The organism is Streptomyces sp. S.PNR 29 (assembly GCF_030386795.1).
In the GTDB taxonomy this organism is placed as follows: domain Bacteria; phylum Actinomycetota; class Actinomycetes; order Streptomycetales; family Streptomycetaceae; genus Streptomyces.
Genome location: NZ_JANUQM010000023.1, coordinates 1 through 57671, shown reverse-complemented (window position 1 = coordinate 57671; position 57671 = coordinate 1). Strand labels below are relative to the sequence as shown.

Here is a 57671-nt window from a genome sequence, read left to right as displayed (position 1 = left end):
CAACTTCCCTGGCGCAAACGTCTTGACCCCTGTTGACGGAACCCTACATGATGCTGATCACTGAGCAAGCGGTTTCTGTCATCGGTGCACCATCCGCCTCGAAGTACATGGATTCGAGAGTAGGTCGACAGTATCGGATGCCGAACTCCTGCACACCGCAAGCGCCTTTTCCCCGGGGGTGGACCCAGTCGATGAACGGCGTTCCTCTGAGCCCTGCCGGAAGGTCCGCGCTGCCGGTGGTCACATTGACGATCGCTGGTCTTCTCCCCGCGCACCATATTCGTATCGCCGGAATCAACGAAGAACACGTCAGGCTTCTGATGAGCTGTGGGGACGACCTGCCACCGCTCCTCGTTCAGAAAAACACCCTCCGCGTGATCGATGGAATGCACCGACTTCGGGCGGCGCAAGCGGCCGGCCGGACGAAGATACAGGCGCAGTTACTGGACGTCGACGACCGTGAGGCCTTCCTGTACGGCGTCAGCGCGAACATCGCTCATGGACTCCCCTTGTCATTGGCGGACCGCAGAGCCGCGGCCCGGAAGATCCTCGAACTGCACCCGGAGTGGTCCGACCGCGCCGTCGCCAGGGCGGCCGGGCTCTCCGGCAAGACCGTCGGTGCCCTGCGGACCCGGGAGGGCCTCGGCGCGCCGCAGCCGGCGCGGCGCATCGGGCTCGACGGAAGGGTACGCCCGGTGAACGCAGCCGTCACCGGACAAGCGGCGCGCGAGCTGCTCGCGGCAAAGCCCGAGGCGCCCCTGCGCGAGATCGCCAGAAAGGTCGGTGCCGCCCCGGGTACCGTCCGCACAGTGCGAGAGCACATGGCGGATACGACGCCCCCGGCCGCGGAAGCCGTGGCCGAGAGCACGCCGCCCGCCGGGTCCGAAGACCCGTCCTCGGCACCGGCATCCGACCACGCCCCCAACTCCCGCCTGACCATGGCCAACGTGGACACCATCCTCGCGAAGCTCCGACAGGACCCTGCGCTCAAGTACCGCGCGACTGGGCGTGGACTGTTGCGCCTGTTGCACCAGAGGCCGACCAGCGCGCTGAGCCGTGACGTCATGGAGGCCATACCGGCGCACTGCGCGGCCAGGGTGGCGGCATTGGCCCGCATCTACGCCTGTGAGTGGCTGGAAATCGCGGGAAAGCTGGAGAACACGGCAGCCGCCAAGACCTGACGACGACATACGGCCAAGGTGTGCCGGCCTCCGCACCACGCGGCGGCGGGTTGTCAACTGAGGAAATTCCGCAGTTGTCCGATCGCTCGGACCGGTCGGCATTCCTTGCCCTTCACGTCGTCGAACTCGTTCGTGACAGCTTTCGTTCACCGAGTTCTTCGGGCCGCGCCTTGAACCAGTCGATCGTTCTGCGCACCCCCTCCTCCAGGCCGGTGACGGGACGCCAGCCGAGGGTGCGGGTGGCGCGTTCGATGACCGGGCGGCGCCGTGGCGGGTCGTCCTGGGGCAGGGGCCGAAGATCGATCGGCACGTCCGTACCCGTCAGCCGCTGTACCAGCCGGGCGAGTTCGGCAACGGTGCACTCCTCGGGGTTGCCCAGGTTGACGGGCCCGGGCTCGGTGGCGTCGAGCATCGCGACGAGACCGGCGACCAGGTCGTCGACGTAACAGAAACTCCGGGTCTGGCTGCCGTCCCCGTAGATGGTCAGCGGCCGGCCGGTCAGTGCCTGGGAGATGAAGTTGGTGATGACACGGCCGTCGTGGGACCTCATCCGTGGCCCGTAGGTGTTGAAGATCCGGACGATGCCGGTGTTCACGCCGTGGGTGCGGGCGTAGGCCGCGGTCAGCGCCTCGGCGTACCGCTTGCTCTCGTCGTAGACGCTTCGCGGGCCGATGGGATTGACGTTCCCCCAGTACTCCTCGGGCTGTGGGTGCAGTGCCGGGCTCCCGTAGATCTCGCTCGTGGAGGCGAGGAGGAACCGGGCGCCGTGGCGCTGGGCCAGGGAGACGGCGTGCTCGGTGCCGCGGCTTCCGACCGCGAGGGTGTCCAGCGGGCGCCGCAGGTAGTCGGGGGGCGAAGCGGGACTGGCCAGGTGGGCGACCGCGTCGACCGGTCCCGTGACGTCGACGCCGCGGGTCACGTCGCACTCGACGAACGTCAGGCCGGGATGATCACGTAAATGCCGGAGATTGGCCAGCCGGCCGGTCGACAGGTCGTCGACGCAGACGACGCTGTCGCCGCGCAGCACCAGCGCGTCGCACAGATGCGATCCGAGGAAGCCAGCCCCGCCGGTGATGACAACACGCATCACACTCTCCTGACCTTCTGTTGTGCCTGAGTGGTCGACACCATGAGCATCGAAGCCGCGGCGCCGGTGAGGATGGTGGTGCGTGCCGCTCGTAGCCGGTCGCTCGGCCCTCGGAGGCCTGGAGTATCCGGTCGCAGCCCGCTGGAGTCATACTCCGGTCCCGGGTCGACCACCTTTCCGGAAGTGCCGTACCCGGGCAAGAGAATGCCAGCCGCCGACGAATACCGAAAGCCCGGCGGCGCCTGTCGGAAAAATGATCCGTGACGTACGGTCGGTCCTGCACAGACAGGCGGAAATAAGGGGACCTCGTGAGTTGCGACGAGCGCACGACCGAACCGCAGTTTTGGCCGCACGGTGGCACGGACCTGGATTCCGATGAGGGCGCATATCTGCCCGGAATGAGTTTCGAGACCTACCGGGCGAGCATGGCGAGCTTTCCCAGGTTCTACCCGTTGATCCCGGACACTCCACCGTTCGGTCCGGTGATGGAAATCATCCAGCAGGGAAACGAGTTCGACACGGACCAGCACGGCCGCGGCGACTCCTATCGCGTCGCCCAGCGCGCACCCGACATCAGACTTCACGGCATCCAGACCCTTCTGGAACTGGCTCTCGCCGGGCCCATTCCGCAGGAGTGGCCGGATGATCTGCGCATCCTGGACGTGCTCGGCGGTGACGGCACCCTCGCCCGCGCCCTCGCCCGCCTGCGACCGTATGCCGCTCGGCACCGCCAGTGCATCATGACCAGCGACCTGTCCCGGCACATGGTGCTGGAGGCCCTGAACTACGGCCTGCCGGCGATCTGCCAGCCGGCCCAGCACCTGCTGCTGCCCGATGCGAGCTTCGACGCGGTCATCCTCGCCTACGGCACGCACCACATTCCGGCAGCGGAGCGACGGCAGGCCTACGCCGAGGCCCTGCGGGTGCTCAAGCCCAACGGCAGGATCGTGGTGCACGACTTCGAGGAGAACGGCGCGGTCGCCCAGTGGTTCTCCACCGTCGTCCACCGCTACTCCCCCAACGGCCATGCCTATCAGCACTTCACACGCGAGGAGTTACTGGACGACCTGCGCGCCGTGGGGTTCCGCGAAGCCACGGTGCGCGACATGTACGACCCGTTCCGCGTGACCGGCCCCACCGCGGAGGCCGCCCGCAGCGGCCTGTGCGCGTACGTGGCCGGGATGTACGGGTTGTTCAAGCTGCGGCGCGCTCCCGACTGGCAGCCCAGGCTGTGGGAGCTGATCGGAGAGCACGCCGCACGGTTGCGCGGTCACGAGGACAGCGGCATGCCGCTGGTGCGCCGGGCGGACGCCGGGTTCGTCGCCGTCATGCCGCGCCGGGCTCTGGTGGGGGTCGGGGTCAGGTAACCACCGAACCCTCCTCGGCCAGTTGCGCGGCAAGCGCCGCCGAGTAGTCGGAGGTGCTCCGCGCAGCCGGCAGGAGGTTCTCGTGCAGTTCGGCGAGGACGTCGGGAGAGAAGCCCGTGGCCTGCCAGTCTTCGAACGTGATGCCGAAACCCAGCTTCCGCCAGAGCTCCCCGTTGAGCTTCTCCGAGTCGCTCCACGCCTCGAGGACGATCAGCGGCGTGGCCGCCCAGAGGGAGTCGAGCAGGGTCCCCGCGCCGGGTTTGCTCATGATCGCGACACCGTTGCGGGCCAGGTCGAACGCGTGCGGATACTCGGTCCTGCGGGTGAACTCGGCCCCGGACGCGCCCACCGCCGGATCGATCCGGGCGAACGGCGGGTAGCCGTTGTCGTGCCAGGGATGCCACTGAGGGTCGATCATGAAGTGGCGCACGCCGGGGCGCTCGTCCTTCACGTCGGCCGATTCGTAGGTCACCAGGTCCAGTCCGAAGTGGTGGCGCGACAGTTCGTCGGCACGCTCCCGATAGGTGCCCAGCCCCCATCCGCCCCCGTGGGCGAGGATGCGCTGCTCACGTTCCGCCCAGGGCACGGGCGGCTTCCTGCTCACCGGGATCGTCCAGGGCAGAACGCCCCGTTCGCCGTCGGCCAGGTTGATCTCCCGTGCGCCCTCCGGGGGAGGATCACCGCCGAGGAGGAAGGACTGCATGGGCGCGGCGTCGCCCCGGCACAGGTCGACACCGATCGGTTCCCCGATGAACTCCCGGAATCCGCGCAGCATCGACAGCCAGTAGCCGGACAGCACCACGAAGTGCCGGACTCCCCGCTCCTGCCACTCCTTCCACTGCTGCCGTACGGCACCCTCGTCGAGGTCGAGGCCCGTGTCGCGTTCCATACGGCGCCCGGCGAGCGCGAACCGGAAGCTGCGGTGGTAGGCCCACTTCATGTCGCCCATCGTGGCCAGCTTCTCCTGCGGCAACAGCCGCTCCAGCACGTGCACTTCCGCGGTCATGTGCTGCTCGCGCAGCCGGTCGGCCAGCAGGAGACCCGGTACGTGCACGCCCAGAGTGGCGCCGGAGGTCAGGATGGCGATCATGCTGTCTTCGCCTCCTTACGGCCGGACCAGTCGTCGAACGTCGCGGCGAGCGGTTTCAGTGCCTCCCGCTCAAGCCAGGCACGATGCTGGGCGTCGAACTGCCGGGGCACCGCCTCCACCCACATGATCAGGTGGAGGTAGGCCCGGTAGAGGGCCAGACGGGTGCGGGTGGACGCGTCGAAGACCACCGAACCGCCTGCCGCCCGGTAGCCGTTCAGGAAGGCTTCGTCCCGCTCGATGTCGTGGAAGAGGCCCAGCGAGACCAGCTCCGCCACGGGGTCGCCCCAGAAGGCCCGCTCGGCGTCGATCAGTGCTCCGATTCTCGGCCCGTCCGGTCCCTGGTCGACGAGTATGTTGCCGTCCCAGAGGTCGAAGTGGACGAGCCTGGGGACGGTCACCTCGTCCAGCACCGGGCTCTGCGCGGCGAACAGTGCGCGGATCTCGTCCGTCGGCCGGGGCAGGGTGACGTCGAACCGCCCGGCGTCGTCCAGGACCGCGTCCACCATCTCCAGGAATGCCGCACGCCAGGTCGCCCGCAGGGGACCCAGCGGTCGCGCGGGATAGCCGAACCCCTCGTTGCCGGTGATGGTGTGCAGGGCAGCCACATGGCCACCGAGCGCGGTGCGCAGCCGGGCGCGTGCACTGGCGTCCATGGTGCCCAGCAGCTCGAACCAGGGCGTGCCGGGGCACTCCGACATGACGAGGTGATCGCCCGGGGCCGCACCGTCCTGCGCGCCCGCGGCCAGTACGTCGGGCAGCGGGACCCGCGTCGCGTCACGCGCCGTCCTGTAGTACCACGCCTCGGTGTCGAGGATTCCCCGCTCGTAGCGCAGGACGGGGACGGTCTCATCGGGCGCGAGTTTGACCACGAGCCCCGTGCCGTCGGTGCGCTGCACGCGGACGACCGTGTTGAAGGTGCCGCCGCCGAGTTCCCGGCAGTCGGCCACGTCGTCCCACGGGACGCCCGCGGCCGCCAGGGCGGCGGTGAGACGGGCCTGTTGACGCTCGTTGCCGAGCTTCATGTGGATTGTTTCTCCCATCGGGTCGTCGTCACTCTCAGCCGGCGGCGGGCGCGGTGCCCGGTGGAGCTCCCATCGGGGTCGCCCCCACGGCCTGGGCGGCCTCCGTGAGGCGCTGCCGCCAGTGCTCCACCTCCTGCGGCGGGCAGACGAGGGCGCATTCCAGTCGGCCGCGAGGCGGACGCAGGCCGGTTGTGCCGAGCGGCAGGATGCCGCCGGGCGCCCGCTCCGTGTGCAGGGCCCCGTCGCTGTCCAGCTTGTCGATGAGCCGGTCGACGGCGTCCTCGTGCGCGAGGCCCAACGACAGCCGCCACAGGTTGACACACAGGTCGCCGGCGCCCAGCCGCCGTTCCATGGCCATGCCGAGCATGCCGATGGAACGGCGTGCGTTCACCTCCAGGACAGGCACGATGCGCCCGTCATCGAGCAGGAGCGAGTCCACTCCGACCGGGCCCCAGTAGCCCTCGGCGGCCACGATGGCGCCGAGTCGGACGAGGGTCTCCGGGTAGCCCTGCCGGTATGCCTCGTCGGCGAGGTCGCCGGGCAGCGGGCCGACGCCCACGTGGCTGAGTCCACGGTGCTCGACGAACCGCATGCCGAGGAACTCGACCCGGCCGTCCCTGGTGATGTCCAGGTATCCGGAGAAGTCGCAGCGCTTGGCCCACTTGGGCTGGACCACGAGTTCGACCCGCTTGCCCTTGGCGACCTCCCGCTCAAGGGACCGGGCGATGGCGCGGAGAATGGCCGGCCGGTCCTCGTCCACCTCCAGGATGCCCCGGCCGCCCACCCCGAAGGGGTCCTTGATCACTGCGGTCGGGCCGGCCTCCTGCACCGCGGCCGTCAGCTCGGCCACGGAGCGGACCGTGCGGCCGCCGGGCAGGCCCAGGCGGTGCGCGAGGTCGTCGGAGAACACCTTGGAGTTGACCCTCGCCACCACGCCGGCATCCGGGAGCTGGTCGGCATGGCCGGTACGGCCGGCCAGTTCCCGGGTGTCGGGCAGCACCGCGTAGGGCGCGAGCGCTGGGCAGGCGGCGATCTCGGCGAGCATCGGAGCGTTGCGGGTCAGCACCCGCTCCACGGTGTCTTCGAGGTCCTGGGTGGGCGAGCCCTCGGCCGCGCCGGTCGCCGACAGGTAGCGCGGGGCGTATCCGGCCTCGGCGAAGACCTGCCGTAATACCGACGGCACCGGATGGCGGGTGACCAGCAGATCACCGGGTGCGCAGAAGACGGCGAGCATTTCGTCCATGGCGGCGACCTGGGCACGGCCGCGGCCGTCGGCGACGGCCGGGAGCAGGGCGAGGTCGTCCGGCCGCCAGCGCGCCTCGGCGTCGAACGTGCCCAGGTGGGCCGTGCGTACCGCGCCGCTCACTCTGCCCCGGCCAACTGGCTGGAGACGTACTCGCCGAACTCGCGGACGGACCGCAGCAGGTCGAGAGAGAGGCTCTCGAAGTCGAGTTGGATGCCGAACGCGTCCTCTATGGAGAGCAGGAAGGAGATGGCCTGCAGAGAGTCCAGTCCGTATTCCTCGACCATGTTGCCGTCGGACCGGATCATTTCGACCGTCGTGCCGTTGCCGAGTACCTCGGCCAATACCTGTTTGACGGTGTCCTCGATCTTGGTGATGTCTGCGATGTCCTGCACGCTGGTCACACTCCGTTGAGATAGAGCAGAATACACCTCGAGCAGATCGGCATCATTCCGTTCTCCGCGAGGATTTCTCGGACCCTGCGGAAGTTCGGGCTGTGCCAGAGCTGCTCGGCAGGCGTGTCGTAGAGATTGCCCACCACGAATTCCGGGAAGAACTTGCAGGAGCTCACGTTGCCGTCCGCGTGTACTTCCATGCGGTTGTACACGGCCAGGCAGCGGCTGCGCTGCTGCACCGGCGCGGGGGTTCCCAGGATGAAGTCCTCGATTTCCTCGTCCGACACTTCGGGCTGGTATCGGATGCGAATGTTCCATTCCCGCTCGGCCAGCCTTGCCATGGAGGTGCGCAGGGCCGGCAGCTGTTCCGGCGGCAGCCGGTACGTGTAGGAGTGCCACGTGGGCCGCTTGGTTTCGCCCGTGCGCGGCAGCCAGTCGAAGCACTGCTCGTAGACACGGTCCATCGCCTCGGCGACTTCCGGTGAGATGAACCAGGGGAACTGGAAGTACACGGTGTGCACCCCCAGATCCTCGGCCCACTGCATGAAGTCGTACATCCGGGACACGTTGGTGTGCGAGACCATGCAGGACAGCGAGAGCTCCCCCAGGTACTCGCCGCGGCGCTTGAGGTCGAGCATCGACCGGATGTTCTTCTCCGTGCGCGCGAAGGTGCCCCGACCGCGCAGGGCGTCGTGGTCCTCGGCCAGACCGTCCAGGCTGACCAGCAGATTCAGGTCGTCGATGCCGACCATGTGCTTCTGGTTGCGCTGCAGCAGAAGCCCGTTGGTGCACATGTTCACCGTGCGCGGATAGCGGCGGAGCAGATCGGTCACGGCGGGGAACTCGCTGTACATCAGCGGTTCGCCGCCCCAGACGAAGAGTTTCGAGCGCTGCTCGGCCGTGAGTCGCAGGACGTCTTCGACAATGCCGATGTCGAGCTCGGTCCTTTGTTTCTCACGGCTGTAGTCCCGGAAGAATCCCTGTTCCGCCCACTGGTAACAGTGCGTGCAGCGCAAATTGCACCGGTACGTCAGCTGAAGGCAGACTTCCTGCGGTAATGGAGCCGCGTAGGCCGGATCCAGCCGGGCCTGCCGGCGGGCTTCCGACTTCAGCGCCACCGTGCGTTTGATGTCGGCGAATTCCTTGACGTTCAGCGTTCGAGACGTCCTTGGCGACATGGGTCCTCCCCCATGGCATGGATGTGGGCACCTGCGGACCGTGCGAGTGGCACGGAAAACCGAAAAAGGAGGTGCTTCGACACGCCTCAGTGAGCGAGCGCGGATGACCATGCTAGCTGCAAGCAGTTGTCACCGCCATGACTCATGAACCTTGAGAGATTTCCGGTGGTCAAGTAGCGTCGGGGAACCCGTTCGCACAGCTTCGTGTTCCGCCACGCCTTTGTCCGCACCCATGGATCTGCCGGCATGCGCGATGCCGGGCGTGCCCCACAGGAGAAAGACCCGGTCTTCCATGGGTTTTGCCGTTTCCGGGGACAGAACCGGAGGAATCCACATGACGGATGTCGACGTCGACCGTTCCTACATCCACGATGTCGTGCTGCGCCTGGTCTCGGCGTACGCGCCCGTACAGGCGAGTGAGGTCACCACGTCGAGCGTTCTGACGGAGGAGCTGGGCTACAACTCGCTGCGGCTGGTGGAGCTGACCTTCGCCGTCGAGGAGCTCTTCGAGCTGGACACGCTCACCACCGCCCAGGTCCAACCCATCCAGACCGTAGGGCAGTTACAGGACTTCGTCCTGGGCCTGATCGCCGAAGGGCGATGCACACCACCGGCCCCGGACGAGGTCGAGGACGCCCTGCGGAACGTGTGACGCACCGGACTCGACCACGGGAGGTCAGCGACGTGACAGAATCCGTCGCTCGCGCCGATGTCTTCCGTCTGCTCGCGAAGATCACCCGCGTGCCGGACGAGGCGAGGACGTTCGACGTCCCATCGGACGAGGTGCGGGAGCGCTATCGCATCCCGCTGGACGTACTGGACTTCATGGCGGCCCACGGCCTGTCCCGCGGCATCGGGCCGGACGGCGAAGTCGCCTACGACGAACGGGACATGACGAGCGTGGCGCTCCACCTCGGATACAGCCCGGTGGCTCGCGTGGCACGCCGCTTCTGGGCCACGGGGCTCAACCTGGAGCCACGCGCCGGCCGGCTGCACTACCGGCTCGAATATCAGGGCACCTGCCCCGACCCCGGACACGGCAGCGTGTGCCGGTACCGGCTCGCGCGCCCCGGGCTGGGCGTGGTCGAGCAGCTGGTCGACGCCGCCGGCCGCGTCCTGGCCCGCGACACCGTGTCGCCCGAGACGGACTGGCCGCCGTTCTCGGACGCCGCCCGTGCGCTGCTCAGCGAGGCGGCGGACCTGGACCTGCTGTTCGTGCCCCGGTCCCTGCGCTACGACCTCGACTTCATCCGCAAGGCCCGCGTCTGCGACTGCGCCGGGGCGACAGCGCTGCTGCTGGACGCGGCCGCCCGTTATGGCGTGCAGGCACGGTGGGCCTTCGGGCTGATCGCCGTACCGCCCTTCGCGGCCACGCACAACTGGATCGAGATCCTCACCGACGGCCGCTGGGTCCCGGCCGACCCCGTACTGATCAAGGCGATGATCGAATGGGGCGCCCTGGACCCCACGCAATGGAGTCCCTACCGGTCACCGGGGGCGATCTTCCTCAGGCTGGCCGACCAGGACGGCCCGGTGGCCGTGCACGAGGACGTGCCGGTCCCCGTCTCGATGGCGATCCGCGTGGTCGACGATCCCGCGGCCACACCCGTCACGCAGTCATGAGCGCCGGAGAGGACACGGTGGATCACGCAGACCTGACGACCATCGACGTCACCGTCCCGGTGACGTTCTCCTGGCAGCAGCCCACCTCCACGGCACCACAGCTGAGGGCCTTGTACGAAAAGGCCAAGAGGATGCAGTGGGATGCCGACACGGACATCGACTGGTCGTACGAGATCAACTTCGGTGAGCCACTGCCCGCCATGACGTCGGGTTCCCGGAGCCCGTTGGGCGGAGCCGACGGTTGCCCGGTGCCCCGGCCGCTGTGGAGCGACCTGCACTGGGCCCACCACTCGTGGTCGGTCAGCCAGTTCCTGCACGGGGAACGCGGCGGACTGCTCGGCACGGCACGCCTGGTGGAGACGGTTCCGGACGCCGACGCGAAGCTCTACGCGGCCAGCCAACTGGCGGACGAGGCGAGGCACGTCGAGGTGTACGGGCGGTACGTGGAGGTGCTCGGCGACTCGTTCCCCATCAGTCCACCGCTGCGCACCATGATGGAGAACATCGTCTCGGAGAGCCGGTGGGACATCGTCTACCTCGGTATGCAGATCATCGTGGAGGCGCTCGCCCTGGCCATCTTCCGGCTCGAGGGGAAAGCTCCGCAGAATCCGGTCATCGGCCGGATCACCGAGCTCGTGGCACGCGACGAGGCACGGCATGTGGCCTTCGGGGTGCTGGCACTGAAGGACCTGTACGGGGAGTTGTCGAGTCGTGAGCGCGCCGAACGCGAGGAGTTCGTCAAGGAGTCGGCGCTGCTGATGGCCCGCCGGTTCCGTATGGAGGAGGTCTGGGAGCGCCTGGGCGTCGATGTCACGGCAGGCATCACCTACACGCTCAACGACCCCTTCATGATCCAGTTCCGGCAGGCGATGTTCTCGAAGATCGTCTCCAATCTCGGCAAGATCGGCATGCTCACCCCGGGTGTGCGTGCGCATTTCGAGGAGCTCCAGCTCCTCAGGACCGCGGCTCCAAGGGGGGATCGATGATGGCGGGTGTGCTCGGCTGGCTGGAGGAACCTTCCAGCAGCCACGGTCTGCGGTTCGCCGAGGACGACGGCGTCGGCTGGGAGTTCTGGTCGTACGAGCGGCTGGCCGCGCTCTCCCTCGCGACCGCCGCGCACCTGCGAGCGTCCGGCGTCGACCCCGGCGACGTGGTGCTGATCGGCTGCCCCACGTCTCCCCGTTTCATCGGAGCCTTCTTCGGCGCTCTCCTCGCCGGAGCCACTCCGTCGGTCACGGCGCTTCCCACGGCCTTCGACGACCCGTCGGTGTACCGGCGTCACTTCGACCACCTGCTCGACCTGACCGGGGCACGGGCCGTGGTGACGGTGCCCCAGCTGGCACCGTTCGTCCGGGAGACCCTGGAGGCGCACGGCTGCGCGCTGCTCTTCGACCTGCCCGAGACGCCCCCGGCGGGCTTCACCCCTGCGCCCCCGCCGCAGACGGCCGTGGTGCAGTTCAGCTCGGGATCCAGCGGTCCACCGCGAGCCGTGCGCATCGGCATGTCGGCTGTCTCCGCCAACGTAGGGGCCATCGGCGAGTGGCTGGGCTTCGACGCCGAGCGGGACCGGTGCGCGACCTGGCTGCCCCTCCACCACGACATGGGACTGGTGGGCTCGCTGCTCTTTCCGATGTCCAACGCGGCGGATCTGTGGCTGATGCGCCCCGAGCAGTTCATCGGCCGGCCGCTTCGGTGGCTGCGGACCGTCTCCGAGTTCGGGGTGACCACGGCCGCGACGCCGATGTTCGCGCTGGGGCACGTGCTGCGCCGGGTCCGGCCCGAGGACGTGGAGAAGCTCGATCTGGCCCGCTGGCGCACGCTCATCGTCGGGGCGGAACGCGTCGACGCGGCCGTACTCGACGCGTTCGCGGACCTGCTCGCGCCGGCGGGATTCGACGCCGGGGCGTTCCTGCCGGCGTACGGACTGGCCGAGGCGACCCTGGCCGTCACGGGCCGTCGGCACGCGGAGCCCCTGCGGACGATGACGGTCGACGTCGGTTCTCTCGCGCCGGGGTCCCCGGTCCGGTCGGCCGTCGGCGACGCTCGGACGACCACGTTCGTCGGCTGCGGGCGTCCCCTGGCCGGCACGGAGGCCACGGTCGTCGACGACGACGGCCGACGGGTGGCGGACGGTGTGCTCGGTGAGATCGTGGTGCGCGGGCCCGGCGTCGCCGACGGATACCTCGACAAGCCGTATACCGTGTCGGAGCCCTTCGGCGGAGTGCTGCACACGGGGGACGCCGGGTTCCGGATGGACGGCGAGCTCTTCGTGGTCGGACGGCTCGGCGACAGCGTCAAACAGTTCGGCCAGTGGGTGTTCGCCGAGGACGTGGAGCGCGTGGCCCTCTCCGTGTCGGCCCGGCCCAGTCGCACCACCTGCCTGCTCGGGCATCTCGACGGCCACAACACCGCGGTGGTGGTGGTCGAGGAGGCCACGGCGGAGCATGCCGAAGTCATCGGGCAGGCGCTCAGGCGGCACGGCTTCGAGCTGCGCGTGCTCGTGCTGAGCGCCCCGTCGCGCTGGATCAGCCGCACCACGAGCGGCAAGCCGAAGCGCCGGGCCATGTGGCGGCGCCTGCTCGAACACCGGGAGGAGACCGTCGTCTGCTGGGATTCCGCCGCCCAGGGCCTGTCGCGGTAGTCCCGTCGTCCCTTCTGGATCGGTCAGCGATGTTCCTTGAGCGATACCGTCGCGTTCTCGCCCTGCCTCGTGTCAGGTCGACGATCGCACTCATGTTCCTGGCGCGTCTGCCTCTGACCGTCACGAGCCTCATGCTGACGCTGCACGTCGTGGGTCCTCTCGACCGCACCTACGGGGAAGCGGGCCTGGTGGGCACCGCGATGACAGCGGGCACGGCCGTGGGCGCCCCCATGGTGGGACGGATGATCGACCGTCATGGGCTGAGGCGCGTGGTGGCCCTCTGCGGCACGCTCACCACGGCCTTCTGGCTGGGCGTCGCGCATCTTCCGTACCTGCCGCTGGTACTGCTCGCTTTCCCCATGGGCATGCTCACCGTGCCGATGAGCTCCCTGGCCCGCCAGTTCCTGACCGCCCTGGTTCCCGAGAAGCAGCGGCGGACCGTCTTCTCGCTGGACACTGTCCTGGCGGGCGTCTCGTTCCTCATCGGGCCGACGCTCACGGTCGCGGCCGCCACCCGTTATTCGACCGACGCTGTGCTGACGGCCATCGGCGTCTGGCTGGCACTGGCCTCCGTGGCACTCTGGGCCACCGACCTGCCGGTCCGCAGCGCCGACGAGTCCCGGGAGACCGGGGCAGGGCCTCGCCCGCGTCTGCGCACCCTCCTGGACGGCCGGATGACCGGATCGCTGGTCATCAGCTTCAGCGCCATGGTGACGCTGACGGGTACGCAGCTGTGCGTGGTCGCGACGCTGCGGGCCGGTGGCGAGACGGCCTGGACCGGCGTGGTGCTCGCCATCATGGCGCTCGGGTCGATCATCGGTGGCATTCCGCACGGTGCCATGCGCCGCTCCCTGTCGCAGGGCGTGCTGGGCCTGCTGCTCGGGCTTCTGGTGGTTCCCGTGGGAGTGGGCGGCGGCTCCTGGTGGCTGCTGAGTCTCGCCCTGGTGCCGATGGCACTGGTGACGGCTCCGGCCCTGGCGGCCAACAGCGAGACGGTCAGCCGCCTGGCCCCGTCCGGCTCGCGCGGCGTAGCCATGGGACTTCTGGATTCGTCGACCAGGACGGGTACGGCGCTCGGCGGCCCGGCTGTCGGATTCGTCATCGACCACACCTCACCGGCGTGGGGTTTCGCCTTCACCGGCCTGGCCGGCCTGGCCTTCGCCGGGCTGGGGGTCCTCTGCCACCGGAGCTCACGAGTTCCCACACGCCCGCCTCGGGAGCCGACCTCCCCGGCGGACCACGCCGCATAGGCACACGCACCGCATGGTCGTCCGCCTGGGAAAGAAGTCCGATAGGGATGGGAGTGCGTGACATGCCGCAACGTGAAGGCCGGCTCAACTGGCCGCAGACGGACTGGATGATCGGCCAGCCCATCGACAGGACGAGGGCTCATGACGGAAACATGTGCTTCGTGGTGCCGGGTGGCGGGGCGCGGCTGCCGTGCGTCCTGCGCGCGCTGCATCAGCTGATCCTGCGGCACGAGAGTCTGCGTACCGTCGTGAGGTACGACCACCACCGCCGCAGCGGTACCCAACAGGTCGCCTCTCCGCCGCGGACGCCGTCGGATGTCGAGCCGCTCGTCACCATGGTCCCCGGGCGAGTGGCGCGCGACGCCTTGGGGGAGGTACGGCGTACGTCGTTCGACCTCGCGGCCGGGTGGCCGCTACGCGTCGTGCTCGGCCTGAGCGGCCCGGCCGAGACGGTGGACGAGGTGGGCTTCGTGATCGACCACAGCGCCACCGACGCCTGGGGTGCCAAAGTCGTCCACGACGACCTGCGCCGGTACCTGAGCGATCCCGGGGCCTGCCGCGCGTCCGACGACGAGGTGTGCCAGCCGCTCGACCTGGCCGCCTGGGAGGTTTCGCGGGAAGGGCAGCGGCATCTGACGCGGGCGCTGCGCTTCTGGGACGCGCAGGTGACACGTCTGGGTGAGTGTCTCGGTGACCTGGTGCTCGATGGCGCTCCCCCGTTCGACGAGGCCGACAACGAGGCCCGTTACCGGTCGCGTTGGTTCACCTCCCGGGCTCTGCTCGCCTCCGGGCAGCGGGCCGCGACCCGTCTGCGAGTCCCCCTGTCCACGGTGTTCCTGCTGGCCTACGGCCTGTCTCTGTGCTCCCTGAACAAGCACCCGGCCATCGGGATCCTGACCTTGGCGATGAACCGCCCGTCCCCGCCCCGGCAGCGGTCGGCGGCGAAGATGTTCATGCAAGCGCCCGTTGTCGTCCGTCGCCCCGGTGAGAGGGGACTGCCGGAGCTGGCCGCGGACCTGGCGTCGCAGCAGATGCGTGCGCACATGGCCGCCGAAGCCGACCGTCTCCAGGTCGACGCGCTCATCGCGGAGCGGCTGCCTGCCGCGAAGTCCCTCGATGTGATGGGTGCCTACTTCAACTTCTACACCGGAGCGGCGGAAGCGCCGGCCGACGCCGAGGAGGACTCCCGGATCCACCAAGGCCCGGAGCGACACCGAGGTGCACCGCTGATGCTGGCCGTGAAGCAGCAGCAGCGAGATGTCCGGGTCACCCTCACCTGCCGCGAGAACACCAGGTGGTCGGCCGCGAGTCACCTACTGCTACGCCACATCGACGACATCGTCACGGCTCTGGGGTCCGGCGCCGACGGGCCACTCGAGGACGACCGCCCATACCGTGGCCATGAGACCGCCGTCGGCCCGGCGCCCGGCCGGCCGTCTCCCCTGCGGTGAGGACCGCTCGGCACCTCCCGCACGCCCACGCGGCCGGCCCCTGGACCGACGCCCCCGCCACCGGCTCACGCCGTCCGGCGTGCACAGCGCTCTCGTGGCCACGGCACCGTCTCGTACGGACCGGCCGATGGGTGACGCGCCGCGCGCGACCGGTCGTGGCCGAGGGTCTCAGGCAGATCCGCTCCGGCGGTTCCTGAACCACCACACACCGCCGCCGAGGACGAGGACCACCGCGCCGATGCCCAGAGGTACGGCCACGGACATGCCGTCGTCGTCCTCCGTGTTGTCCGCCACCGGCTCCGCGGGCGACTCCTCGGCGGCGGGCTCGTCCGAGGCGGTGCCCGACGACGGAGCGGAGGCCGTCGGTTCCTCCGTGGGGCTGGGACTCACCGACTGGGCGCCCGGTGCGGCGGCCTTCAGCTCCAGGCGGGGAGCGGGATGCCCGTGCCCGTGCCCGTCGCCCTGGGCCTCCTCCTCCAGTTCGATCCAGCGGTCGACCTTGCCGTCGCTGTAGGTCTGCAGGGTCTTGAAGACCAGCTCCTTGGCGTCCGGCAGCTGCCGTACGGTCACGACGTACTCGGCGTCCTCGCCCACGGCGAGCTTCGGCCCTGACACCGTGTAGCCCCGGCCGGTAGGGGCGAACTTCCAGCCCTTGGGGCCCTTCTCATAACTGATGTCCTGCGGGGTGATGCCCTCGGGCAGGATGACCTCCAGCTTGCTGATCCCGGCCGAGGCGGACTCCGACTCGGCGGAGAAGGTCAGCTCCACGTTCTGGTCGAGGGCTCGGGCACCCTCCGCTTCGACCTCCGTGTGGGCCGCGGCCGGGCCGGCGGTGGCGACAGCGACCGCGAACGCGACTGCTGAGAGGGCGCCGGTGAGGCGCAGGCTGCGTACCAGGGTCGGGCGGCGCACTGAGAACTCCTTCGATGGGGTGACGCCGAGCAGTTGGCGGCGGCACGGCGGAAGCGGAGAAGGGTGAAAGGCGAAAGGCGAAAGGTGAAGGGTGAAGAACGTAGGGCGAAGAGCGAAGGCGTGATGGGATGAACGGCCGGGCACGGGTGTGCGCGGCCGATGCTCCTCGTCGCGGCGCGGAGCCGACGACTCGTCGTCTCCGTGCACGGCCTTGGGAAGCCGGCTGTCGTCAGGCGACAGCGGTCCCCGTGGGTGGCCCCCGAGAAGTGATCGTGTGGGTGAGGAGAAGCTGCCGCGGCTTGCGATCCGAACCGCCCCGGCGCGCGCGGACGCGTGGCCGGTGCGGGGGCGCGGGCAGCCGGAGGATCAGGCGCAGCGGAGTGACGAGCCATCCGGCCAGAACCCGCAGGATGCGGAACGCGGCGCGCTCGCCGTGGGCGAGCCACAGGCCGCACAGCAGCGCGGCCAGCAGGTGGGCGGCGAGCATGCCGGTCGAGGACGTGCCGCCCATGCCGTGGTCAAGGGGATGTGCGGCCCCCATGTGGTCCATCGACCCGATGGAGTGCGTGGTGCCCGTCGCGCCATGCGCCGTGCCCGGGTCCGGCGGCGAACCACACAGCAGCCGGCCCAGCCACTGCTGGACGAACGCCCTGCCACCGGATGTCTGCGGATGCACGACTGCCTGGGCGAGCGAGAACGACGAGTGGAGTACGGCTTGGGCGGCGACCATGACGGAGCCAACCACGACCGGCCCGCGCTCCCGGTCGGCCAGCCGCCAGGCCGTGCCGCCGGTCACCGCCGCCCCCGCGGCCATGGCCCACCAGGGCACCGCGGTCCCCGACATCATGACGTGGCCCAGGGAGGCGAGCAGCACGCAGACGGCCGTGAACACAGCGGCCCTGAGCGTGCGAGAACACCCCCCAGCAGTCATGGCCGCCTCATCCTCGCAGTCCGGGTCTCCCACGTCACGTGGAGAGTACGGAAGTGCCCCTGGTGTCCGACTCAATCCAGCCGCTGTGATCCACGCCATAGCAGGATCGACGGATCCGCCGGTCGAAGTGCGGGTTGCGGCGGCATAGATGCCGGGAGCGGCCCGGCAGTGAGCGCCGCCGCACTCCACGCCGTTGCCGAGAGAGTCCCGAGCCGGTCAGCCACTGCGTCGCCGGTGTGGATCCCATGCGATGACGACCGCGCCCGCGTCGAGCCTGCCGAGCGCCTCGTCGTCGTGCAGGCGCATCCGCTCCGCTTCCCTGGCACCCGACAGGATCTGCCTCGACAGCGGCGGCCGGTCATACGGCACCGGCCCGCCGGACACACAACAGCGTGCCGGGCGGGCCGGCGGTCAGTCCTCGCGCGTAACCGGCGCCTGCCACGGGGCGACGACGGCGTCGATCAGGCCGCTCGCCGTCTCACGCCAACCGGCATGCCGGGTCGGGGTGTTGTCCGCGAGCGCTCGCTCCGGTTCGGCGACCATCTGCACGATCAGGTGACGCGTGATGGCGGAACGCTCGGCGTGCATCTCGGCGGACAGGTCGGGCAGACAGCGGATCAGACGGTCCCGCAGCGTCTCCATCGGCGGCGAGCCGGCCGCGAACTCCTCAATGGTGACCGCCGGGAGCGCCGGGTCGGCCGTGACGAGCGCCGACGATCAAGGGCTGTGCAGGGCAGGCCCGGGGAGCCCGACGGCTCAGCGGATCACCAGGACGTGGTCACCGCGCGGCAGCAGTTCGCCCACGACGGGGGCGCCGGGGATTTCGCCGGCCACCAGCAGTCCGCCGGAGGTCTGGGCGTCGGCCAGGAGCAGCGCCTCGTCCTCGCTCACCGCAGACAGGTCGCTGTGCGGGCGTACCCACTCCAGATTGCGCCGGGTGCCGCCGCTGACGTATCCCTCGCGCAGCGCTTGCCGGGCGCCGTCGAGGTAGGGCACGGCGGTGGAGTCGATCAGCGCGGTGACCCCGCTCGCCCGCGCGAGTTTGCAGGCATGTCCGAGCAGCCCGAACCCGGTGACGTCCGTCGCGCAGGTGAGCCCGGCGGCCACCGCCGCTTCGGCCGCTTCCCGGTTGAGCCGTGTCATGGCCTCCACCGCCTGGGGGAACTCCTCGCCGGTGGCCTTGTGCCTGCTGTTCAGCACGCCGATGCCCAGCGGCTTGGTCAGCGACAGCGGCACACCCGGCGTGCCGGCGTCACTGCGCAGCAGACGGTCCGGGTCGACCAGGCCGGTAACGGCCATGCCGTACTTGGGCTCGGGGTCGTCCACGCTGTGGCCGCCGGCGAGGTGGCAGCCGGCGGACGCGGCCACGTCCAGGCCGCCGCGCAGGACCTCGCGGGCCAGTTCGAGGGGGAGCACGCCCCGCGGCCAGGCCAGCAGGTTCACGGCGAGCAGGGGTTGGCCACCCGTGGCGTACACGTCCGACAGTGCGTTCGCCGCGGCGATCCGGCCCCAGTCGTAGGCGTCGTCGACCACGGGCGTGAAGAAATCCGTGGTCGCCAGCACCGCCGTGCCGTCCGGCAGCCGGACGACGGAGGCGTCGTCGCCGTCGTCCAGCCCGACCAGCAGTTCGCCCGCGGGGTCGCGGACCGGGGCGGCGGCTCCCAGGCCCCGCAGCACTTCCTCCAGCTCGCCCGGCGGGATCTTGCAGGCGCATCCGCCGCCGTGCGCGTACTGGGTGAGGCGGACGGATGGAGGAGACGACGCCAGTGAGGTCACGTCGACCATGATTCCGCAGATACCCCATTAGCGCCCGTACAGGGCATTTGCGAAGATGGCCGCGTGGCCCGGGGAGGCGTATCCGGCCTGGTGACCGGCCCGGTCTTCAAAACCGTTGAACGGCAGGAGCTGCCGTTGGCGGGTTCGATTCCCGTCCGCCTCCGCCACGTCCCCCAGGAGGGTCACGGCGAGGAGAAGAGGTGCCATGAGCGATCCCCGTCGGCTCATCCCCGGCACCGACTCCGTGCTGGCCGAACCGCGCATCGCCGCCGCCGTACGGACCCTCGGGCGTCCCCTGGTGAAAGCGGCCGTCGCCGAGGCCCAGCGTCGTGCGAGGACCGGCGAGATCGCGCCCGAGGACGTGGTGGACGCGGCGGTCGGCCACCTTCCCGAGCGGGCCTGCGGACTGCGGCCGGTGATCAACGCGACCGGGGTGCTGGTGCACACCAACCTCGGCCGCGCGCCGCTGTCGGGAGCCGCCCGGGACGCGGTCATGGCCGCTGCCGGATGCACGGACGTCGAGTTCGACCTCACGGAAGGCCGTCGGGCCCGCCGCGGACGAGGGGCGCTCGCGGCGCTGGCCGAGGCCGTGCCCGACGCCCGGGCGGTGCACGTGGTGAACAACAACGCGGCGGCGCTGCTCCTGTGCGCCCTGGCGCTGGCCCCCGGGCGGGAGATCGTGATCAGCCGGGGCGAGCTGGTAGAGATCGGCGACGGGTTCCGTATCCCGGAGCTGCTGGCTTCCACCGGCGCGCGGCTGCGCGAGGTCGGCACCACCAACCGCACGCATGTGCGTGACTACGCCGAGGCCATCGGCCCCGACACCGCCTTCGTGCTCAAGGTTCACGCGTCCAATTTCCACATCAGCGGTTTCACCGCGGCAGCGGACATGAGCGAACTGGCGAGGCTCGGCCCCCCGCTGGTGGTGGACATCGGTTCCGGCCTGCTCGCCCCGCACCCGCTGCTCCCCCGGGAACCGGACGCCGCCACCGCGCTGCGCGCCGGGGCGGCGCTGGTGACCGCCAGCGGGGACAAGCTGCTCGGCGGTCCGCAGGCCGGGCTGCTGCTCGGCGAAGCGGGACTGGTCGAGCGGCTGCGGCGGCATCCGGCAGCACGGGCCCTGCGGGTGGACAAGCTGACCCTGGCCGCGCTGGAGGCGACGCTGCGCGGTCCGGAGCCGCCCGTGCGTGCCGCGCTGGCCGCCGACGAGGCCGTGCTGCGCGAGCGCGCCTCCCGGCTGGCCGAACGGCTGCGGGCCGAGGGAGTACCGGCGGAGGTGCTGCGCACGGAGGCGGCCGTGGGCGGAGGCGGTGCGCCGGAGGTGACCCTGCCCAGCGCGGCCGTGGGCCTGCCCGCGCGGTTCGGCCCGCTGCTGCGCACCGGTGCTGTCCCGGTGATCGGCCGACTGGAGCGTGGACGCTGTCTGCTGGACCTGCGCACGGTCGGGGCGGAGGAGGAGCAGTCGGTGCTGGAGGCCGTACTCGCCGCCGCAGGCGGTCGGGGTGACGACCACCGGAGGGAGCCGCCGTGCAGGTGATCGCCACCGCCGGTCATGTCGATCACGGCAAGTCGACGCTGGTGAGGCTGCTCACCGGGATGGAGCCGGACCGCTGGGAGCAGGAGCGCCGGCGTGGTCTGACGATCGACCTCGGTTTCGCCTGGACGACCCTCCCCGGTGGACCGGAGGTTGCGTTCGTCGACGTCCCCGGCCACGAGCGGTTCGTGCCCAACATGCTGGCCGGCGTCGGCCCGGTCCCCGCCGTGCTGTTCGTGGTGGCCGCCGACGAGGGGTGGATGCCGCAGTCGACCGAGCATCTGCAGGCACTGGAGGCGCTGGGCGTGCGGCATGTGCTGCTCGCCGTCACCCGCTGCGACCTGGCCGACCCGGAACCGGCGCGGCGGCAGGCGCTGGCCCGTATGGCGGTGACCGGCGTGGGGCCGGTCGGCTCGGTGACGGTGAGCGGGCGCACCGGCGAGGGCCTGGACCGGCTGCGCGCCGGACTGGTGCGGCTGGTCGGAGCCCTGCCCCCCGCCGATCCGGACGCCGATGTCCGGTTGTGGGTGGACCGCTCGTTCAGCATCGTCGGCGCGGGCACGGTGGTCACCGGGACGCTGACGGCCGGCACCCTGCGCGCGCGAGAGGAGCTTCAGCTGGCGTCCACCGGGGCGGTGGTGCGGGTACGCCGGTTGCAGGCGCTGGGCCGGGACACGCCCGAGGTCCGTGCCGTGGCCCGGGTGGCGGTCAATCTGCGCGGCGTCGACCAGCATGCGGTCGGCCGTGGCGACGCGCTGCTCACCCCGGGCAGGTGGCTGACCACCTCCGAGGTCGACGTCGCGCTGCGCAGCGTCGGTGATGACAGGGCTGACGCCGGTGAGCGCCGTGACCTCCCTCAAGAGCTGGTGCTGCACATCGGCTCGGCATCGGTCGCCGCCCGGATCCGGCCCCTGGGGGTCGGCAGCGCCCGGCTGCGGCCGGCCCGGCCCCTGCCCCTGCGCGTCGGCGACCGTGCGCTGCTGCGCGACCCCGGGCGGCACCGCATCGCCGCCGGTGTCGACGTACTCGACGTGACGCCCCCCGAGCTGCGCCGGCGGGGAGCCGCGCGGCGTCGCGCCGCGGAGTTGGCCGCACTGACCGACGCGCCGCCGAAGGCGGTGGCCGGGGCGATACTGCTCCGGCGGCGCTTCGCAACCGTGGGCGAGCTGCACGCCATGGGACTGCCCGAGGTGGGCGAGCCGGTGGGTGACGATCTGAGGGTTCATCCGAGCGTGTGGCGCGAGCTGCTCGGCTCCGTGCGGACTGTGGTGGACCAGTGGCGCGACGATCACCCACTGGAGTCCGGCGTGCCCGTGGAGGCGGTACGGCAGCGGCTGCGGCTGCCCGGCACCGGTGTGGTGGAACGGCTGGCCGACGCCGCGTCGCTGCCGGTGGTGGACGGGCGGGTGTGCGCGCCGGGCCGCCCTGGGGTGCTTCCCGGGCCCGTCGAGGCGGCGGTGGCCGCACTGACCGCCGCGTTGCGCGAGGCCCCGTTCGCGGCACCGGACGCCGCCAGGCTGGCGGAACTGCGGCTGGGGACCAGGGAGCTGGCCGCCGCGATGCGGGCCGGCCGCCTGCTGAAAGTGGCCGACGGTGTGTTCCTGCTGCCCGACGCCGACGCACGGGCCGGCGACGTGCTCGCGGAACTGCCCCAGCCGTTCACCCTCAGCCAGGCCCGGCAGGCGCTGCGCACCACACGCCGGGTCGCGGTGCCCCTGCTGGAGCTGCTGGACCGCCGGGGTGTCACCGAACGGCTGTCCGACGACACCCGGCGGGTGCGTACCGCGCCGAGGTGATCGGCGCTCGACATGCTCCCGGCGGGCCCCGGCGTTACGTTGGCTGCGACGGCGGAAGGGCGCGAGGCGGGAGATCGCCATGGGCCTGCGGCAGTGGATCGACGGCTGGCCGGTGTACCGGCAGCTCACCGGCGACGACGCGCTGGGCCGGGGCAGCGCCGCACGCTCGCGCGGCACCGAGCGCCTGTCCGCCCGTACCGAGCAGGCCGACCGGGTCGTACGGTCCGTGTGCCCGTACTGTGCCGTGGGCTGCGGCCAGCGGGTCTACGTCAAGGACGAGAAGGTCACGCAGATCGAGGGCGACCCGGACTCACCCGTCTCCCGCGGCCGGCTGTGCCCGAAGGGCGCGGCCAGCAAGCAGCTGGTGACCGGCCCCGGCCGGATCAGCGCCGTCCTCCACCGGCCCGCGCACGGCACGGGGTGGGAGCGGATCCCGCTCGACCGTGCCATGGACATGATCGCCGACCGGGTCATCAGGACCCGCCGGCAGACCTGGCAGGACACGCATCGGGGGGTTCCCGTCCGGCGCACGCTCGGCATCGCCTCGCTCGGCGGAGCGACGCTGGACAACGAAGAGAACTACCTGATGAAGAAGCTCTACACGGCCCTGGGCGCGATCCAGATCGAGAACCAGGCGCGGATTTGACACTCCGCCACGGTTCCCGGTCTGGGGACCTCGTTCGGCCGTGGCGGAGCCACGACGTTCCAGCAGGATCTGGCCCGAGCCGACTGCATCGTCATCCAGGGTTCGAACATGGCCGAGTGCCATCCGGTCGGTTTCCAGTGGGTGATGGAGGCCAAGGAACGGGGCGCCACGATCATCCACGTCGACCCCCGCTTCACCCGCACCAGCGCGCTGGCGGACGTCCATGTGCCGCTGCGGGCCGGGACGGACATCGCTTTCCTCGGCGCCCTCATCAACCATGTGCTGAGCAACGGCAAGGACTTCCGCGAGTACGTGGTCGCCTACACCAACGCGCCGGCGATCCTGCGGGAGGACTTCGCCGACACCGAGGACCTGGACGGGCTGTTCTCCGGCTTCGCGCCGGACAGCCACCACTACGAGACGACCAGCTGGATGTACGAGGGCGCGCAGGCCTCGGCCGCGGCCGGCGACCGGGACCGGTGGACGGCACCGGGGGGCGACGGCGAGAAGGACACGGCCGCCCGGCAGCACGGAGGCAGGGAGCAGCGCGAGACCGCCCGCGCGGAGTCGTACGGCGCGGGCGGCCCCGCCCTGGACTCGCAGCCGGCGATGGACCCGACGCTGCGCCACCCCCGCTGCGTGTACCAGGTGCTCAAGCGGCACTTCGCGCGCTACACGCCGGAGCTGGTCGAGGACGTCTGCGGCATCCCCCGCGAGCTGTTCGCCCGGGTGGCCGAGGCGATCACCGCAAACTCGGGACGCGAACGCACCACCGCGCTGTGCTACTCCGTCGGCTGGACCCAGCACACCGTCGGGGTGCAGTACATCCGTACCGCCTCCATCCTTCAGGCGTTGCTGGGCAACATAGGGCGACCGGGCGGCGGCATCCTGGCACTGCGCGGCCATGCCAGCATCCAGGGCTCCACGGACGTCCCCACGCTGTTCGACCTGCTGCCCGGCTACATCCCCATGCCGCACGCCCACCAGCACCAGGACCTGGACGCGTTCGTGGCCGCGGACGCCGGCACGACCGGCTTCTGGGGCAACATGCGCGCGTACGTGGTGAGTCTGCTCAAGGCGTGGTGGGGGGAAGCGGCCACCGAGGAGAACGACTTCCGCTTCGACTGGCTGCCGCGGCTGACCGGCGACCACGGCACCTACCGGACGGTGCTCAACCAGATCTCGGGCGAGTGCAAGGGGTACTTCCTCGTCGGGGAGAACCCGGCGGTCGGTTCGGCCAACGGCAAGCTGCAGCGGCTGGGCCTGGCGAACCTGGACTGGCTGGTGGTGCGGGACCTGCGGATGATCGAGAGCGCGACCTTCTGGAAGGACGGGCCGGAGATCGAGACCGGCGAGCTGCGCACCGAGGAGATCCCGACGGAGGTGTTCTTCCTGCCGGCCGCGGCGCACACGGAGAAGGACGGCAGCTTCACCAACACCCAGCGGCTGCTGCAGTGGCACCACGCGGCCCTCGCCCCGCCGGGGGACGCCCGCAGCGACCTGTGGTTCTACTACCACCTCGGCCGGATCATCCGGGAGAAGCTCAGCGGCTCCACCGACCCGCGCGACCGCCCGCTGCTCGACCTCACCTGGGACTATCCGACCGAAGGGCCGCTGGCCGAACCGAGCGCCGACGCCGTGCAGGCCGAGATCAACGGATACAGGCCGGACGGGCTGCCGCTGTCGACGTCGACCCAGCTGCGGGACGACGGCTCCACCGCCTGCGGAGTCTGGATCTACTGCGGGGTGCGCGCCGACGGGCACAACCACGCGGCGAACCGCCGGCCGCGCCGGGAACAGGGCCGCGTCGCCCCCGACTGGGGCTGGGCATGGCCCGCCAACCGCCGCATCCTCTACAACCGGGCGTCGGCCGATCCCGAGGGAAGGCCGTGGAGCGAACGCAAGCGGTACGTGTGGTGGGACGCCGGGCAGGGCCGGTGGACCGGGGAGGACGTCCCGGACTTCGAGGTGGACAAGCCGCCCGGCTACCGGCCGCCGCCGGGCGCGAAAGCCCAGGACGCCCTGGCCGGCACCGACCCGTTCATCATGCAGAGCGACGGCCGCGCCTGGCTGTTCGCGCCGGCCGGGCTGGCCGACGGTCCCCTGCCCGCGCACTACGAACCGTATGAGTCGCCGGTGGACAACCCCCTGTACGGGCAGCAGACGAACCCGGCGCTCCAGGCCCACGACCGCCCGGCCAACCGCTACCACCCGGCCGCCGGCCAGGTGTATCCGTACGCGTTCACCACCTACCGGCTCACCGAGCACCACACGGCCGGTGGCATGAGCCGTACTCTGCCCTATCTCTCCGAGTTGCAGCCGGAGTTCTTCTGCGAGGTCTCGCCCGCACTCGCCGCGGAGCGCGGCCTGGAGCACCTGGGCTGGGCGACCATCACCACGGCCCGCACAGCCGTCGAGGCGAGGGTGCTGGTGACCGAGCGGATCAGACCACTGCGGGTCCGGGGCCGCACCATCCACCAGGTGGGTCTCCCCTACCACTGGGGCCGGGAGGGACTGTCCACGGGTGACGCGGCGAACGACCTGCTGTCCGTGGTGCTGGACCCGAACGTGCGCATCCAGGAGTCCAAGGCGGCCACCTGTGACATCCGGCCCGGCAGACGTCCAAGGGGTCCGGCGCTGCGGGCCCATGTGGCGGCGTACCGGCGGCGCGCGGGGCTGCCCGACGACATACCGCCGAGCACCGGAGAGGGGCAGTGATGACCTCCGACCGCAACAGCCTGTCCGGCCCGCTGGCCGACCCCAGCGCGGACGCGGGTTATCCGGACACCCACCCGCCCCGGATGGGGTTCTTCACGGACACCTCCGTCTGCATCGGCTGCAAAGCGTGCCAGGTGGCGTGCAAGGAGTGGAACCTCGTTCCGGCGGAGACCGGGGAACTCGACCTGCTGGGGCAGTCGTTCGACAACACGGGCGCGCTGGGCGCCGACAACTGGCGGCACGTGGCGTTCATCGAGCAGAGGATCGAGCAGCCGGCCGCACCCTCACCGGACCGGCCGCCGGTCGATCTGGGCATGCCGGCCATGGGGCCGCCCGAGCCCGGGGTGGAGGCCGCGGAAGGCCAGGTGCGCTGGCTGATGTCCAGTGACGTGTGCAAGCACTGCACCCACGCCGCCTGTCTGGACGTCTGCCCGACCGGGTCGCTGTTCCGCACCGAGTTCGGCACCGTGGTGGTGCAGGAGGACATCTGCAACGGCTGCGGGTACTGCGTGCCGGCATGCCCGTACGGGGTGATCGACATCCGCCCCGGCGACGGCCGGGCCTTCAAGTGCACCCTCTGCTACGACCGGTTGGGGGCGGGCCGGGAGCCGGCCTGCGCCCAGGCCTGCCCGACCGACTCCATCCAGTTCGGTCCCCTGGAGGAACTGCGCGAGCGGGCCGACCGGCGGGTGACCGAGCTGCACGAGCGCGGGGTGGACGAGGCACGGCTGTACGGCCGGGATCCGCAGGACGGCGTCGGCGGTGACGGCGCGTTCTTCCTGCTGCTGGACGAGCCCGAGGTGTACGGGCTGCCGCCGGACCCGGTGGTCACCACCCGTGACCTGCCGTCGATGTGGCGGCACGCGGCGGCGGCCGCCGTCGGTGTGGCGGTGAGCGTGGCGCTGTCCTTCCTGGAGCGGGGGTCCTTTGGCAGGAGGAAGCCGTGACGGACAGCGGTGGGCGGGAGCGGCCCATGGTCGCGCGCGCGGAGTTCCGGTCGTACTATGGCCGGCCGATCCTCAAGCGTCCCACCTGGAAGGTGCCGGACGTGCCGGGGTATCTGTTCCTCGGAGGAACGGCCGGTGCGGCGGCGTCCATGGCCGCGGTGGCCGAGCTGACCGGGCGTCGGGAACTGGCCGGGGCGGGCCGGTGGGTCGCCGCCGCCGCGTCGGTGACCAGCGTCGCCGCCCTGGTCCATGACCTCGGCCGCCCCGAGCGCTTCACGCACATGCTGCGCGTCCTCAAGCCCACCTCGCCGCTGTCGGTGGGCTCCTGGATCCTCGCGCCGTTCTCCGCGCTCGCCACCGCCTCGGCCGCCTCGCAGGCCACCGGACGGCTGCCGCGGCTCGGCCGGCTCGCCGGACTCGGCTCCGGCGCGCTGGGGCCGGCGATGTGCACCTACACCGCGGTGCTGCTGTCCGACACCGCGGTGCCGGCGTGGCACGAGGCGTATCCGGAGTTGCCGTACGTGTTCGCGGGCAGCGCGCTGACCAGTGCCGCGGGTGCCGCACTGCTCTGCGCGCCCGGCGCGGACCACGGACCGCCGACCCGGATGGGTCTCCTCGGCACGGCGCTGGAACTCGCCGCGATGCGCCGCATCGGGCGGCGGCTCGGGCTGGTCGGTGAGCCCTACGTCACGGGCCGGCCCGGCCGGCTGCTGACCCTGAGCAAGGGCCTGGCCGCGGCCGGGGCGGGATTGTCACTTCTCGCGGATCGCCGGGCGGCCCCGCTTCTGGCCGGAGCGTCCTACCTGGCTGCGGGACTGTGCACGCGGTTCGGAGTCTTCGCGGCAGGGATGGCGTCCGCCGAGGACCCGGCGTACGTCGTGACGCCACAGCGCCGGCATCTCGAGCGGGGCCAGGGCGGGGCGACCGGGGACCGGTGAAGGCTCACGGCGTCGACCGGCCCGCCTGCGGCATGCGGTCGCGGAGTCATTGATGGCCTGACGCTCCTTCTCGCCTCGGCAAACGGCGCAGGCGAACGTCGGGTTGGCGAGCTTGGACCGCGCCTCCCCGAGGAAATGGCTTGCAGGCGCGCGAATTGCCGGCCTACGGTGTTGTTCATGGGTTCCCTGTGACAGTCCCCGTGCGACCGCGTTGAGCTCGGCTCCGCTGTCGCGCGTTCTCATCCGCGCTTCCGCACTCCCCTGATGCCGCCTGTCCGGCGTGCCGCGGAGTGTTCCGGCGTGCGCGGATACGTCCGTCCACCCGTGCCGATCGGTCGGCCGAGAGAACAGGGGACTCCATGCTCACCGCGCAACTGTCTCTGCAGAACGTCACCCGCCGCTACAACGACCATGTCGTGTTGGACGACGTGTCCTTCAGCCTCAAGCCGGGTGAGAAGGCCGGCATCATCGGCGACAACGGGGCCGGAAAATCCACCCTGCTGCGGCTGATCGCCGGGCACGACCGGCCCGACAACGGCGAGCTGACCGTGATCGCTCCAGGCGGCCTGGGTCATCTCCCCCAGTCGCTGGCTCTGCCTCCCGAGGCCCGCGTCCAGGACGCGGTCGATGTCGCTCTCGCCGGTCTGCGTGATCTCGAAGCGCGGATGCGTCAGGCCGAAGCCGGGCTCAAGAGCTTGGCGGGAGCGGAACTCACCGCCCGCTGGACGCCTACTCTCATCTGGTCGCCCAGTACGAGGCGCGCGCCGGCTACGAGGCGGATGCCCGGGTGGACATCGCCCTGCACGGGCTCGGTCTGCCGGGCCTGGCCCGGGACAGAACCCTGGGCACGCTGTCGGGCGGTGAGCGGTCACGGCTGGCGCTGGCCGCCACGCTGGCGTCCCAGCCGGAGCTGTTACTGCTGGACGAGCCGACCAACGATCTGGATGACCAGGCGGTGCGCTGGCTGGAGGCGCACCTGCGGGCTCATCGCGGCACGGTGCTCGCGGTCACTCATGACCGGGTGTTCCTGGAACGGGTCACCACCACGATCCTGGAGGTCGGTGAGGGCAAGGTGACGCGTTACGGCGACGGCTACGACGGCTACCTCGCGGCCAAGGCCGCCGAGCGGCGGCGCCGTCTGCAGGAGTACGCGGACTGGTGCGCGGAACTGGCCCGCAACCAGAAGCTGGCCGCCTCGAACGTGTCACGGCTGGAGGCCATCCCGCGCAAGCTGCCGTTTGCCGTGTTCGGCCACGGTGCCTTCCGTACCCGCAGCCGTGGTCACGGGGCGATGGGCCGTATCCGCAACGCGAAGGAGCGTGTCGAACGGCTGACGGCCCATCCTGTCGCGCCGCCGCCCGAGCCGCTGGTTCTCGCCGCACGCATGACCACCGCCGACGGACAGACGTCGCAGGCGGCGGCGGAACTCACCGGCGTCCGTGTCGGGGACCGGCTGCACGTGCCGTCGCTGCGGATCGGCGGCGAGGAGCGGCTGTTGGTCACCGGGCCCAACGGGGCGGGCAAGACGACCCTGATGCGGGTGCTGGCGGGTGAACTGCGGCCCGATGAGGGGACGGTGAGCACGCGGGGCCGAGTCGGGCACTTGAGGCAGGAGGAAACACCGTGGCCGCCCGGCCTGACGGTCCCGCAGGCGTTCGCCGACGGCCGCGGGGGCGACCTGGATGAGCACACCGATCACCTCCTGTCCCTCGGCTTGTTCGGCCCCGCCGACCTGCGCCTGAAAGTGAGCGAGCTCTCCTACGGACAGCGGCGCCGGATCGAACTGGCCCGCCTGGTCGGCGAACCCGTCGACCTGCTGCTGCTGGACGAGCCCACCAACCATCTCTCCCCGGCCCTGGTCGAGGAACTGGAAGGAGCCCTGACCGGCTACCAAGGCGCGATCGTCATCGTCACCCACGACCGCCGCACGCGCACCCGCTTCACCGGCAGGCACCTGGAACTGAAGGCCGGCCACGTCGCGCAGCTTCAGGAGGCCGCAGTTCCGGGGTGCTGACGCGCGGGCGGGGGGGTGTCGGTGTGGGTGGGGCGGAGGTGTACGACGGCGTCGAGGCCACCGCCGGGGGCGGCTTCCAGTGTGATGTGGCCGCCGCCGGCGCGGGTGAGTTGTTCGACGATGGGCAGGCCGAGGCCGGTGCCGTCGTGGTGGATGCCGGAAGGGGAGCGCGCAGGGCGTTGGCGAGCAGGTTGTCGATTGATCTGTTCCACCAAGGCGTCGAGGTCGGCGGCTTCGGGCGTGGTGGCGGTGGCCTCAAGGCGGGCCAGGGAGAGCAGTCCTTGGAGCATGCGGCCGAGGCGTTCGGTCTCACCGATGGCCTCCTCCAGGCTGTCGTGGACGGCGGGGTCGATCCACACCCCCTCGCCGACGAACCGCACCTTGCCGAGCCGGCCAGCTCACCGGCACCGGGGAACGTCGTGACCCGGTGCCACGGCCGCGTCGTCCCATCGGTACGGCATCGGCCGCAGCCCATCGGCGGCGTGCTCGTACCCGGTCGCCCACGCCTCGCCCGGCCCGCGGGCGGCGAGATCGGACACGGTCATCGGCGGGGCCGCCGCCGGCACCGGCAGCGCCGACCAGCTCGGTGTCGCCGGCCGCGGCCGGCGACACCACCGCGGCACACGCGATCGCAAGGCTGACGACCGCACGGTGACCGTTCACAAGACCGACCCAGAACGTGGAGGTCGCTCAGCGTATGGGCGCTCGCTCACCCACCCTGACCGTGGACCACGAGTCAGCGGACACGGCCTAGCTTGTCCAACTGTGGGCCACGTCCACCACGATCCGGTCGTCCGCCTGGATCACACGGAACGGCAGTCGGGCGCGCACACCGAGACCGACCTGCGTCTGGCCCTCGAAGGTGCCGCCGAACCGGGTGTCCCGGAAGGTGCGGTACCCGCTGATGTTCACGCCTGGCAGGGACTTGCCCACCTCGCCCGGGTAGGACGGCACGCCGGCCTCCAGGTTGTAGCTCCACGCGCCGACGCGGATGTCGAGGATCGCCCCGCCGGCGACCGGTATGTACTCGCCCGAGGGGTCCGCGTAGAACCGGTCCACGTACTGGACGTGGTAGCCGATCTGGTCGCCGCCGCCGGGCACGTCGAACACGATGCGGTCGTAGCACTCGTGCTGTCCGGTCCTGATGTCCTCCAGGTGATCGGCCCCCATGGCGGCACCGCCCTTCGCGCCGCTGCCCCAGCCCGTCGGGCAGGCAGCCGCCGCGCGTGAGCCCTCCGCCGGGGCCGCGCCCGCGGTGGTCGCCGCCGTCCCCAGCGTGGCGCCCGCGAGCGCGAGCACCGCCAGTGCCGCTCCGATACGTCGCATCATGTCCCCCTCGGTCGCGCTTGGTCGCGCTTGGTCACGTAACTCTGACGCCGGGTCAGACGGCCTGCGCCGCCGGGAGGTTGTACGCAAGGCCTGGGGCACATAGGGAATCTTGTCGTCCGCTCGGGTGCCTATCGGGAGGGAGTGAGCGGCAGGGCGTCCTTGTAGGCGTTCACCGGCCGGGCGACCTTCTTGACGGTACGGGCGTCGAGCGCGGCCGGCGCGGACTTCGTGCCCAAAGTCCCGCCGGGGTGCCAGGTGCCCGTGACCGACACCCAGGTATTGGCGGGCGGGGCTGGCGTGCCGTGGATCCGCACCTTGACGAACTGGGCGTCCGCCGCGCAGCACATGAAGATGGTCCGGGTCAGATACCAGCCGTCACCCCGCTTGCCGGGCGTGACGAAACCGATCATCCGGACACTGCGTCCCTTGATGGCCTGCTCGCGGTCCTGCTGCACCCGACTGGTGTACTCGGTGAGGGTCATCGGGACCGGAGAGGTATCGGGCAGCGGATCGAAGTGTTCCTGGTCCGTGACCGCCTTGGCCGCCTCACGGGAGGCGGTGTACGCGCCGAGGGACGGTGGGGCGTAGAACAGCAGACTCAGCGCGGGGAGGAACAGCAGCCACGCGACATGCGGCACGGCGGAGTGGTCGTGCCCATGGCCGTGACCACGGTCGCTGTCGTCGTGCCCCCCGGGCTCACCATGCCCCACTCCCCCGCCCGGCCTGCGGTGCGACCACGCCTCGGCCACTCCCAACAGGAGCAGCAGCGCTCCCGACGCGACCAGTATGAAACGCATCCCCTCCTTCACATACCTGAGGTACAGGTCGGTGAAGAGCGAGCCGTACAGCAGGCCGAGGCCCATGAGGAGGAGCAGGATCACCTGCAGGGGCCGTTTCACAGCAGCATCCCTCCGACCAGCACGCTGCACAGAACCGCGACGACGGCCGTGGCAGCGGAGAAACGGAGCGCGAAGGCCCGGCCGAACGCTCCCGTCTGAAGGGCGATCAGCTTCAGGTCGACCATCGGCCCGACCACCATGAACGTCAGCTGGGCGAGAGGGGAGAAACCGGTGAGCGAGGCCGCGACGAACGCGTCGGCCTCGGAGCACACCGCGAGCACGATGGCGAGCACGGCAAGGAACAGCACCGACGTCCAGAGCGAGCCGGAGAACACGTCGAGGACGGATCGCGGGACCGCCACATTGAAGGTGGCGGCGGCCATGGCCCCCAGGACCACAAAACCGCCCGCGTGCAGGAAGTCGTGCTGGAAGCCGTACCGGAACTCCGTCCAGCGGCTGTGCCCCGGCTGGTGCCCGGTGTGCCGCACGATCGGCCGTAGCCACTCCTCGCGGCCCAGGACGAGCCACAGCCAGCCCATCACGGCGGCGGTGACGAGCGAGGCGAGCAGCCGGGCGACCACCATGGCCGGACTCCCGGGAAAGGCGATGGCCGTGGCGGTCAGTACGACGGGGTTGACGGCGGGCGCCGACAGCAGGAACGCGAAGGCGGCGGCCGGAGGGACGCCCCGGCCGATCAGGCTCTTCGCCACCGGTACCGACGCGCATTCACAGCCGGGCAGCACGACCCCCGCGGCTCCGGCGACCGGGACCGCGAGCACGGGCCGCCGCGGCAGCATCCGGCTGAACAGACGTTCCGGCACGAACGCGTTGATCGCGCCGGACAGGGCCGTTCCCAACAGCAGGAAGGGCAGCGCCTGCACGGTGATGGCGAGCCAGACGGTCCGCCATGCCTGCATGGCCGGCTCGTCCCCCCACCGGCCGATGACGAAGAGCGCCGTACCGGGAAGAGTGGCCGCCGCCAATAACAAGAGTGACCATGAGCGGGGCCGGCCCGCGGAAGCGTCATCGGCCGCCGCGGGAGCCGCGACAGCCGCCTTTGCCTCCTCGACCAGGTCACCTGACTTCTGCACGCCAACTCCGAATACCACGTTCACATCGAACACAACGGACTCCGGACCCCGCCCCTGTCCCGACGCGCCCGTCCGGCGCTCTGGTGGAGATCCGTATTCAAAGGCAGACCCTAGTCTCCCCATCAGTAACTTGAGGCACTGGCTCGGAACTTCCGGATGGTGACGCCCTTGGAGAACAAATTCGGCGCGTCCTCGGGCCGCTGTGTGGACATCGAGCACGAGGACGCCGCCTACTCAAAAGCGGGAGAGTCTGCACACGACGCTCCCGAGCAAGCGGTTCACGGGGAAGAAACCGAGCTGTCGGGAGTCGACGCTGACGGTGGCGTTGTCCCCGGCCAGGACGAGTCTCCCCGGCGGAACCGGTCGTCCGGTCAGTCCCACGAGCGCGGGGAAGCCAGTCGTGGGGACGGGGTCGCCCGGCAGGCAGACGACGCGTTTGATCATCCAGTGGCGGCCGGTGACGACGCGGGAGGACGCCGCCAGGGGCGGCGGCGCGGGAAACCTCGTGGCGTCGGGCGCCGGTTTCTCGACGACCACCACCTGCCCCGGCGTCAAGGAAGGGCGCCGGTGGACGAGCACCCGTTCACCATCGTGGTAGAGCGGTTCCATGCTCGCGCCGCGTACGGTGACGACCACCAGCCGCCGTCCGAGCGCCGCGTGCAGCGCCGCCCCGGCCAGGGTCAGTGAGGCGAGCAGGCCGCACGCGGCGGCCCACTCCGCACGGGCCCCGCCACCGGGCGCTCCGGGGCACCGGCGGGCGCCTTCCCGGCTCGCCGAGGCGGGCCTCATGCCGCACCGGTCACGGAGGTGGTGCCCGGCTCCGCGGGCCGATAGCCGGACGCCTGCAGTGCGAACAGCCGCGCGTATTCGCCCCGGGCCGCCATCAGGGAAGCGTGGTCACCCTGTTCGACGACACGGCCGTCGCGCAGGACGGCGATGATGTCCGCGTCCCGCACGGCGCCGAGCCGGTGGGAGATGAGCAGACTGGTGTGCCCCTGACGATGCCGTACGAGCGCGCTGTGGATCTCCTCCTCGGCCTGCGCGTCCAGACCGGCGGACGGCTCGTCGAGAATCATCAGGTCCCGGTCGTCGCGCAGCAGCGCACGGGCGAGGGCCAGGCGCTGCCACTGGCCGCCCGACAGCAGCACACCCGTCTCCGTGCCCCCGCCCTTCGCCTCCATGAAGAACATCCGGGACAGCAGTGTGTCGTACCCCCGGGATAGCCCCATGAGCGTTGGGTGCATCCCGGCCCGTTCCGCCGCCGCGCGGATGCGCCGGGGGTCGGACAGCGCCGTCAGGTCCCCGAGGGCGATGTTCTCGGCCGCGGTCATGTCGTACTCCATGTAGTCCTGGAACACCACGCTGATCCGTTCACGGATCTCCTTCACGTCGACGTCCCGGAAGTCCACGCCGTCCCAGAGGACGGCCCCCCTGGTGGGGTCGTACAGCCGGCAGATCAGCTTGACCAGCGTGGACTTGCCGGCTCCGTTCAGGCCCACGAGGGCCAGGGTCTTGCCGTGCGGAACATGGAGGTCGACGCCGCGCAGCACCCACGGGTGCGTGTCGGAGTAACGGAACCACACGTCCTGCAGGCGCAGTCCCCCGGCCAGGGCGGGCAGCGGACGGGGGTCGGGGGGCGGGGGCAGGTCCGGGCCCGCCGAGGTGACCACGAGATAGTGGTCGAACATGAGCAGTGCCTGGTGTGAGCGGGCCATTTCCCTGGCCGTGGCGACGAGGCCGCTCTGTACGCCCGCGACCGCCGCGATGAAGACCGTCACATCGCCCACGGACAAGGCGCCCGTCCGTGCTTCCCGGACGGCCCACAGCAGTCCCCCGCCCGCCATGAGGGCGGTGAGGAAGCCGAGTCCGGCCTGGGTCACGAGCTCCTTGCGGTCCAGGCGCCGCTTCGCCGCGTTCGTCGTGCGGCGCTCCGCCAGCATGCGTCCGCGGAGGAAGGCACCGGTGCCGAACAGCCGGATCTCCTTGGCCGCCTCGATGTCGGACAGGAGGTTCGTGTAGAAGAACTCCCGTCTCTCGGCGGGGCCGACGTCCCAGAAGACCCTCGCCCTCCGCCGCGAGAGCGCGATTTCCGCGGCCAGCGCCGGGAGCCCCGCCAGCATGACCAGGGTCGCCATCAGCGGGCTGAGCAGCACGAGGGATCCGACGAAGCCGAAGGCCGTGAGGAGGGAACGGGCCACGCCCAGGAGGCCGTCCACCGCCTGGCTGGGGCTCGTCCGGCCGGTTTGCTGGGCGAGCCGCAGGTGGTCCAGGAATTCCGGGTCTTCGAACCGGCCGATGCCCGAGAACCGTTCCACCGCGGCGAACAGCCGGTCCTGGGCGAGCAGACCCACCCTGCGGTCCATCTCCGCCCGCAGGTACTGCGCCGTCTGTGGTACCAAGGCCGCCACAAGCCCGGCCCCGGCGAGCCCCGTGCCCACCACCGCGAGGGTCCCGGCGGGGGCGTCGTGGAGCAGACTGTCCAGCAGGACCTTCGTCAGCCATGCGAGGGCCACCGGCAGCCCGCCCGCGGTCAGGGTGAGGAGGGCGTAGAGCGCCAGGGTGCCCGTTGCCGCCGCGGTGGCGAGGGAGCAGGCGGCGAGCCCGTGTTCCAGCCCGGCGCGGGGACCGGGGCTCATGTCAGCGCCGGGAAGGGCCGATCCAGCTCGATGTGGTTCTCCGCGACGACGAGCCGCCCGTCGTCCTCGGTCGTCACCCGCAGGAGCGTCGGGTAGGCGGCGGTCCCGAAGGCCGCGTGCAGGGGGCCCTCCCGGTTCTCGGCCACGACCCGGGCCACCGGCGAGAGACGCTCGATGAATTCCGCCCCCTCCTCCGCGCTGCCCACCACGACGGCGAGCACCCGGCTTCGTCCCCCGGGCAGGGACCGCGCGTACTCGGTGAACTTCGGCAGCTTGTCCTTGCAGGGCCGGCAGGTGGGTGAGAAGAAGGCCACCACGGTGTCCGCCGCCGTCAGCGCCGAACTCACCACATCGCCGTCGACCGATGTGGCGGTGAAGTCGCCGACTTCCTCGCCGACGGCCACGGTCACCGGCATGCCACCGGCACCCGCCAGGAGTTCGGTGTGCTCCCGCAGGCGTTTGACCACCCCGAGGGTGAGGACCAGGTCGACGAAGGCGATGGAGCCCACGAGTACCAGAACGGCGATCAGAACAGCCATGACGTCTCCTTCTTCGGTACGGCGGAAAGGCGGCGCCCGTTCGCGCTCCCCGGCGGGGGAGGTGCGGGCCGGAAGAGGTCGAGAATGTGGTCGGAGACCACCACCAGCCAGGCCAGCAGCAGGCCGGCGGCCACCGCCACGCTCGCTCCGTCGGCGCTCGTACGACCGTCGGCGGAGGAGGCCGCGGCTCCGGCGGCAGCGAGCACGGCGAGTGTGACGTTCCGTACGACGTGCCGGTGGCCGAGCGGTGTCCGCGAAACACCGAAGCACCGGCACGGCTCGTGTGCGCCCCGGCGTACGGCCCCGGCGATACCGAGCGCGAACGACAACAGCGTGCCGGCCGCCAGCCCCAGGCCGACGAGGGCGGCACGCTGCGCCGGAAAGGCGAGCAGCACACATATCAGGAATTCCACGGCGACGACCGCCGTGGCGACCGGCACGGCGAGTGCGTCTGGCAGAACACGCATGCCCCGCACCGAGACCACGAATTCTCTGAACGAAGCGCGACGGCTGACCTTGGTGAGAAAGGAGAGCAGGAATACTCCGCCCACGAGAAATCGTAGCCCCAGGGCCAGATACAGCACCGTTTACTCCTCAATGGAACACGTGGAAACCGCGTCGAAGCGCGTTGTCGCCGTGTGAGACCCGGCAGGTCCGGTGCCGGACGGTGCCCGTGGGCACCGTCCGGCACCGAGGACGGCGATCAGGAGCAGCGCACCTCGGAGCAGCCCGAGCCGTCGCAGCAGTAGCCGCGGCAGGGACCGTAGTTGCACTCCATGCACTGCGGGAAGTACTTCCAGCCGCAGGCCGCGGTGGCCGCTGATGCCTCGGTGCCCGGCACCAGACGGGCGAGGAGCCGGCTTCCCATCGCTTCCAGCTTACTGAGCATTTTTTCTCCTCCGAATGGTCTTCCGGTATTTCCCGGACGAGGAATGTCCCGACCGGGGCTGTTCCGGTTGCTTCGATTCTCCTGGAAAGCTTCCGGGTCGGTCTTGTAAAAAATCGCCCCGTTGTTCAGTGGAGTGCGGCAGCCAAGTCCGGCCGATCGGCAATCAAGCCGTACGGTCCGCCGTTCTCGCCCTTTCCCGCCCCCGCGGTGAAACGGCGTGGACTGAGGCCGGTCATCCTCCTGAACTCGCGGCTGAGGTGGGACTGGTCGTGATAGCCGGCCTCGGCCGCCGCGTCGCAGACGAGCCGGCCCTCCAGGAGCAGCCGCACGGTGTGCCGCAGGCGCATGATGCGGGCGACGACTTTGGGGGACAGACCGACCTGCTCCCTGAAGCGCCGTTCCAACTGCCGCTGACACCAGCCGACTTCGCGGGCGAGACCCGGTACGGGGGTGTCACCACGACTGCGCGCCAGTCGCCACCACACCTGTTCCACCGGTGCCGCGTGTGCCGGGCCCCGGAACATCCAACGCGCCAGGACCCGGTCGAGGTGGCGGAACCGGGCCTGCCGGTCCGGCGCCTCGCGGAGCTCGCGGACCAGCGTGTCGACCCTGGCGCCGAGGACCTCGGAGGCGGGGACGACCGTGTTGGCCAGCCCGTCCATGGGGATGCCGAACAGGGTGTACGCGGCCCAGGGGGCGAGAAACACCCCGATCCCGGTCAGCCCGTCGTCGTGGTCGTACACCAGGGCCCCGCTGTGCGGACCGGCCACGAAGGAGGTGAATCCGGCCGCTGGGCCTCGCACCGCCGCGTCGGACAGGTGGACGCTTCCCGTGAAGGTGAGGCCCAGGGCCACGGCCTCCGTCGGCAGCAGGAGACGGGGATCGCTGCCGGCCTGCGCGTACGGAAGGTCGTGATAGCCCCAGACGCCACCGCACAGTCCGGCCGGGGAAGGGCTAACCACGGACATGGACCGACTGACCGGTGATGCCGTGCGCGTCCGGACGCAACAGCAGCAGGATGGCCGCGGCGATGGCATCGGGGGCCGCGTTCCGTCCAGGTACGACCGCGTTGACCGTTGTACCGGTCGCCGGGAGGAGAGCGGACCAGCCGGCCACCAGGGAGCTGGTGCCGGCGGCGAGGACCGCCCCCGCGGGCCACCAGACGCCCTGCCGGTGCGTGGGGGTGGCGAGCAGCACGATGCGGCCGGGACGGGCCGGGGCAGGCATGGCGCGTACGGCCGCCTGGCCCAGCCGGTACATCCCGGTCAGTTCGGGGTGATGCGTCTCCCCCATGTCGAAACCAGGGGCCGCGGGCCCGGCCGGGTCGGAACCTGTCACGTCGGAACCTGTCGCGTCGGAGCTGGTTGCCGCGGGTCCTGCGCCGGCGGACGTCAGGCCCACCACCACATCGATGCGGCCCAACTCCGCGAGGATGTCCGCAACGGCCTTGTCCACACTGTCCCCCTCGGCCAGGTCGGCGACGTACGGCAGGACACGTGGCTGTTCACCGGCGAGCGCCTCGCCGTACAACCGGGCGGCGTCCGTCGTCGACCCCGCCACGGCGGTCGTGAACCCGTCGGTGATCAGCCGCTCGCACACGATCCGCCCCACGGCGCTGTAGCCACCGACCACCAGCGCCACCTTGCGGGCCGGACCGGACAGCGGCTCAAACACCGGCTGTGCCGGGGGCCACCGGGTTGCCGGGGGCCGGTGTGGGCGCCGGCCAGGTGAAGTCCACCGTCGTCGTCCGGGTGACGTGTTCGCCGGTGCCGTGCGGGCCGGAGCCGGGGGCGGCGGTGCTCGTACCGAGGGACAGGCCGATGGCCAGCACGGCGACCAGGGTGAGGCCCGCGGTGGTGGCCCGGGCGGTACGGGAACGGGACGCTGTCATGAGTCCTCCTCGGAGTGCCGTACCGGCAACTGAGCGGCACTGTGATGCCGGCGTCGTCGAGAAGGGAGTCAAGCAGCGGGCGCCGGAGCCGGTAAGCCCATGTGTGCGGCATACAGATGCCATGCACCTTCCTGACAGCGGGGCGGCGGGACGGCAGGAGGCGGAAAGCGGACAAGGAGGGGGAGTGTCCGATTCCCGGGAGGTGCCGGTCCAGGCCCTGTGGGACCATGACCGCCCGGACGAAGCTGTTGGAGGCCCGGGAAGGACGCGTCCACATGGCAGAACCCTCGGCACTGAGCGCGGAGGACCTCGCCGTCTACCGCGCCATACTGCTTCACCGGCAACACGACGTGGGACGCCTGGCGGAGCGGCTGTCCGTGTCCGAGGCCGAGATCCGGGCCTCCGTGGAAAGGCTCGTCGCCCTCTCCATGCTGAGGCCCTCCTGGGAACACCCGGACACGGTCCGAGCGGTGAGCCCACAGATCGGTCTGGAGCTGGTGCTCCAGCGTGAGCAGCAGGAACTGGCGTTACGGCAGGAGCGCATCGGCCAGACGCGGGCGGCCCTGGACACCCTGGCCGCGGAGTACTCCGCGTACGAGGAGAGCAGCGGCTACGAGGGAAGCGAACTGCTGCTGGGCATCGACCGCATTCGCACGCGTCTGGAGACACTCGCCAGCGAATGCGCCGAGGAGGTCCTCTCCTTCCTCCCCGGTGGGGCTCTGCCCACCGAGGCCATCGAGGCGGGCCAGCCGCTGAACGAGAAGGCCATGCTGCGCGGGGTCAGGTTCCGCAGCCTCTATCTGCAGAGCATCACCAAGGACCGGGCGACGTACCGGTACGTACGGCGGGCGCGGCAACTCGGCAGTGAGGTCCGGCTGGCCCCCACCCTCCCCATGCGCCTCCTCGTCGTGGACCGTGAGACGGCCGTCATCCCGGGCGATCCGGTGTCGGCGCGGGCCACCGCACTGGTCATCCGCAGCGCTCCGGTGGTCCGCGCCCTGCACGCGCTTTTCGAGGCGCACTGGAAGGACGCCGAGCTGTTCGAGGAACCGCCCGGGAGACCGTTCGACGGGATCAGTGCGCAGGAGCGGGAGTTGCTCCGCCTGCTGGCCGACGGCGAGAAGGACGAAGTGGTCGCCCGGCAGCTCGGCGTCTCTGTGCGCACCGAGCGCCGGATGGTCGCCGAGATGCTCTCCCGGATCGATGCGCGCAGCCGGTTCGAACTGGGGGTCAAGGCTGCCCGGCTGGGCTGGGTCTGATCGGCCGGACCGTTGAGGGGAGGGTGTGTTACTTGATGCGGATCTCCGCCAGCTGCAGGCGGTACTTGCTGGTCTCGTCGGAGGCGGGCCTGCCGAGCCTGGTGACTCCCAGGCGCAGGTAGCGGCCGTTGGCGGAGGTCAGGGTGTAGGTCTGGGCGACTCCGTTCGGGTTGGGCTCACCGGTGATGGTGCGGGCGGTGGTGTAGGTGGTTCCGCCGTCGGTGCGGGTCTGGAAGGTGAAGTCGACCGGGAAGCCCGCCGTACCGCCGCCCGCTCCGCCGGTGTCGGTGCGGGGGTGGAGGGTGACCTGTCCGATGGCCCGGTCGGCGCCGAGGTCGACCTCGATCCACACCGGTGTGCCGCTCACATCGGCGGAGGGGAAGTCGATACTGGTGAAGCCCTTGGCGCCGGCCGCGCTGGTGAGGGTGCCGTCCAGGACCCGGGTCTTGCCCCAGTCGGCGTTCTCCAGCGTGTAGTTGGCGGTGACGGTGGTGCCGGCGGTGGGGACGGTGAGTTCGGCGAGTTGGAGGCGGTACTTGGTGTTCTCGTCGGAGGCGGGGGTGCCCAGCTTCGTGGCCTGGAGGCGGACGTAGCGGGCGGTGGTGGTCCTGAAGCCGTACGTCTGCACCAGCCCGTCGGGGTTCGCCTGCCCGGTGACGGTGCGGACGGTCGTGTAGGTGCTGGATCCGTCGGGCCGGGTCTGGATCGTGAAGTCGACCGGGAAGCCCGCCGTGCCCCCGCCCGCCGCAGCGGTGTCCGTTCGGGGGAAGAGACGTACGGCGTCGAGGTCGGTGTCGGCCCCGAGGTCGATCTCCACCCACACCGGGTTGGCACTCACGTCGGCGGAGGGGAAGTCGTTGCTGGTGTAGCCCTTGGCCCCGTTCACGCTGGTGAGTGTGCCGTCGGTGAGCCGGTTCCGGCCCCAGTTGCTGTTCTCCAGGCTGTTGTTGCTGGTGACCGGCCGATTCAGGGCGAGGTCGTCCAGACGGCCCACGCCGGTCGCCGTGAACGTCCAGGTGCCGGGCTGGACGACGAAGTACACGTAAGCGGAGTCCTTGCCGTCGTAGGACAGTCCGCCGACGCTGCCGGTGGAGGAGCCGCCGGTGAAGACGGTGATGTCGTTCGCCTTGATGACCGGGGACGGGCCTCCGTAGGTCGGGACACCCGCGCGCGCGGTCGTCCCGTCCGGCGAGGTGAGCGTCAGCGTCACCTTGGTGCCGTCGCGGGTGATGCCGAAGCGGATGTCGCCCTCGACGGTGGACGTCACGGTGTTGATCTTGCTGAGGGTGCCGGTGCGAGGGATGACCTCGTACGTCTCCCAGCCGGGCTTGGTGGGGCGGACACCCGCAGCGTAGGCGGACAGCGCGTACAGCGGGCCGCCGTTCCAGGCGTGGTTGTCGGTGCCTTCCGACTTGACCCACACCTCCCACAGGGTGTGGCAGGCCGGGTCGGCGACCTGGGCGGCGAAGCGGTTGCGCATCCGCTCCTCGGCGACCGTGGCCGCGCCCATCAGATACAGCGCCTCCAGGACGTAGAACTCCATGTACGGGCTGGCATTGAGGTGGGTGCGCAGGACCTCGGTGATCGCCCGGTAGCGGGACGCGGGGGCCAGCCCGGCGACGACGGCGAGACCGTTGGCGCGGTCGTCGGTGTCGCCGGTGTAGCCGGGCGAGCGGTATTCGTTCCTGGACGCGTTCCACAGGACGCGGTCGAAGTTGGCCTTGATGCTGTCGCGCCTGGCCTTCCAGCCGGCGACGTCCCCGCTGTTGCCGCTGAGCCCGGCGAGCTTGGCCGCGGTGTCCAGAGCCAGGTGGTACCAGCAGTTGTCCAGGACGCGGGCGTCGATGTTGCTGCCCCAGTCCTCCCAGTCCCAGTCACCGGCCCGGTGGTTGACCAGGCCGTCGCTGTCCAGGCTCCACAGGTTCAGGTACTGCTTCACCGCCGGGTAGGCGACAGTGACGGCATCGGCGTTGCCGGTGTAGAGGTAGTACGTCCAGAACGACCACACCGACGCCAGCATCTGCACGGGCAGTTCGGCGGTCCAGATCGTCGAGGGGACCGGTGAGTACAGCGCACCGCTGGACTTCTGCCAGGCGGCGAGCTGGGCGATGGCCTTCTCGCCGAGGGCGTGGGACCTGGTGTCGAAGGTGTAGAAGCCCTCCTTGAGCTGGTTGACCACATCTCCCCACCATTGGGCCCGCTCACGCGTGGGACAGTCCATGTAGTTGTCCCGCATGTTCACGTACATGGTGCGGGCGGCCTTGGTCCACAGGGTGTCCAGGAAGGCGTCGCTGCTGCTGAACGACCCGGCGAAGTCCGTGTCGTAGCCGGACTCGCGGTACTTCAGCTCCAGGATCGTCACACCCGCCGGAATCGTGTACCGCACGGCCGTACCGCTCATCCACGCCGGCGACTCGAACTCCTGCACACCGCCCGCACAGACATAGGTGGCGCGCATGTTGTACTGCGTCCCCGGCTCGATGCCCACCAGGCCCGCACCGTCGTCGTAGTGGTCGGTCTGGATGCCGATCACCGCACCGGCCGGCGCGTCCACCTTCAGGAACGGGGTGACCTGGAGGTTGGACGGCAGGGTGGCCGAGATCGCGGTGAAGCCCTGCCCGCTGCTCGGGAGGGACGAGGCGTTGGCGTACGTCTTGAGGCCGGAGTAGCGGAACTGCGGGATCGGCCGCTGCACGAGCGCGTTCCAGGGCGCGGAGCCCACGGCACCGAAGTCGGTCGGCGCGCTCCAGGAACTGTCGTTGAATCCGGAGGACTGCCAGTCGGCCATACCCGTGGCGTTGCGGGCGTCGTAGTAGACGTTGGACTCGGGCAGCCGGAAGTTGACCTGCGTACCGCTGGTGTTGTTCGAGTAGCCCGGGTGGACGGTGTGCTTCCAGCTGGTGTCGCTGACCAGCCGGGTGGTCGTGGAACCGACCTCGATGTCCGACTGGAAGAGCAGCCCGCCCTTGCCGCTGCTGTTGTGCGAGAAGCCCTGCTTGCCGAAGTACCACACCAGCAACGCCACCGTGTTGCCACCGGCCTTCAGGTACGGGGCGAGGTCGATCTCGTCGTAGTAGGTGTCCGTACGGTTGGGGCCCCGCTTGAGTCCGCCCTCGAAGACCACCAGCGTGCCGTTCACCCACAGCCAGTACTTCGAGTCCGCCGCGATCTGCGTCACCGCCTTCGACGGCGCCGAAGCGAGGGTGAACGATCTGCGGAAGGCCACCCACTGGTTCGCCGAACTGGACGGTGCCCAGATCCACTTCGCGGCCCAGGACACCGCGGCGGCCGCAGCGGGAGCGAGCCCCGGCAGAAGCACCGAGCCGAGGGCCGGAGCGAGGGCGACGGCTATGGCCGAGCACAGAGCGGACCGACGCGAGATGTCAGGCATGGCGGGCTCTCCTGCTTTCGAGGGGGTGGTCGCGGGGGGATCACAGAGGTGTCGGTTCCGGGCGGGCCGGGATGGGCCCAGTGGTTCACCTCATGGATGATCCTTCGCTTGGAGGGTGAATCGTTTCAATCAGTCGGTGCGACACCTCAGGCAGCGACGCGACGAACGCCGGCACGGGCCGACCCGAGGAGCACAGGGCGGCGAGGCCGGCGGCTGACACCCTGGGCGAACCGGCTGTACCGCAATCACCCATCGACGGGCCCTGTCATGCGCATCCCTTCGTGTAACGTTCCACGAAGGGATGCCCCAAAGGTTGAAGCGAACAGGCCGGAGCCGTCAAGCCATCGGCGAGTAACGTTCCGGACACACCAACAGGGGCAGAGCGGCGCACGACAACGGAGGGGGCCCCATGCAACCGGCAGGCGGCTCGAAAAGGGTCACCATCACCGACGTCGCGCGCAGCGCGGGCGTGTCCACCTCCGCGGTGTCGAAGGTGCTGCGCAACGCCTACGGGGTGAGCCCCGCGATGCGGGAGCGCGTCCAGACGGCCATGGCCGAGCTGGGCTACCGCCCGCACGCGGCCGCCCGGGGTATGCGGGGCCGCACCTACACGATCGGCGTTCTGCTCGCGAGCATCCGCAACGCCTTCTACGCCGACCTCCTGGAAGGGGTGGACGCGCAACTGCGGAACACCGAGTACGCGCTGTTCATCGGCTCCAGCGTCTCCTCGGAGCTGGAGGACCAGACCAAGCTGATCCACGCCATGGTGGACCGGCAGATGGACGGCCTGATCCTGATCGCGCCCGCCGTCCCCCGTTCGGAGGTGGTGCGCATCGCGTCCGAGGTGCCGACGGTGGTGATCGGCCACCACGACCCCTCGCCGGCGTACGACTGCGTCGTCAACCAGGACGGGGCCGGCGTCGACCTCGTCGTCGACCACCTGGTCGGCCTCGGGCACCGGGACATCGCCCACATCTCGCATCCGACCGTGCGCGGCAGCCAGTGGGAGCAGCGGCCCGAGCATCACGTCCGGGCCGCCTACCATGCGGCGATGGCCCGCCACGGTCTGACGGACCTGGCCCGAGTCGTGCACTCCGGATACTCGGACGAGGGCGGCTATCGCGGCGCGAGGGAACTGCTCACCTCCACCCGCCCGCCTACCGCGGTCTTCGCCGGCGCGGACGTCGCCGCGACGGGTGTGTTCAGGGCCGCCGCCGAACTCGGCCTGCGCGTCCCCGACGACCTCTCGATCGCCGGATACAACAACACCTCCGTGGCCGCCCTCGCGCCGGTGAGCCTGACCAGCGTCGACCAGGCGGGCGCCATGATGGGCGAGACCGCGGCCCGGCTGCTGCTGGAACGCATCGAGAAGCGGCGTGACCGTGCGGTCGTCATGGCCTCGACACCGCACCTGGTGACGCGCGGCAGCACGGCACCGCCCCGCGCCTGATCAACAGCCACGCCCTCTCACGACGAGGCGGGCGGAACCACGTCGGACGGACACCGCCGACGACGCGGCTGGCTGACGTCCGCATCAGGGTTGAGTCGTTTCAGACATATAACGTTGCACACAGCGTGAAGAATGCGGTCGGCATGAGCCTTGACCTCCTGGCCCGACAGCCGGATCATCTCCGCCAACCCGCAGTCCTGCGTGGACATGGCGCCGACAACCCATCGACTCAACCTCTTCAACGGCAAAGGAGTGGGAGGACTACTACAACCACCATCGCCCCCACGGCGCCCTCTCCGGCCGGCCCCTACGAACGCCTACGACAGGTGGGATTGGTGGCCGAGTCAGAAGGCTGGTGCGGAGCGCTCTGTAGGCCGGCTCTGGCGGCGTGCCCCGAGCACAGCGTCTCGTAGCCGGTCCTGAGCCATGGCCAGGCACGCGTACACCGCGCCTTCTGCCGTCGACAGGCCGAGCACCTGCGTCACCGTCCTGATCTCCGGGACCGCCGGAAGGCTCTGGTCCAGTCGTCTGCGCACCTCGGGAAGCACTTCTTCGACGAGCGGGCGCAATCGACCCACGAAATAGACCGATTCAGGATCCAGCATCACGGCGACGACGCTGACAGCGGTCGCGATCGCCGTGGTGAACGCTTCCAGCACCTCGGCGTGCGGCATCTCTTCGTGCGGCTCCAGCCAGAGATCTTCGATGCGTTCCAGGTGGAGTCCGCGCCCACGAGCAAAGCGAAGAAGACCTCTTGTGCTCAGCAGCTCGTCGAGGATCTCATCGTCAACCCCGGAGGAGAGCACGCCAATGTCCCCGAAGGCAGGCGTCCGCCCGCGGGCCAGCTCGTGATCTGTGCAGCTGGCGAAGTTCAGGTTGGTGCTGAGGCTGAAGAGCGCGGCGTTCCTGACGGTGGGGTCGTTCGTGAGGATCCCGAGCAAGGACGCATTGGCGTCACTGTCCATGAGCACGGGAGCATTGATCAGGTCTTCCATGGCTCGCTGAAGATCAGAGCCAGCGAAGATCTTCATCGGCTCCGCCGGGCCGAAGATCTCCTTGCCGTCCCGGACCCGGCCCGGCACCGCGGCGACGACCTGGCGCAGTGGTCCCTGTGCGGATTCGCTGGCCTTCGCGATCAAGCCGACCAGCCATTCGGCGCCGGTCCTGACCGCGTCGTGGTCCTCGGTGGGAACCGTCACGTGGTGGACCTCGCGGCCCCTCAGATCGGTCACCAGGACGCAGGTGGTCTGCGCGCCGAAGCTGATACCGACCACGTGCCCCGTCGTGCCGGGCACGTCCAGATAGGTGGACCGGCGGCCGCGGCCGACAACCTCATCGACTCCGCCGTCGATGACGAAGCCATCCGCCCGAAGCTCCTCCACGGCTCGGGACACCGTGGCCTTGCTCAAGCCCGTGAGCTCGATGAGCTCGTTCCGCGTCAAGGGCGCCCGGGTCAGGACCACATCAAGGACCGAGGCCTTGTTGTAGTCGCGCGATGTGGGGTTGCTGGTCACCTCATGACCATATCGAGCCCGATACACCGAGCGAGCCGGGCCCGGCAGGGGGTCGAACGCCCTCCGACGGTTATTGTTTCAGTTTGGAACTGGAACTAAAAATGGTAGGATCTCAGCCACAGCAGCGAGCACCTCCGACGGAACCAGGACGAAAGGTGTGCCTACGATGACTTCGACGCTGAGCCGAGCCCTCGCCCACTACCCCAACCGGTTCGACCCGGGCGGACTGAGCGAGCTCCCCGAACACCTCCAGGAGACCATCCGACGCCGGAACAGAGTGCTCGGTCCTGGCTATACGCTCATCTACAAGCAGCCGGTCGAGTTCGTCTCCGGTCACGGCGCCCACCTGATCGACCGCGACGGCAACGACTACCTCGACGCGTACAACAACGTTCCGTGCGTCGGGCACGCCCACCCGCACGTGGCCGAGGCCGTCTCCCGCCAGATGGCGGCAGTCAACACCAACACCCGCTATGTCCAGGAGTCGCTGGTCGACTACGCGGAGCGGCTTCTCGCGACCTTCCCCGAGGAGCTGTCGAAGCTGAGTCTCGCGTGCAGCGGGTCGGAGGCCAACGACCTCGCGGTGCGGGTGGCGAGGTTCCACACCGGCGGTGAGGGAATCATCGTGACCCGCTGGGCCTACCACGGCCTCACTCGTGAGGTGGCGAGCTTCTCGCCGACTCTGGGCACGGGATCACCGCTGGGTCCGAACGTCCGGCTCATCGATCCTCCTGACCCGCGCCTCGTCCCGCCCGGATCCACGCTCGCCGAGCACATGCGCAACCAGGTGCGCGGCGCGATCGACGACCTCGAGCGCCACGGTTACCGCCTCGCGGCGCTGATCACCGACTGCGCCTACTCCAGCGATGGAATCTTCACGGACCCGGTCGGTTACATGAAGGCCGTGGTGGAGGAGGTGCACGCGGCCGGCGGTGTCTACATCGCGGACGAGGTACAGTCGGGATTCGCCAGGCTCGGGGAGTCGATGTGGGGTTTCAGCCGCCACGGTGTGCTGCCGGACATCGTCACCATGGGTAAGCCGATGGGTAACGGATTGCCGATCTCCGGTGTGGTTTTCCGCCCCGAGGTCTGCGAAGAGTTCGGACAGAACGTTCGCTACTTCAACACCTTCGCCGGCAGCTCGATCCCTGTGGCCGCCGGCGCCGCAGTACTGGATGTCTTCGAGAAGGAGAACGTGCAGCAGCGCGCTCTCGAGAACGGTACGGCTCTGCGCGCAGGGCTCCAGGAGATCACGAAGGATTCCCCTTACATAGCTGAGGTGCGCGGCAGCGGTCTCTACGTCGGTGTGGAGCTCGTCAAGGACCGGGAGACGCTGGAGCCCGACCGCTCACGTGCCGAAGACGTCATCAACGACATGCGCGACCGTCGGATCCTCATCAGCGGCACGGGCAAAGCGGCGAACGTTCTGAAGATCCGCCCTCCGCTGGCCTTCACCTCCGCCGATGTGACCCGATTCCTGGAGACCTTCTCCGAGGTCGCGAAGGACCGTCTGTAGCAGGCTGGCCAAGGAACTGATCATGAACACCTCACCGGCAATGAGAATCGCTCAACGGCTCTTCGAGGAGAGCGGCCTGGCATCGTCTCACGAGCCCATCGACGTCATGCTGGTGAGCGCCCTGCTTGAGAGGCGTTACCACCTCGGCGGACGTCTCGAGCGACTGGCGACGGAGAAGGACGACACGTTCAGACTCAGGACCGACTCGAACGACTACCTCGTGAAGGTTTCACCCCCTGACGAGGCAGAGAGGGTTGTCGCTCTGCAGACCGCCGTGATGCGTTTTCTCCAAGGCGCCGCTCCGGAATTGCCGGTCCAGCGGGTGAAGCTGACCGTCGACGGAGACGACCGCGTGGCCATCAGAACGAACGACGGCAGGACTCGGGTCCTGCGGGTGTTCGACTTCGTCGAAGGTCCGGTCCTGGCACGAACGCATCCAACCGCGGAACAGCTCGCCAAGGTGGGCGAGATGCTGGGCCGAATCGACGTGGCACTGAAAGCATTTGAGCACCCTGCGGACCGACGAGGGTTGGTATGGGACATTCAGCACTTCCACCAGCTGACCGGACTTGTCGAGCACACGCCGAATACCGAGCACCGTCAGTTGGCTCAGGAGGTCTTCCGGCTTTTCGACGGAGCCATCGTCCCGAGGCTGAATGATCTCGAAACGCAGGTGATCCACGGCGACTACAGCCCTTACAACGTTGTGGTGGATCCGCGAAGCGACGACTTTGTCACCGGCGTCATCGACTTCGGTGACACTATGCGCACTGCCGTGATCTTCGACCCTGCTGTCTCCCTGGCGAACCTGCTCGGGCGGGCGCCGGATCATCCCTGGCTGGATGCCTGCGCCTTCGTCGCCGGCTACGAACGGGCACGCCCCATCGCGGACTGGGAACTTCCGCTGCTGCCGATTGCCGCGCTGGCACGACTCACGCTGCGCGCGCTGATCACGAACTGGCGCGCGGAGCGCGTACCAGAACGGCGCGACTACCTCCTCGGCCACGCCAAGGACGACTGGATCAACGTCGGGCGGGCCATGGCCGTACCCCTGGGCGACGTCATTGCGCAACTCCGAGCGTTCTGACGTCGCCCCCTGCGCACCCATGCTGCACGACGCCCTGGCAGGCCCCGCCCGGACCCCGGAGGAAACCTGCCGGGCCGTCCTCGACGCACTGCTGCCGAAAGGTCGGGCGCGTCAGGCCAGTACCTGACCACTGCCGGCCACGACCTCCGGGCGGAGCAGGCCGGCGAGCGTCTCGGCGGGCAACAGGCCCTTCTCGAGGACGAGTTCGGCCACACCCCGGCCGCTGACGAGGGCCTCCTTGGCGATGTCGGTGGCCGCCGTGTACCCGATGTGCGGGTTCAGGGCGGTGACGAGGCCGATGGAGTTCTCGACGGTCGCACGCAGCGTCTCGGTGTTGGCGGTGATGCCGTTCACGCAGCGCTCGGCCAGGATCAGGCAGGCGTTGCGCAGGTGCGCGATGCTCTCCGACAGGGAGTGCAGGATGATCGGCTCGAAGGCGTTGAGCTGGAGCTGTCCGGCCTCGGCGGCCATGGTGATGGCCACATCGTTGCCGATCACCTCGAAGGCGACCTGGTTGACGACCTCGGGAATCACCGGGTTCACCTTGCCGGGCATGATCGACGAACCCGCCTGCACCGGCGGCAGGTTGATCTCACCCAGGCCCGCACGCGGCCCCGACGACAGCAGACGCAGGTCGTTGCAGCTCTTGGACAACTTGACGACGATCCGCTTGAGCACCCCGGACATCTGCACGAACGCCCCGCAGTCCTGGGTGGCCTCGACCAGATTGGCCGCGGTCACCAGCGGCAGGCCGGTGATGTCGGACAAATGCCTGCGGGCGGCTTCCGCGTATCCGGCCGGGGCGTTCAGCCCCGTTCCGATGGCCGTCGCGCCCAGGTTGATCTCATGGATCAGCTCGACTGCCTCGGCAAGACGTGACCGGTCCTCCTCGATCATGACGGCGTACGCCGAGAACTCCTGCCCGAGCGTCATCGGTACCGCGTCCTGCAACTGTGTACGGCCCATCTTGAGCACGTCGCGGAACTCGACGGCCTTGCCGGCGAAGGCGTCCTGCAGTACAGCCATCGCCTTGAGCAACCCGCGCACCGCGAACACCGTCGCGATCTTGACCGCGGTCGGGTACACGTCATTGGTCGACTGACCCAGGTTGACGTCCTCGTTCGGGTGCAGGAACCGGTACTCACCCTTCGCGTGGCCCAGCAGCTCCAACGCCCGGTTCGCCACGACCTCGTTGGCGTTCATGTTCGTCGAGGTGCCGGCACCGCCCTGGATGACGTCGACGACGAACTGCTCGTGCAGCTTGCCGAACCGGATCTCCCGGCACGCGGCGACGATCGCGGTCGCCTTCTCGGGCTGCAGCAGCCCCAGCTCCTCGTTCGCCAGGGCGGCGGCCTCCTTGACGGCGGCGAGGGCGTCGATCAGGTGCGGGTAGGCGGAGATGGGAGTGCCGGTGATCGGGAAGTTCTCCGTGGCGCGCAGGGTGTGCACACCCCAGTAGGCGTCGGCGGGGACATCCCGGTCGCCGAGCAAGTCGTGCTCAACGCGGGTGGCGGCGTTCATGAGGCTGGGGGCCTTCTCTCGGGAGGCATGGTGGGGGCCTTCCGTGCAGTGGTGCGGAAGGCCCCCGTGGTGTCACCGACGTCGGTACCTGCTCAGAGCAGGCGATCCTTCGCCTTGTAATAGGCGCCGCCGAACGGCAGGAACCAGGGTGTGCCGTTGTAGAAGGGGACGGGCACCTTCGGGAAGCCGAAGCCGCGCATCGGGTTGGCCTCGGGGTTGCCGTCCATCATCTCGGCGACCGCGCGGCCCATGTACGTGGCCATCTGGACGCCGTGGCCGCAGTAACCCATGGAGTAGTACAGGCCGTTGACCTCGCCCGCGTGCGGGATGCGGTCCCAGGAGAAACCGACCATGCCGCCCCACACGTAGTCGATGCGCACCCCCGCGAGCTGCGGGAAGATCTCGGTCATCTCCCGCTTGAGGATGTCCCCGCTCTTGACGTCGGAGGCCGGGTTGGAGGGGGCGAAGCGGGCCCGGCCGCCGAAGGCGAGGCGGTTGTCCGGCGTGAGACGGATGTAGTTGCCGACATTCTTATGGGCGACCAGCAGGCGGCCGTTGGGGATGAGCTCCTTGGCGCGCGCCTCCCCCAGCGGCTCGGTGACGATGATGAAGCTGCCGACGTTGATCAGCCGCTTGCGGAACCACGGCATCGAATTGTCGGTGTAGGCATCCGTCGCCGCCATGACCTGCTTGGCACGGATGGTGCCGCGCATGGTCTCCACCACGAAGCCGCCGCCGGGGAGGCGGGTGAGGCCCGTGGCGGCGTTGCGCTCGTGGATCTCGGCACCGGCACGCTCGGCGGCGTCCGCCAGGCCGACGACGAACTTGCCCACGTGCAGGGCTGCGCCGAGCGGGTCGAGCAGGGCGCCGTGGTAGTGATCCGAGCCCAGCTCGGCGCGCAGCTCGCTCTTGCTCAGGACGACCGTCTCGTGGCCGAAGTTCTCGGCCAGGTCGCGCTGCTTGGCGTGCATGCCCTCGAGGTGCTTGGGCTTGCAGACCAAGCCGAGGCGCCCGGCACGGTGGAAGTCGCAGTCGATCTTCTCCTTGACCGCGATCTCCTCGACGACGTCCACAGCATCGCGGAACGCGTCGTAGAGCTCGCGGGCGCGCTCCTGCCCGTAGCGCTGGCGGGCCTGGGCCGGGCTGATGGTGATGCCGGGGTTGCAGTGGCTGCCGTTGCGCCCGGAGGCGCCCGAACCGACCTGGTCCTTCTCGACGAGGACGACCCGGGCGCCCTTGCGGGCGGCGTGGTAAGCGGTGGACAGGCCGGTGAGGCCGCCGCCGATCACCACCACGTCCGCCTCGTCGGGCAGGTCCTTCCCTGAGCGGTCGGGCAGGGCGGGGGCTGTGTCCATCCAGTAGGGGATCTGCTTCATGGCGTGCGTCCTCTGTCTTTTCGGTCTGTTTCGCCGGTGCGCCGTCGGTCAGCAGCCGAGGAGCTTCGGCAGGCCCGACAGGTCGGGCAGCTCGTCGTAGGGCTGGTAGTCGGCGCTGCCCTTGCGGCCGTAGCGGTTGATCCACACCCGGCGCTTCAGGCCGAGGTCGCGGGTCGGGATGTGGTCGTACTCCCAGCCCTGGGCGACGTGGATGACCTGCGACGACTCGACACCCATGGTCCGGAAGGCGTGCTTGAAGGCCTGGCGGTCCGGCTTGTAGGCGCCGGCCTGCTGGGCGGTGATGACGTAGTCGAACTCGACGCCGATGTTCTCGACGTTCCGCGCGATCAGGTTGTCGTCGGTGTTGGAGATGATGGCGATCTCGTACTTGGTCTTCAGCTTCCGCAGGGCCTCCGGGACCTCCGGCCAGGGGCCGAAGGTGGGGACGGCGTCCACGAGCGCCTCGCCGTCGGTCTCGCGGTACTCCAGGCCGTGCAGGCGCATGGCGTTGCGCAGGCTGGAGTGCAGGATCTCGTGGTAGGGGCGGTAGGCCTCCAGAACGGCCTGGAAGCGCATGACGCGGAAGTCGTCGAGGAACTCGTCGACATCCAGGTTGTCCAGGTCGAGCCGGTCCTCCAGGACCTTCAGGGTGGTGGGGCCGAGTTCGAAGTTGATCAGGGTGGCGTAGGCGTCGAAGGTGACGATCTCTCGCATGGTGTCCAGCCTTGGTCTCTCGCGGTTTTAAAAGGGGGTGGGGCTTCAGACGACGCGTTCGCCGGGGGCGACGATGGCGTCGAGTGCGGCCAGGTCGGCCGGGCTCGGTGTCCAGTCGGCCGCCGCCGCGTTGGCGGTGACCTGGTCGGGTGTCATGGCGCCGCAGATGACGGAGCCGACGGCGGGCAGGGCCGCCAGTGCGCCGACCGCGACCTGGAGGAGGGTCAGACCGCGTTCGGCGCCGTATGCGGTGAGCGCCTCGACCCTGTCGAGGGCCGCGTCGGTGAGCCAGCCCTGCCGCCAGGACAGGCGGCTTCCGGGCGGGGGCTCCTCGCCGCGGCGGTACTTCCCGCTGAGCAGGCCGTTGGCCAGCGGGTAGTACGGCAGCAGGCCGAGGCCGTGGTGCAGGCAGGCCGGGATGAGGTCCCGTTCCGCACCGCGGTCGAGCAGGTGGTAGCGCGCCTGGGTGGACACGAAGGCGTCCGTGACCTGCTCGGCCGGGAGGTTGGAGCAGCCGATGTACCGGATCTTGCCCTCGTCGACCAGCTCCCGGAGCGCGGCGACCGTCTCCTCCAACGGCGTGACGCCGTCCGGTTCGTGGTACTGGTACAGGTCGATCCGATCGGTGCCGAGCCGGCGCAGTGACGCCTCCACCGCGTACCGGATGTAGGCACGGGATCCGCGCGGACCGTACAGGTCGGCGTCCCGGCTCATCTCCATGCCGAACTTGGTGGCGAGCACGATGCCGTCACGGTGGCCCTTGAGGGCGGCGCCCAGCAGGCGTTCGCCGTCGCCGCGCGAGCCACCCCGCTCACCGGACCCGCCGTACATGTCGGCGGTGTCGAACAGGGTGATCCCGGCGTCGAGAGCGGCGTGGACCACGGCCTTCGTGCCGTCCTCGCCGAGACGGCTGCCGAAGTTGTTGCCGCCCACGCCGACCACCGAGACGGTCGGGCCGCGCGCTCCGAGCGGACGGTACCTCATGACCGGTTGCCGAACCCGATGCAGACGTTCTTGGTCTGCAGGTAGCTGGCCAGGCCCTCAAGGCCCTTCTCCCGGCCCCAGCCGCTGTGCTTGTAGCCGCCGAAGGGGAGCTCGACGCCGGTGCCGATCCCGGTGGCGTTGACGTAGACCTGGCCGGCCCGGATGCCCTCGGCCATGCGCATCGCCTTGTCGATGTCGCGAGTCCAGACGTACGAGGCGAGGCCGTACGGGCTGTCGTTTGCGATCTCCAGCGCCTCGGCCGCGTCGTCGAACTCGATGACCGTGACGACGGGACCGAAGATCTCCTCGCGGGCGCAACGGGCCTGGTTGTCCAGTCCGGTCAGCACGGTCGGCTCCACGAAGTAGCCGTCGGCCAGCGCGGGGTCCGAGGGGGCGCCTCCGCCGGCCCGTGCCACGGCGCCCTCCTCCCGCGCCAGCTCCAGGTAGCCGAGGACCCGGTCCCGCTGGCGTGCGGCGACGAGCGGGCCGACGTCCGGGTCGGTGAGACCCGGGCCGAGGCGCAGGGACGCGGCGTGCGCGACGAGCTTGTCCAGGAACTCCTCGGCGCCGCGCTGGAGCAGCAGCCGGGTGCCGGCCGAGCAGGTCTGTCCGGCGTTGCCGAAGGCGGAGGCGGCGACGGCGCCGAGCGCCAGGTCGAAGTCGGCGTCGGCGAAGACGACGACGGGCGACTTGCCGCCCAGCTCCGTCACGGACGGCACCACGTTGGCCGCGGCGGCCTGGGCGACCTTGATGCCGGTGGGCACCGAACCGGTGAAGGTGACCTGGTCGATGCCCGGGTGACCGGCGAGGGCCGCGCCGGTCTCGCCGTCGCCGGGGACCACGTTCAGCACGCCCGGCGGAAGACCGCACTCCAGGGCGATCCTGCCGATCTCCAGCGGGGTGAGCGGCGCCTCGGGCGACGGCTTGAGCACCACCGTGCAGCCGGCGGCCAGCGCCGGGGCGGAGCCCCTCGCGGTGTTCTGGAGGGGGTAGTTGAACGGGATGATGTGGCCGGAGACGCCGATCGGCTCACGGACGGTGTAGTCGAGCAGGCCGGGGCCGAGCGGGATCGTCGAGCCGCCGAGCTTGTCGGCGACGCCCGCGTAGAACTCGAAGTAGCGGGCGGCCGCTTCGACATCGGCCTTCGCCTGACGCAGCGGCTTGCCGACGTCCTGGCTCTCCAGGCGGGCCAGCCGTTCGCCCTGGTAGCGGATGGCCTCCGCGATCCGGTACAGGATCCGGCCGCGGTCGGCGGCCCGCATCCGGGCCCACTCGGGAGCGGTGAAGGCCGCGCGCGCGGCGGCCACCGCCTGGTCCACATCGGCCTGGCCGGCCAGCGCCACCTGGGCGATGGCCGTGCCGTTGGACGGGTCGAGGACGGTGAAGGAGCGGCCGTCGGCGGCCGGCACCTGCTTGCCGTCGATCAGCAGCTCGGTCAGCTGGAGTTCGCCGGTCATGGCTGGATCTCCCCCAGCACCTCGCCGAAGATGACGACCTCGTCGCCAGGACGGACCGTGCGGATCCGGCGCACCCAGAGCACGATGCCCTCCTGAGGGGCGATGACCTCTTCCAGCGTGTTGCCGTAGTGGTCGGTGATGGTGGCGATCAGGTCGCCTTCCTTGCAGGTCTCCCCCGGCTCGGCGCGGGCGACGAAGAAGCCGCCGGCGGCGGAGCGGGCGAACGTGCCGGAGACCGTCGTGTAGGTGTCCCGCAGCTCCGCCTCGCCGTCGATCATCCCGAGCCGGCGCAGGATGTTGCGGACCGAGTGCATGTGGTGCTCGACGTTGGTCTCGCGGTACGTGGCGCCGCCGCACTCGATGGTGATGGCGGGCTTGCCGGCTTCGAGGACGGGGTGGCGGACCGTGCCGCCCCACTTCCCGCCCTTCCAGACCAGTTCGTGCCCGGCGGCGAGGGCGAGGTCGGTGGCCAGGTCCTCGTAGCCGCCCTGGAGGATGACCAGCGGGGCGATCTCGCCGTAGGCGCCACCGGTGTGCAGGTCGACCACGGCGTCGACGGCGGGGACGACCTGCTCAACGAAGGTGGCGGCCAGCCGCTGCGAGTACGAGCCCTCCGCGTCGCCCGGGAAGATGCGGTTGAGGTTGAGGTGGTCGATGCCGCTGGCGCGGGCTGCGGCCTCGAAGGCGGGGGTGTTCAGGCAGGGGATGCCGACGACGGTGCCGCGCAGGGTGGCCGGGTCGAGGTCGGCGAGCACGCGGCGGATGGCCTCCTGGCCGTCGTACTCGTCGCCGTGCACGCCCGCGTCCACGCACAGGACCGGGCCGTCCTGGGCGCCGTTGACGACGATCAGCGGAATCCCGAGCTCCACGCCGTAGCTGCTGGTGCCGACCGGGATCAGGCCATGGGCGCGCTCGCCCGGGGCGACGGTCAGCGGACCGATGGAGTACATGTGGTTCCTTCCCAAAACGTGGATCAGATGCGGGCGGACGCCTCGGCGAGGGTGCCCGCGATGATCGCGGCGATACGGTCGAGGACCGCGCGGTCGCTGATCAGCGGGGGCGCGATCTGGACCAGCGGCCTGGAGCGGTCGTAGACGCGGGCCAGCAGGCCGGACTCGCGCAGTCGGCGCGGGATCAGGTCGAGGATCAGGTCGGCTCGGGCGCCGGCGCTGAAGCCGCCGTCGTCGAGGTCGCCGACGAGTTCGCAGGAGTAGAAGAACCCGGTACCGCGGACGTCACCGACGATGGGCAGGGCCTTGAGGGCTGCCATGCGCTTGGCCAGGTCGCCCTGGAGACCGCGGACGTTGTCCAGGATCCGGTCCCGCTCCATGATCTCCAGGTTGCGCAGGGCGATGGCCGCGCTCAGCGGGTGTCCGGCGAAGGTGTAGCCGTGGTTGAGGACCGCGCCGGGCCGGTTGATGACCTCGGTGACCTTGGTGCCGACGAGGGTCGCGCCCAGCGGGGCGTATCCGGCGGTGATGCCCTTGGCGACGGTGACCATGTCCGGGCGGGCACCGTAGCGGTCGCCGCCGAACCACTCCCCGACCCGGCCGAAGGCCGTGATGACCTCGTCGGCGACGAGCAGGAAGCCGTAGCGGTCGGCCAGCGCCCGCAGCCCCTGCCAGTAACCCCGGGGCGGGGTGATGCAGCCGCCGCGGTTCTGCACCGGCTCGGCGATGAGCATGGCGATGGTCTCCGGGCCCTCGGCCAGGATCGTGGCCTCCAGCTCGGCGAGCAGCCACGTCGTGTACACCTCGTCGTCCGCGAACTCCGGTGCCAGGCCGAAGCGGTTGGTGTTCGACACGAACCGGGTGTCGATCGCCGGCGGGCCGTACGGCTCCGTCAGGCCGGGGTCGTCGGTGAACGACAGCGCGCCTACGGTCAGGCCGTGGTAGGCGCCGCGCCGGGCGATCGCCTTGGTGCGGCCCGGCTCGCCGCGCAGGGCGTGGTAGCGCCGGGCTATCTTCCAGGCGGTCTCGACGGCTTCGGCGCCACCGCTCGAGAAGAAGGTGTGCTCGATGTCGACGGGGGCGATCCGGGACAGCCGCTCGGCGAGTTCGATGGCCGAGGGATGCGCGGAGCCGGTCCACAGCGGGCTGTAGCACAGCTCGCTCAGTTGCCGTTCGGCGGCCTCGGCGAACTCGGGGCCGTAGGAGTAGCCGAGCTGGCAGCAGTACAGCCCTGACAGGCCGTCGATGTAACGCCTGCCTTCCGCGTCATCGACGTACGGGCCCTCGCCGCGGCGGACGACGAACAGTTCCTGACCCGGCAGCGCGAGCGAGCCGTTGTCGGTCATGTTCAGCAGCAGGTGCCGCTGAGCGGTGGCGGTGGTCATACGGCGTCGCCTCCGGGGTTGGCGACGCCGACCGTGTTCTCGACCGAGAGCAGGGATTCCTGCCGGCCGGAGCCGAGCCAGCGCACCAGGGCCACCAGGCCGAGGGCGAGGAT

At 70.2% G+C, this 57671-nt stretch carries 48 protein-coding genes, 1 tRNA gene and 1 pseudogene; 19 read left to right on the top strand and 31 right to left on the bottom strand.

What is annotated here, in order from left to right; genetic code table 11:
• The first annotated feature begins 47 nt into the window (after nucleotides 1-47).
• Nucleotides 48-1181 carry a ParB N-terminal domain-containing protein gene (locus NW895_RS40030; protein ID WP_289942094.1) on the top strand — a complete coding sequence of 378 codons (1134 nt, stop codon included), beginning with the start codon at nucleotides 48-50 and terminating at the stop codon, nucleotides 1179-1181.
• A 112-nt stretch (nucleotides 1182-1293) separates the two neighbouring features.
• Here the strand turns inward: NW895_RS40030 and NW895_RS40025 are convergent, their stop codons facing one another.
• Complete coding sequence (locus tag NW895_RS40025) at nucleotides 1294-2268, bottom strand: UDP-glucuronic acid decarboxylase family protein (protein WP_289942092.1); 975 nt, start codon at nucleotides 2266-2268, stop codon at nucleotides 1294-1296.
• Between the two features lie 398 nt (nucleotides 2269-2666).
• On the opposite strand from NW895_RS40025, the gene NW895_RS40020 reads away from it, so the two are divergent.
• Entirely contained in the window at nucleotides 2667-3635 is a 969-nt protein-coding gene (locus NW895_RS40020; RefSeq protein ID WP_289942090.1) for a class I SAM-dependent methyltransferase, read from the top strand.
• On the opposite strand, the gene NW895_RS40015 is transcribed toward NW895_RS40020, so the two are convergent.
• The 5 genes from NW895_RS40015 to NW895_RS39995 are packed head-to-tail and all read right to left on the bottom strand — an operon-like array spanning nucleotide 3628 to nucleotide 8503.
• Nucleotides 3628-4725 carry a hypothetical protein gene (locus NW895_RS40015; protein WP_289942088.1) on the bottom strand — a complete coding sequence of 366 codons (1098 nt, stop codon included), beginning with the start codon at nucleotides 4723-4725 and terminating at the stop codon, nucleotides 3628-3630. The genes NW895_RS40020 and NW895_RS40015 overlap by 8 nt on opposite strands.
• Entirely contained in the window at nucleotides 4722-5747 is a 1026-nt protein-coding gene (locus NW895_RS40010) for an aminoglycoside phosphotransferase family protein (RefSeq protein WP_289942087.1), read from the bottom strand. The genes NW895_RS40015 and NW895_RS40010 overlap by 4 nt, the downstream gene beginning before the upstream one ends.
• A gap of 34 nt (nucleotides 5748-5781) precedes the next feature.
• On the bottom strand, nucleotides 5782-7113 hold the full coding sequence (locus NW895_RS40005) for a hypothetical protein (RefSeq protein WP_289942086.1): 1332 nt from the start codon (nucleotides 7111-7113) through the stop codon (nucleotides 5782-5784).
• Nucleotides 7110-7385: an acyl carrier protein gene (locus NW895_RS40000; protein WP_289942085.1), complete on the bottom strand. Its 276-nt coding sequence runs from the start codon at nucleotides 7383-7385 to the stop codon at nucleotides 7110-7112. Before NW895_RS40000 ends, NW895_RS40005 begins: the two co-directional genes overlap by 4 nt.
• Nucleotides 7386-7390: 5 nt before the next feature.
• The gene (locus NW895_RS39995) at nucleotides 7391-8503 is read right to left on the bottom strand and encodes a radical SAM protein (RefSeq protein ID WP_289942084.1); all 1113 of its coding nucleotides are present in this window, start codon (nucleotides 8501-8503) and stop codon (nucleotides 7391-7393) included.
• A 394-nt stretch (nucleotides 8504-8897) separates the two neighbouring features.
• On the opposite strand from NW895_RS39995, the gene NW895_RS39990 reads away from it, so the two are divergent.
• The 6 genes from NW895_RS39990 to NW895_RS39965 all read left to right on the top strand — a co-directional run bounded on the left by NW895_RS39990 (nucleotide 8898) and on the right by NW895_RS39965 (nucleotide 15528).
• Nucleotides 8898-9215: a phosphopantetheine-binding protein gene (locus tag NW895_RS39990; RefSeq protein ID WP_289942082.1), complete on the top strand. Its 318-nt coding sequence runs from the start codon at nucleotides 8898-8900 to the stop codon at nucleotides 9213-9215.
• Between the two features lie 32 nt (nucleotides 9216-9247).
• Complete coding sequence (locus NW895_RS39985) at nucleotides 9248-10186, top strand: transglutaminase domain-containing protein (protein ID WP_289942081.1); 939 nt, start codon at nucleotides 9248-9250, stop codon at nucleotides 10184-10186.
• Nucleotides 10187-10203: 17 nt separating this feature from the next.
• On the top strand, nucleotides 10204-11172 hold the full coding sequence (locus tag NW895_RS39980) for a ferritin-like domain-containing protein (protein ID WP_289942080.1): 969 nt from the start codon (nucleotides 10204-10206) through the stop codon (nucleotides 11170-11172).
• On the top strand, nucleotides 11169-12827 hold the full coding sequence (locus NW895_RS39975; RefSeq protein WP_289942079.1) for an AMP-binding protein: 1659 nt from the start codon (nucleotides 11169-11171) through the stop codon (nucleotides 12825-12827). Before NW895_RS39980 ends, NW895_RS39975 begins: the two co-directional genes overlap by 4 nt.
• Nucleotides 12828-12919: 92 nt before the next feature.
• Nucleotides 12920-14077, top strand: coding sequence for an MFS transporter (locus tag NW895_RS39970; protein ID WP_289942078.1), 1158 nt, complete (start codon nucleotides 12920-12922; stop codon nucleotides 14075-14077).
• A gap of 62 nt (nucleotides 14078-14139) precedes the next feature.
• Nucleotides 14140-15528, top strand: a complete 1389-nt coding sequence (locus tag NW895_RS39965) for a condensation domain-containing protein (RefSeq protein WP_289942077.1) — start codon at nucleotides 14140-14142, stop codon at nucleotides 15526-15528.
• A gap of 168 nt (nucleotides 15529-15696) precedes the next feature.
• Here the strand turns inward: NW895_RS39965 and NW895_RS39960 are convergent, their stop codons facing one another.
• The 4 genes from NW895_RS39960 to selD form a co-directional block, all read right to left on the bottom strand.
• Nucleotides 15697-16440: a DUF1775 domain-containing protein gene (locus tag NW895_RS39960; protein ID WP_289942076.1), complete on the bottom strand. Its 744-nt coding sequence runs from the start codon at nucleotides 16438-16440 to the stop codon at nucleotides 15697-15699.
• A 229-nt stretch (nucleotides 16441-16669) separates the two neighbouring features.
• Nucleotides 16670-17371 (bottom strand): hypothetical protein, encoded by a 702-nt coding sequence (locus NW895_RS39955; protein WP_289942074.1) that lies wholly within the window; start codon nucleotides 17369-17371, stop codon nucleotides 16670-16672.
• Between the two features lie 411 nt (nucleotides 17372-17782).
• Nucleotides 17783-18013 carry a hypothetical protein gene (locus NW895_RS39950; RefSeq protein ID WP_289942071.1) on the bottom strand — a complete coding sequence of 77 codons (231 nt, stop codon included), beginning with the start codon at nucleotides 18011-18013 and terminating at the stop codon, nucleotides 17783-17785.
• A 114-nt stretch (nucleotides 18014-18127) separates the two neighbouring features.
• Nucleotides 18128-19156 (bottom strand): selenide, water dikinase SelD, encoded by a 1029-nt coding sequence (selD, locus tag NW895_RS39945; RefSeq protein WP_289942070.1) that lies wholly within the window; start codon nucleotides 19154-19156, stop codon nucleotides 18128-18130.
• Between the two features lie 63 nt (nucleotides 19157-19219).
• On the opposite strand from selD, the gene NW895_RS39940 reads away from it, so the two are divergent.
• The 7 genes and pseudogenes from NW895_RS39940 (at nucleotide 19220) to NW895_RS39910 (ending at nucleotide 29740) form a co-directional block, all read left to right on the top strand.
• A tRNA-Sec gene (locus NW895_RS39940) sits at nucleotides 19220-19314 on the top strand.
• A gap of 38 nt (nucleotides 19315-19352) precedes the next feature.
• Nucleotides 19353-20684: an L-seryl-tRNA(Sec) selenium transferase gene (gene selA, locus NW895_RS39935; RefSeq protein ID WP_289942068.1), complete on the top strand. Its 1332-nt coding sequence runs from the start codon at nucleotides 19353-19355 to the stop codon at nucleotides 20682-20684.
• Nucleotides 20675-22477, top strand: coding sequence for a selenocysteine-specific translation elongation factor (locus NW895_RS39930; protein WP_289942066.1), 1803 nt, complete (start codon nucleotides 20675-20677; stop codon nucleotides 22475-22477). The genes selA and NW895_RS39930 overlap by 10 nt, the downstream gene beginning before the upstream one ends.
• A gap of 79 nt (nucleotides 22478-22556) precedes the next feature.
• Nucleotides 22557-25841: a formate dehydrogenase gene (gene fdh, locus NW895_RS39925; RefSeq protein ID WP_289942065.1), complete on the top strand. Its 3285-nt coding sequence runs from the start codon at nucleotides 22557-22559 to the stop codon at nucleotides 25839-25841.
• Complete coding sequence (locus NW895_RS39920) at nucleotides 25841-26788, top strand: 4Fe-4S dicluster domain-containing protein (RefSeq protein ID WP_289942064.1); 948 nt, start codon at nucleotides 25841-25843, stop codon at nucleotides 26786-26788. Before fdh ends, NW895_RS39920 begins: the two co-directional genes overlap by 1 nt.
• Entirely contained in the window at nucleotides 26785-27726 is a 942-nt protein-coding gene (nrfD, locus tag NW895_RS39915) for an NrfD/PsrC family molybdoenzyme membrane anchor subunit (protein WP_289942063.1), read from the top strand. The genes NW895_RS39920 and nrfD overlap by 4 nt, the downstream gene beginning before the upstream one ends.
• A gap of 359 nt (nucleotides 27727-28085) precedes the next feature.
• Nucleotides 28086-29740 (top strand): annotated as a pseudogene (locus tag NW895_RS39910) (TlrC/CarA/OleB/SrmB family ABC-F type ribosomal protection protein).
• Here the strand turns inward: NW895_RS39910 and NW895_RS39905 are convergent.
• From NW895_RS39905 to NW895_RS39850, 12 genes are all read right to left on the bottom strand, one after another.
• Nucleotides 29713-30120 (bottom strand): ATP-binding protein, encoded by a 408-nt coding sequence (locus tag NW895_RS39905; RefSeq protein WP_289942062.1) that lies wholly within the window; start codon nucleotides 30118-30120, stop codon nucleotides 29713-29715. The pseudogene NW895_RS39910 and the gene NW895_RS39905 overlap by 28 nt on opposite strands.
• A gap of 370 nt (nucleotides 30121-30490) precedes the next feature.
• Complete coding sequence (locus NW895_RS39900) at nucleotides 30491-31066, bottom strand: hypothetical protein (protein ID WP_289942112.1); 576 nt, start codon at nucleotides 31064-31066, stop codon at nucleotides 30491-30493.
• A gap of 131 nt (nucleotides 31067-31197) precedes the next feature.
• Nucleotides 31198-31968, bottom strand: coding sequence for a TIGR03943 family protein (locus NW895_RS39895; protein ID WP_289942061.1), 771 nt, complete (start codon nucleotides 31966-31968; stop codon nucleotides 31198-31200).
• The gene (locus NW895_RS39890) at nucleotides 31965-32981 is read right to left on the bottom strand and encodes a permease (protein ID WP_289942111.1); all 1017 of its coding nucleotides are present in this window, start codon (nucleotides 32979-32981) and stop codon (nucleotides 31965-31967) included. Before NW895_RS39890 ends, NW895_RS39895 begins: the two co-directional genes overlap by 4 nt.
• Before the next feature lie 252 nt (nucleotides 32982-33233).
• Nucleotides 33234-33788 carry a S26 family signal peptidase gene (locus NW895_RS39885; protein ID WP_289942060.1) on the bottom strand — a complete coding sequence of 185 codons (555 nt, stop codon included), beginning with the start codon at nucleotides 33786-33788 and terminating at the stop codon, nucleotides 33234-33236.
• Nucleotides 33785-35635, bottom strand: coding sequence for an ABC transporter ATP-binding protein (locus NW895_RS39880; RefSeq protein ID WP_289942059.1), 1851 nt, complete (start codon nucleotides 35633-35635; stop codon nucleotides 33785-33787). Before NW895_RS39880 ends, NW895_RS39885 begins: the two co-directional genes overlap by 4 nt.
• On the bottom strand, nucleotides 35632-36174 hold the full coding sequence (locus NW895_RS39875) for a redoxin domain-containing protein (protein ID WP_289942058.1): 543 nt from the start codon (nucleotides 36172-36174) through the stop codon (nucleotides 35632-35634). The genes NW895_RS39880 and NW895_RS39875 overlap by 4 nt, the downstream gene beginning before the upstream one ends.
• Complete coding sequence (locus tag NW895_RS39870; protein ID WP_354670162.1) at nucleotides 36162-36758, bottom strand: MauE/DoxX family redox-associated membrane protein; 597 nt, start codon at nucleotides 36756-36758, stop codon at nucleotides 36162-36164. Before NW895_RS39870 ends, NW895_RS39875 begins: the two co-directional genes overlap by 13 nt.
• A 119-nt stretch (nucleotides 36759-36877) precedes the next feature.
• Complete coding sequence (locus tag NW895_RS39865) at nucleotides 36878-37063, bottom strand: hypothetical protein (protein WP_289942057.1); 186 nt, start codon at nucleotides 37061-37063, stop codon at nucleotides 36878-36880.
• 125 nt (nucleotides 37064-37188) lie between these two features.
• On the bottom strand, nucleotides 37189-38031 hold the full coding sequence (locus NW895_RS39860; protein ID WP_289942055.1) for a helix-turn-helix domain-containing protein: 843 nt from the start codon (nucleotides 38029-38031) through the stop codon (nucleotides 37189-37191).
• Nucleotides 38018-38737, bottom strand: a complete 720-nt coding sequence (locus tag NW895_RS39855) for an SDR family NAD(P)-dependent oxidoreductase (protein WP_289942053.1) — start codon at nucleotides 38735-38737, stop codon at nucleotides 38018-38020. The genes NW895_RS39860 and NW895_RS39855 overlap by 14 nt, the downstream gene beginning before the upstream one ends.
• Nucleotides 38730-38954 (bottom strand): hypothetical protein, encoded by a 225-nt coding sequence (locus NW895_RS39850; RefSeq protein WP_289942052.1) that lies wholly within the window; start codon nucleotides 38952-38954, stop codon nucleotides 38730-38732. The genes NW895_RS39855 and NW895_RS39850 overlap by 8 nt, the downstream gene beginning before the upstream one ends.
• A gap of 275 nt (nucleotides 38955-39229) precedes the next feature.
• Between NW895_RS39850 and NW895_RS39845 the strand changes: the two genes are divergently transcribed.
• Nucleotides 39230-40213 carry a helix-turn-helix transcriptional regulator gene (locus NW895_RS39845; protein WP_289942050.1) on the top strand — a complete coding sequence of 328 codons (984 nt, stop codon included), beginning with the start codon at nucleotides 39230-39232 and terminating at the stop codon, nucleotides 40211-40213.
• Nucleotides 40214-40241: 28 nt separating this feature from the next.
• Here NW895_RS39845 and NW895_RS39840 read toward each other — a convergent pair whose 3' ends face one another.
• Nucleotides 40242-43604 (bottom strand): discoidin domain-containing protein, encoded by a 3363-nt coding sequence (locus NW895_RS39840; protein WP_289942049.1) that lies wholly within the window; start codon nucleotides 43602-43604, stop codon nucleotides 40242-40244.
• A gap of 409 nt (nucleotides 43605-44013) precedes the next feature.
• Here NW895_RS39840 and NW895_RS39835 point away from each other — a divergent pair, with 409 nt between their 5' ends.
• Nucleotides 44014-45054, top strand: coding sequence for a LacI family DNA-binding transcriptional regulator (locus tag NW895_RS39835; protein ID WP_289942048.1), 1041 nt, complete (start codon nucleotides 44014-44016; stop codon nucleotides 45052-45054).
• Nucleotides 45055-45398: 344 nt separating this feature from the next.
• On the opposite strand, the gene NW895_RS39830 is transcribed toward NW895_RS39835, so the two are convergent.
• A complete protein-coding gene (locus NW895_RS39830) occupies nucleotides 45399-46568 on the bottom strand; it encodes an ROK family transcriptional regulator (RefSeq protein WP_289942047.1) in 1170 nt (389 codons plus the stop codon).
• 166 nt (nucleotides 46569-46734) lie between these two features.
• On the opposite strand from NW895_RS39830, the gene NW895_RS39825 reads away from it, so the two are divergent.
• Both NW895_RS39825 and NW895_RS39820 read left to right on the top strand, forming a co-directional pair.
• Entirely contained in the window at nucleotides 46735-48084 is a 1350-nt protein-coding gene (locus NW895_RS39825; protein WP_289942045.1) for an aspartate aminotransferase family protein, read from the top strand.
• Between the two features lie 22 nt (nucleotides 48085-48106).
• Entirely contained in the window at nucleotides 48107-49171 is a 1065-nt protein-coding gene (locus tag NW895_RS39820; protein ID WP_289942044.1) for a phosphotransferase, read from the top strand.
• A gap of 111 nt (nucleotides 49172-49282) precedes the next feature.
• Here the strand turns inward: NW895_RS39820 and aspA are convergent, their stop codons facing one another.
• The 7 genes from aspA to NW895_RS39785 all read right to left on the bottom strand — a co-directional run bounded on the left by aspA (nucleotide 49283) and on the right by NW895_RS39785 (nucleotide 57558).
• Nucleotides 49283-50692, bottom strand: a complete 1410-nt coding sequence (aspA, locus tag NW895_RS39815; protein WP_289942043.1) for an aspartate ammonia-lyase — start codon at nucleotides 50690-50692, stop codon at nucleotides 49283-49285.
• Nucleotides 50693-50784: 92 nt separating this feature from the next.
• A complete protein-coding gene (locus tag NW895_RS39810; RefSeq protein WP_289942042.1) occupies nucleotides 50785-52068 on the bottom strand; it encodes an FAD-binding oxidoreductase in 1284 nt (427 codons plus the stop codon).
• A gap of 48 nt (nucleotides 52069-52116) precedes the next feature.
• Nucleotides 52117-52782, bottom strand: a complete 666-nt coding sequence (locus tag NW895_RS39805) for a haloacid dehalogenase type II (RefSeq protein WP_289942041.1) — start codon at nucleotides 52780-52782, stop codon at nucleotides 52117-52119.
• A 45-nt stretch (nucleotides 52783-52827) separates the two neighbouring features.
• Entirely contained in the window at nucleotides 52828-53766 is a 939-nt protein-coding gene (locus tag NW895_RS39800) for an aldo/keto reductase (protein ID WP_289942040.1), read from the bottom strand.
• On the bottom strand, nucleotides 53763-55223 hold the full coding sequence (locus NW895_RS39795; RefSeq protein ID WP_289942039.1) for an aldehyde dehydrogenase family protein: 1461 nt from the start codon (nucleotides 55221-55223) through the stop codon (nucleotides 53763-53765). The genes NW895_RS39800 and NW895_RS39795 overlap by 4 nt, the downstream gene beginning before the upstream one ends.
• The gene (locus NW895_RS39790; protein ID WP_289942038.1) at nucleotides 55220-56173 is read right to left on the bottom strand and encodes a M14 family metallopeptidase; all 954 of its coding nucleotides are present in this window, start codon (nucleotides 56171-56173) and stop codon (nucleotides 55220-55222) included. Before NW895_RS39790 ends, NW895_RS39795 begins: the two co-directional genes overlap by 4 nt.
• A 23-nt stretch (nucleotides 56174-56196) precedes the next feature.
• A complete protein-coding gene (locus NW895_RS39785; RefSeq protein WP_289942037.1) occupies nucleotides 56197-57558 on the bottom strand; it encodes an aminotransferase class III-fold pyridoxal phosphate-dependent enzyme in 1362 nt (453 codons plus the stop codon).
• Between the last annotated feature and the right edge of the window lie 113 nt (nucleotides 57559-57671).

What these genes read in the sequence shown, in the direction of transcription:
- NW895_RS40030 (WP_289942094.1), top strand. Translation starts at nt 48, where the DNA reads ATGATGCTGATCACTGAGCAAGCGGTTTCTGTCATCGGTGCACCATCC.
- NW895_RS40025 (WP_289942092.1), bottom strand. Translation starts at nt 2,268, where the DNA reads ATGCGTGTTGTCATCACCGGCGGGGCTGGCTTCCTCGGATCGCATCTG.
- NW895_RS40020 (WP_289942090.1), top strand. Translation starts at nt 2,667, where the DNA reads ATGAGTTTCGAGACCTACCGGGCGAGCATGGCGAGCTTTCCCAGGTTC.
- NW895_RS40015 (WP_289942088.1), bottom strand. Translation starts at nt 4,725, where the DNA reads ATGATCGCCATCCTGACCTCCGGCGCCACTCTGGGCGTGCACGTACCG.
- NW895_RS40010 (WP_289942087.1), bottom strand. Translation starts at nt 5,747, where the DNA reads ATGAAGCTCGGCAACGAGCGTCAACAGGCCCGTCTCACCGCCGCCCTG.
- NW895_RS39990 (WP_289942082.1), top strand. Translation starts at nt 8,898, where the DNA reads ATGACGGATGTCGACGTCGACCGTTCCTACATCCACGATGTCGTGCTG.
- NW895_RS39975 (WP_289942079.1), top strand. Translation starts at nt 11,169, where the DNA reads ATGATGGCGGGTGTGCTCGGCTGGCTGGAGGAACCTTCCAGCAGCCAC.
- NW895_RS39970 (WP_289942078.1), top strand. Translation starts at nt 12,920, where the DNA reads ATGTTCCTGGCGCGTCTGCCTCTGACCGTCACGAGCCTCATGCTGACG.
- NW895_RS39965 (WP_289942077.1), top strand. Translation starts at nt 14,140, where the DNA reads ATGCCGCAACGTGAAGGCCGGCTCAACTGGCCGCAGACGGACTGGATG.
- NW895_RS39955 (WP_289942074.1), bottom strand. Translation starts at nt 17,371, where the DNA reads ATGACTGCTGGGGGGTGTTCTCGCACGCTCAGGGCCGCTGTGTTCACG.
- NW895_RS39950 (WP_289942071.1), bottom strand. Translation starts at nt 18,013, where the DNA reads ATGGAGACGCTGCGGGACCGTCTGATCCGCTGTCTGCCCGACCTGTCC.
- selD (WP_289942070.1), bottom strand. Translation starts at nt 19,156, where the DNA reads ATGGTCGACGTGACCTCACTGGCGTCGTCTCCTCCATCCGTCCGCCTC.
- selA (WP_289942068.1), top strand. Translation starts at nt 19,353, where the DNA reads ATGAGCGATCCCCGTCGGCTCATCCCCGGCACCGACTCCGTGCTGGCC.
- NW895_RS39920 (WP_289942064.1), top strand. Translation starts at nt 25,841, where the DNA reads ATGACCTCCGACCGCAACAGCCTGTCCGGCCCGCTGGCCGACCCCAGC.
- NW895_RS39900 (WP_289942112.1), bottom strand. Translation starts at nt 31,066, where the DNA reads ATGCGACGTATCGGAGCGGCACTGGCGGTGCTCGCGCTCGCGGGCGCC.
- NW895_RS39885 (WP_289942060.1), bottom strand. Translation starts at nt 33,788, where the DNA reads ATGAGGCCCGCCTCGGCGAGCCGGGAAGGCGCCCGCCGGTGCCCCGGA.
- NW895_RS39880 (WP_289942059.1), bottom strand. Translation starts at nt 35,635, where the DNA reads ATGAGCCCCGGTCCCCGCGCCGGGCTGGAACACGGGCTCGCCGCCTGC.
- NW895_RS39875 (WP_289942058.1), bottom strand. Translation starts at nt 36,174, where the DNA reads ATGGCTGTTCTGATCGCCGTTCTGGTACTCGTGGGCTCCATCGCCTTC.
- NW895_RS39865 (WP_289942057.1), bottom strand. Translation starts at nt 37,063, where the DNA reads ATGCTCAGTAAGCTGGAAGCGATGGGAAGCCGGCTCCTCGCCCGTCTG.
- NW895_RS39860 (WP_289942055.1), bottom strand. Translation starts at nt 38,031, where the DNA reads ATGTCCGTGGTTAGCCCTTCCCCGGCCGGACTGTGCGGTGGCGTCTGG.
- NW895_RS39850 (WP_289942052.1), bottom strand. Translation starts at nt 38,954, where the DNA reads ATGACAGCGTCCCGTTCCCGTACCGCCCGGGCCACCACCGCGGGCCTC.
- NW895_RS39845 (WP_289942050.1), top strand. Translation starts at nt 39,230, where the DNA reads ATGGCAGAACCCTCGGCACTGAGCGCGGAGGACCTCGCCGTCTACCGC.
- NW895_RS39840 (WP_289942049.1), bottom strand. Translation starts at nt 43,604, where the DNA reads ATGCCTGACATCTCGCGTCGGTCCGCTCTGTGCTCGGCCATAGCCGTC.
- NW895_RS39835 (WP_289942048.1), top strand. Translation starts at nt 44,014, where the DNA reads ATGCAACCGGCAGGCGGCTCGAAAAGGGTCACCATCACCGACGTCGCG.
- NW895_RS39825 (WP_289942045.1), top strand. Translation starts at nt 46,735, where the DNA reads ATGACTTCGACGCTGAGCCGAGCCCTCGCCCACTACCCCAACCGGTTC.
- NW895_RS39820 (WP_289942044.1), top strand. Translation starts at nt 48,107, where the DNA reads ATGAACACCTCACCGGCAATGAGAATCGCTCAACGGCTCTTCGAGGAG.
- aspA (WP_289942043.1), bottom strand. Translation starts at nt 50,692, where the DNA reads ATGAACGCCGCCACCCGCGTTGAGCACGACTTGCTCGGCGACCGGGAT.
- NW895_RS39810 (WP_289942042.1), bottom strand. Translation starts at nt 52,068, where the DNA reads ATGAAGCAGATCCCCTACTGGATGGACACAGCCCCCGCCCTGCCCGAC.
- NW895_RS39805 (WP_289942041.1), bottom strand. Translation starts at nt 52,782, where the DNA reads ATGCGAGAGATCGTCACCTTCGACGCCTACGCCACCCTGATCAACTTC.
- NW895_RS39800 (WP_289942040.1), bottom strand. Translation starts at nt 53,766, where the DNA reads ATGAGGTACCGTCCGCTCGGAGCGCGCGGCCCGACCGTCTCGGTGGTC.
- NW895_RS39795 (WP_289942039.1), bottom strand. Translation starts at nt 55,223, where the DNA reads ATGACCGGCGAACTCCAGCTGACCGAGCTGCTGATCGACGGCAAGCAG.
- NW895_RS39790 (WP_289942038.1), bottom strand. Translation starts at nt 56,173, where the DNA reads ATGTACTCCATCGGTCCGCTGACCGTCGCCCCGGGCGAGCGCGCCCAT.
- NW895_RS39785 (WP_289942037.1), bottom strand. Translation starts at nt 57,558, where the DNA reads ATGACCACCGCCACCGCTCAGCGGCACCTGCTGCTGAACATGACCGAC.